Raw genomic sequence first — 57671 nt, forward strand, 5'->3', positions numbered from 1 at the left:
AAAATCACCGCCTCGGCAGCCCTGCGTCCCGATAACATCGCAGCGTTGAGCGAACCATAGAGCAAATAGTCGCCCGCCAAATAAACATGGTCATGTACCTTGGTTTGCGTTGGAAGTAGATTGTATTTCAGCTCATCTACCCGCGGAAGTGCCTCCTCGATTTCATAGGTTTTTACAGGAATGAAATACGCCGCGTTGATTCCTGTGAGTGCCTCCAATTCGATTTGAACGAGCTTGATGAGATGATCGTCCGCCGCGACATCTTTGGTGATGCTGACCGAAAGCAAAGCTTTTCCAGTTTGGCTGTAGGCCTTGGAGACATCGGTAAGGAAGACAAAGTTGTTGATCAGAAAATCCTTGTCTGGAATCAATCCGATAATCGGTTTTCCGACAAATGATTTTTCCAAGCTGAAGTAAATATTGATGACACGGTGGTATTCACTGCCCTGACCACTCAATTGGGGCAGTACGCGATCTGGCTGACAGGCTACGATCACCTTGTCAGCGGGGAGTTTTTCTCCATTTGACAACAAAATGCCATCGGATTCGATACACTTTACCGCTGTATTGAAACGCAGCCTCGTCTTCTTCAGCTTTCCCAGCAATTGGTTGGGGATCTGCTGCATCCCATTTTCAGGAACGGCCGCGTGGCCGATGGAAAACATTTTGAAGACAAACTTGAACATCCTGGAAGACGTCTGCAACTCGTTTTCAAGAAAAATTCCTTTGAAAAACGGCGCGAAGAAATTCTCAATGATGCGGTCTGAGAATCCATACTTCTTCAAAAAATCCATTGTACTCATCGATGGCTCGGAGAAAATCTCCTCATCAGACATCTTCTTGAGCTTGTTGGTCAGGTTCCAAATCCGAATCTTATCCATCACCGTACCTACTTTGGAGAATGCCATGGTCAGCGCCTGGAGCGGGTTCCTGATAGGGTCTTGAACGATGTAGATATCCCCAGGCTTGAAAATCATGGCGCCTGACTCAAAATTGCGCAGCTTGAGAGCATCATAGTCCAAATAGCGCTGAGCTTCCGGATAAGCAGTGAGCAAAACCTGAAAACCCCTATCCAGTAAGAAACCGGCCACTTTATCTGTCCTTACCCGTCCTCCAACACCGTCGGAGGCTTCCAAAATAGTGGGCGAATATCCAGCAAGTTCCAGCTCATATGCCGCAACCAATCCGGAAATCCCCGCACCAATGATTACAATGTTTGCTTCCTTCATCGTGATGAGTCCTGTTTGTAATATGACCAATTTCCATAAAAATTGTTTTCTAGGCCAATTATTTCACTGATTTCAAGCCAATCGCCATGGCAGGTTGCAAGTCCTGTAATATTCCGATCACCCTGAGTGATTTCCCCTTAATTTTCTCAAAAAATCACCATGAGACCGGTATTCAAAACCATCCTTTTTGTTTTATCCCTCCAAATCAGCCAGGAAGTCATCGGCCAATCCGCGTATTTCCCACCTTCGGGATCTTGGGGGGAGAAGAAACCCACAGAAATGGGCGTCGATGCAGCGAGACTACAGGCTGCAGTGGATTTCGCCGTTGCGCAGGAGAGTGAAGAAAGCAAAAATCTAAAACTGGCCCATTACCAGAGTGCCTTTGGCAGGGAGCCTTTTGGTTTTCCGGTCGGACCTATGAAAGACCGCGGTGCAGCAAATGGTCTCGTGATCTACAAAGGATACGTGATCGCAAAATGGGGCGATCCAAATCGGGTTGACCTGACTTTCAGTGTGGCGAAGAGTTTTCTCTCCACTACGGTGGGATTGGCCGTCGATAGAAAACTGATTGCAAGCGAAAAGGACCTTGTGCATCCGTATATGGGTCCAATCGTCCCTTATGATCCTAACAGAGCTTTCCAAAACAAAGCTGACCACCTGATGGAAGAAGATGTATTTGACCTATTTGCGGGTGAACACAACAGGAAAATTACCTGGGAGCATCTTCTGCGCCAGACTTCCGATTGGGAAGGAACGCTTTGGGGCAAACCCGACTGGGCAGACCGTCCGCAAGGCAGTAGCAAAGATTGGCTTACGCGACCTCGAAATGAACCCGGAACCGTGTACAAATACAACGACACCCGCGTCAATGTCTTGGCCTTGGCAGCTTTGCAGGTGTGGAGAAAGCCGCTTCCTGTGGTTTTGAAGGAAGAATTGATGGACAAAATCGGCGCTAGCCCGACCTGGAGGTGGACGGGTTATGGAAACTCATTCGTGATTTTGGATGGTCAAATCATGCAATCCGTGAGTGGAGGCTCACATTGGGGCGGAGGACTTTTCATTTCGGCCTATGACCAAGCCCGATTCGGATACCTGACCCTGAGAAAAGGGAAATGGAACGGTCAACAGGTGATTTCAGAGTCTTGGATCAGATTGTCCCGCACGCCGACGTCTGTACAGCCGAATTATGGATTCATGAATTATTTTCTAAATACGGACAAAAAAGAAATCCCTGCCGCACCGGAAACTGCTTTTTTCCATTTGGGGGCAGGGACAAATATGGTCTATGTGGATGAGGAAAACGACCTCGTGATTGTGAGCCGCTGGATCAAAAACGACCAAAAAGCCGAATTGGTCAGGATGGTTTTGGAAAGCCTACCCAAGAAATAATCTTCTCCGACTATTGGTTTTGATCAACCTTCCCCACCGAGCACATTCTTTCTTTTCGAGTATTTAGAATCACCCTGTGATGCTGGGGCGGGAGTTTGACTGGGCTTTGGTGCGGCAACGACACCCTCCTGAATAGGCCTGGGTTTGTTTCCAGGTTTTTTCTTTTTTCCGAAGGGCTTTTTCTTTCCCTCCTTAGGACCCCTATTAGATGGCTGGTGCGATTTGGCAGGTTGTGCACCTTTGTACGCAGGCCCATCACCAAATCCCTCCGGCAGCGGCAACTTCTCGATTTCCATGCCAATCAGTTTCTCAATCCTGACAAACTTGTACTGATCCTTGTCACTGATAAATGTAATGGCCTCACCTTTCGCATCTGCCCTTGCAGTCCTACCCACGCGGTGTACGTAATCCTCCGGATCGTTTGGTGTGTCAAAATTGACTACCAATTCGATGCCCGTGACATCTATCCCACGCGAGATAATATCCGTACCGATTAGGATTTTGAGCGATCTGTTTTTAAATCTGGACATGATCTTCTCCCGCTCAACTTGCTCAAGGTCAGAATGAAATGCTTCCACCTCAAAGTCCTTTTTCAACAGCTTGAAAATCGACTTGACCTTTTCTTTGGTAGAGGCAAAAATGATCACTGCCTCGTAGCTTTTTCGGGTGAGAATATCACGGATCAAAGCTTCCTTCTGCGACTCAAAAACCATGTAAGCAGCTTGGGTCACCCCAGATGCCGTCTTTCCTATAGCGATGCTGATCTCTTCCGGTTCGTTCAAAAGTTGCTTTGCAAACTGTCTGATTTTTGGTGGCATCGTCGCGGAAAACATGACTGTTTGGCGATTCTTGGGTAGATAGTTGACGATCTTCAAGATATCATCCGAAAAACCCATGTCCAACATTCTGTCCGCCTCATCCAGTACCAAATGCTCCAGACTCTCGAAGTTTATCTTTCCTCCCGCCAGCAAGGCGATAAGTCGTCCCGGAGTAGCCACAATAATTTCAGCGCCAAACTCCAAGGCCTTCTTCTGCTGCTCCCAAGCGATGCCGTCACCACCACCATACACTGGAATGGAGGAAATCCCAAGAAAATAGGCGAATCCTTGGATCTGTTGATCTATTTGGATTGCCAATTCGCGTGTAGGCGCCAAAATGAGCGTATTCAGACCGCTGTTTCCGCTGCGGGTGATCTTGTCAAGAATCGGCAAAATGAACGCGGCGGTCTTTCCCGTTCCGGTCTGGGCGCAAGCGATTACGTCTTTTCCTTGCTGTATCAATGGAATCGCGGACTCTTGGATGGGTGTAGGGCGATCAAAACCCATCGAATCCAAGCCTTCCTGTAGGCTGGATTCAAAACTAAAATCGGTAAATTTCAAAATCTATCATTATATTTCATTTTAAAAGTACTCGAAGGAATGCATATTCCAAAACTTTATCCCGAGAGCGGCGATTATATTATCACCAACCTAAAGCTTACCACCTTGAAGGCCAAATATTTGCATGCTTTTCCACTCTTTTTGTTGACGCTTGTTGCTTTGACATTGCCTTTGGAATCCTTCGCACAAACATTCAATATAAAGGGTATTCTCCGTAATGGGGCCAACGACGAATACATCTCAGGCGCCACGATCATCCTCAAGGAAACGCCCTATTTTGCATTGTCAGATGATGCGGGCAACTTTACCATTCCCGGTGTCATGCCTGGGGATTATATCATGACGATCAACTTCGTCAATTTCCAGGGCTACCAATCCAGGATTGAAATCAAGGACAAAGACTTGAATTTGGGGATGATCACTTTGTTTCCATATGGATTTGAGGATCCCTCAGGTGCGGCGCTGCAAAAGACAATCCGTGCCACCAACGTCGCCGAACTGTTTTCAAAAAGGCCAAATTTTGTGGGAGGACAGCAGGTATTTGGGATTCCACCCGAACCAAAAAGACTATTCGGCAATTTCTACTTGGACCAAAAATGGAACAAGGCCTCGATCCTGCTCTATAGGAACGATGAAATCATGGAAGGATACCTCGTTCGCTACAATATCAATTCCAACAATTTTGAAATCAGGGCCGAAAATTCCAACGAAGCGAGCTCCCTTCCAGGAATCCGGGTACGGAATATCGTGTTGATCGATGGTGAGCACAAAGTACCCCGCTATTTTGTCAACGGTATGGATTTCAGGGATGAAGGCGCACCGATCGCGGGTTTTTTTGAAGTACTGGTGGATGGAAAAATGCCCCTCGTACGCAGAACCGTTGCCTCAATTCGTGAATCCAACTATAATCAGGCGTTGATGGTCGGTGACCCCGATGACCGGATCGTAAAACGGAACGTCTACTACTATCTGGTAGGGAAAAACCTATTTGAAGTACCGAAAAAAAAGAAGAAATTCTTTGAGATTTTCGGGGAAAAGGCTGAGGAAATGATGGCTTTTGCAGAAGAAAACAGACTTGAGACCAAAAACGAAGCGAGCTGGTTCAGCCTTTTCACCCACTACAACAGCCAATTTGAGGGCTTTGCTCCCCTCGTTGATAGCATAATCGATAACTGACATGAAGAAAACAATTATTACTTGTCTCATGGTCGTCCTGATCATGGGAACGGTTTTTTCACAGTCGACACAAAAACCTCCCCTCCATGGAAAACATTGGATGGCGATCACTGGAAAGCCACTCGGAGCGACTGCAGGTGCTATGATTTTCAGCCAAGGAGGCAATGCGGTTGACGCTTCCTGCGCGATGTTGGCGGCAGTATGTACCATGTGGGATGTACTGAGTTGGGGTGGCGAGACACAAGCCCTGATTTACAATCCGCATACCAAAAAAGTTATTGCCATCAACGCCATGGGTGTGGCTCCGACTGGCGCCACGGTGGAATTTTACAAGGAAAAAGGGATGGCCTACCCACCAGAATTTGGACCACTCGCTGCCACCACACCCGGTACTCCCGGTGGACTGATGACCATGCTGGCAGAATATGGCACGATGAGCCTCGAACAGGTACTTGCCCCCGCCATGCAAATGGCAAAAGGCTATCCGATCGAAGCCCAAACCGCCAACATGATCGAAAACAACAAGGATAAGATCAAAGAATGGCCCTATTCTAAAAAGGTATTCCTTCCGCATTTGGGTGAGGAAAGGGAAGCTCCACATGCCGGGGAAATATTCGTACAGGAGGATTTGTACAATACACTGGCCAAGTTGGTAGAGGCCGAAAAACAAGCATTGAAGAAAGGGAAATCGCGCAAAGAAGCCATTTACGCAGCCTATGAGCGTTTTTACAAAGGTGATATCGCACAGGAGATTGTGAGGGGTACCCGCGAGCAGGGCGGCTTGTTCACCATGGAAGATCTGGCCAAATGGAAGGTAAAAATTGAAGAACCATTGACGGTCAATTACAAAGGGATCGACGTTTACAAGCTTCAGGAGTGGACCCAAGGTCCAGCCCTCCTGCAAAGCCTGAATATCCTCGAGAACTTCGACCTGAAGGCAATGGGCTACAATTCGGCCAACTACATCAATACCCTGTACCAAGCAATGAGTTTGGCTTTTTCGGACAGGGACTTCTACTACGGGGACCCCGATTTTGGACCTAAGAGCCCAATGAAAGGTTTGTTGTCAAAGGAATACGCAAAGGAACGGGCAAAACTGATTCAGGAAAAGAATGACGAAACAATCGGCCCTGGGGACCCCTACCCTTTTCAGGGCGAAACAAATCCCTTCCTCGATCTACTTTCAAAACGAAAGGATGCCCTCGCCTATGACCGTCCCGAGCTGCCAATCCAAGGTCCCGAGGATCCGTTCCTAGCACATTTTCTCGCGGGCACGACGTCCATCCAAGCCACTGACAAGGAAGGCTGGGTAGTTTCAGTAACGCCCTCGGGAGGTTGGGTGCCAGCTACCATTGCAGGGAATACCGGTATCGGACTCAGCCAAAGGATGCAGAGCTTTGTCCTCGACGAGCGCCTCAATCCGTTCAACGTACTTGAGCCTGGTAAGCGCCCACGCGTGACGCTGACTCCATCCATGGCTTTGAAGGACGGGAAACCATTTTTGTCATTTTCCATTCAGGGAGGCGATACCCAAGACCAGGACTTGCTGCAACTTTTCCTCAACATTGTCGAGTTTGGGATGACCGTGCAGCAGGCTACGGAAGCCGCCAATTTCCACAACTACCAAATCCAGTCTTCATTTGGTGCACATGAATCGAAACCCGGTTCGGTAGAGCTAAATACCCAAATCCCTGCCTGGGTTCGAAATGACCTGCGCAATCGAGGCTACAAGATGAACTTCCTTGACCGCACTTCAGGTCCTTTGAACGCCATTTGGTTTGACTGGAAGCACGGGACCTTTTGGGGCGGTTCCAGCAACCATGGCGAGGATTATGGAATTGCGTGGTAGTGGGGAATTGGAAAATTGAAAGATTGGGAAGTTTGAAAGTTGGATTCGTTGAAAAGTACTATACGGTAGGAAGACCTGGAAGCGAGAGAGGGTAAAGGATTTTCAGGCTTGGTGAGGCGAGAGTTCTCTTTGGTTATTTCCGAGGAACTGGGAATTCTATCGGCAGAACAATCCTAGGAACTCTTGTTAGTTATGTTTTCAAAAAACCATCGGCTTTGTTGATCAAGCCGTTTTTCTTAAGGTTTCACCCAAAGGTTCCACGGTCAATACGCAATTTACAACTGGATTTGGACTGGACTTGGACTGGAGATAGACTGGGTAAAGACTGGTTTTGGATCGAGTAGGAATCGGAACACATTCAAGACGTCATCCTGAAACCCATGGGATATCATCCTGAGTCGCATGGGGTATGGGTGGTATATACGCAAATCATCCCCTATTTGCTTTTCCTCTTCCCAAAATCCCAAACCAAACCTATTCCTTCTATATTTGCAGCTCGAAAAAACACAGAGTCAATGAACAATTTTATTGAGGAACTGCGCTGGAGGGGTATGTTGCAGGATATGACCCCCGAGATCGAGGAACACCTGACCAAGGGCATGGCTGCGGCCTATCTTGGTTTTGACCCGACGGCAGATTCCCTTCATATCGGGCACTTGGTCGGCGTGATGACTTTGCTCCATTTCCAAAGAGCGGGACACAAACCCTTTGCACTTGTTGGTGGTGCTACGGGGATGATCGGGGATCCAAGCTTCAAGTCAGCCGAGCGCAACCTGCTAGACAAGCCCACCCTTGACCATAACGTCGCATGCATCAAGGCCCAACTTTCGAAGTTCCTCAACTTCCAGGAGGGCAGCGTCAACAAAGCCGAACTGGTCAACAACTACGACTGGATGGCGGGTTTCAGCTTTCTGGAGTTTATCAGGGATGTCGGTAAATACATCACTGTGAACTATATGATGGCCAAGGATTCGGTCAAGCGCCGGCTGGAAGAAGGCAGCGGGCTTTCCTTTACCGAGTTCAGCTACCAGCTAATCCAAGGCTACGACTTCTACTACCTGTGGAAAAACCGCAACGTCAGCATACAATTGGGTGGTTCCGACCAATGGGGCAATATCGTTACCGGCACAGAACTCATCCGGAAGATGGAAGGAGGCAGTGCCTTTGCACTGACTGTACCCTTGATCACCAAAGCCGATGGCAGCAAATTTGGCAAGACCGAAAGCGGCTCCGTTTGGCTTGATCCGGAGAAGACGTCTCCTTATACCTTTTACCAGTTTTGGCTCAACGTATCCGATGAGGATGCGTCGAAATACATTCGAATCTTCACCACTTTGGACCGCCATACCATCGAATCCGTGGAAGCGGAACATGCACAAGCGCCCCACCTGCGCCTGCTTCAAAAGGAAATCGCGAAGCAGGTGACCGTCATGGTGCACAGCGAAGCAGAATATGATATGGCTGTAAAAGCATCGGAAATCCTGTTCGGAAAATCCTCAACTGAAGATTTGGCGGCTTTGGACGAGCGTACCTTCCTTCAGGTATTTGAGGGAGTTCCCCAGGCCCAGATCGGCAAGCACGATTTGGAAAACACCGCGAACGTCGTGGATCTTTTGTCGGAGAGAACCGGCAACGAGATTTTCCCCTCCAAAGGCGAAGCGAGAAAAATGATCCAAGGGGGCGGCGTTTCGATCAATAAGGAAAAAATCTCCGATCCGCAGCAAGTCCCCAATTTTACTTTGCTGCAGGGAAAATATCTCCTGGTCCAAAAGGGGAAAAAGAACTACTTCATCATATCCGTCAAATAGACATCAAAAAAGCCCCGAAATTGGGGCTTTTTGCTTTTTGCGTGAGGAGTTCAAAGTAGCCCTTCAAAACTCCAAGCAATCGATTCTTGAGGTTTTTCAAGGCATTTAGTTTTTTTTTCACTTTTCTTGATTTTTTTTTTCCCTTCATCTTTTCTTCATTTTGCCATTTTTACTTTGATCCCATAATCAAATCCTTAATCACATGAAAAACAATCTGAGAACCCTGGTAATGATGGCAGCAGTAGCATTTTTTGCTTTTTCCTGTCAAGAGAATGACGATGCGAATCCGGCAGTTTTGGATGCAGAAGTAGACGAAGTGGCCAACTACATCGCCAATGAAATCCTTCCAATTGGCGTACAAGGCGGAACGGAAAACACACCTTTTGGGCTCCGGACTAGCGAAGAAGATCTGAATGCGAGAATTGCGATGGGAAGACCACCATTCCCATTGATTAGGCTTGGTGCCTGTGCTGAAGAGTTGGAGCTCACTGAAGAACAAATCGCAGAAGCACGTGCCTTGGCGGAAGGACTTTTGGAGTGCCGCAAGGTTGTACACGAAGACTTCAGAGCAGAACTGAAGGAAGTGATCTCACAAATGGAAATTGCGCGAAAAGAAGCCGTCCAAAAACTGAGAAGCGAAGAAATAACTCCTGCCGAATTCAGGGCCGCGATGGAAAATATCCGCAAAACATTCCTCGCCGCAATGAAGGAAATCCGTGAGAAGCACAAGGAAACCATCAAACCGTGTGTAAGGGATTATGTAAAACAGCTAAAAGAACTCTTGGGTGAAGAAAATTGGGAAAGCCTTAAAGCGTGTCTGAAGGCTAAAAACCAAGAATCAGAAAGCGAAGACTGATTTTTTTTACCTGAAAACCATACTCCTTAACCCATTGATAAACGGCGGCAGATAGATATCTGACCGCCGTTTAATATATTTGACCCTTGTTCGAAAACAATATCAAGCAATGGGTGTGCAAGAAAGACAGCAGAAGGAAAAAATGATTTTGGACGCTGCGATCAGACTTTTTACCGAAAAGGGATTTGCGGCTACTACAATGGATGATGTGGCAAAGTCCGCTAAAATAAGCAAGGGTCTTACCTATTTTTACTTCAAAAACAAAGAGGACCTTTACCTGGCGATGACCAAAAAGGCTTTTGATGAACTGAAGGATGTTTTTCGGGAAGTCTACAAAAACAAAGCGAGGACGGGGTTGGACATGATTACCGAATTGGCAAACAACTATGTGAAGTTTGCCCGCGGCAGTCGGATTTATTATCAGGCTGTTTTGGATTTTTTGGGTACAGTCCAGCTTTATAATGATGAACATCTCCGCCAAAAAATCAATCCACTGATTCTGCAAAGCGAGCATTTCCAAAAGTTACTTGAAATGCACCATGATTGTGCCAAAATAGGCGCACAGATGGTGGCACTTGGTACGAAGGACGGTAGCATACGTGCCGAACTCAATCCTGAAGTTGCTTTCTACACCGTTTGGGCGATGCTGATTGGCTTTGAAAAGCTCATGGGACCGGTGAGTTATGAGCCCAAGGACACCAAAATCCAATTGGAGACATGGAAGCCCGGATTCACAAAGCTGTTGCAGGATATGCTGAAGGGAACCTTCCAAGCCGTGAAAGTCCAGCCTGTACAGACGAGTTTATTTTGATTCAGACACTCGTCTTCTTTTGGGAAAATCTATATCCATCGACCGTCCATGTTTTTAACCGCAGGCGAAATAGATTTCCACAGATGGAACCATTGTCATGGCCACGCTACAGCATATCGCTTGGACACATAATTCCCAGAGAGCAATGTAAAAAAAAAGCCTGCCGAAGGATATTTCCCCAGCAGGCTTTTTCAATTCAGCTTTGCTATTGTCCATTAATAAAACCTCACTTCACAGTCGGGGTTGAGTTTCTTGAAGGCATCTACCGCCTTTTGTTTCAGGCCTGAATTAAAGCAAACCAGGCGCTTGATTTGAAGACCTTGGACTGGCTTCAGAGAGCTTACATTGGTGCCAGCGATATCCAAGTGCGCCAAGTTGAACATACCTTCCAAGCCACGAAGCACTTTGATGTTGTTGCCCGTAAGTGTCAGGCTTTCCAATGAACTCATGGTTGCCAATACCCTTAAATCGGAAATCCCAGTATAGGACAAGTCCAAACTCTTCAATTCCCGCAATGCAGGCAATGCAGTAAAATCGATCACAGGTGCATGGCTTATTTTAAGGCTCTCCAGCAGTTGCAATTCCGAGACGTGGGAAATATCCGACATGGATACATTATCGACTGAGAGCCTTCTGAGATTCACCATGATGGCTAGGGGTTTGAGGTTCTCGATTGAGGCTCCGTTGATGCCAAGTTCCGGTTTTGCGGTCCAAATGTGAAGGGTTTCGGAATTAGGTTCAACCTCACCTTTGCCAAATTGGCTCTTAAACACTCCTTTCCAAGCATCATCCAAGCTCGACCACCAAGCCATTAGGCTGTCTGAACGAAACACAATATTAACCTCAGGACTGGCAATCAGGAATTGTGGAATATCCGATTGCCGGATCTCAGATTTATCCATGTTGAGATAAGCCAAATTGGACAAAGACGTCAATGACAGGAAGGAATTGATTGGCGCGCCCTCAAAATTCAATCGTTTGATTCCCCCAAGGTTCGCAAGCGGCTCAAGGGTTTTCACCTTGGTTCCTTTTCCTGAAACCGTCACCAAGGTCTTCAATTCTGACAGTGGTGCGAGGTCAGCGACTTCCGTATTGTCAAAACGCAAGTCCTGCAACATCCTGAATTTCAGGATTGGATTCAATGAAATGATCTTGCTATCCGAAACGTCCAGAGAATCCCGAGTCACCATAGACGCCAATGTTTCTACCGTTGGATTAGGCACGTTCAGTCGCGAATCAATTGCAATCAGGGCATTTTTCCATTCTTGGGGAAGCGATTCCCACCATGAATGCAGGGACTCGGTATGGTGAATCAACAGTACCGAGCGATTTGTCCTGGAATATTCCTCAGCCTCTGCCTCCGACACGCCAGTACCATCGGCATATACATTCCGCAGGGCAGGCTTATTGTTCAGCGCTGAGAGGCTTGTAACGCCGGTTTGGTTGAAATTGATCCAAGCCAACTTCGGCAATGCGGCAACCGGGCTGAGATCCGTCACATTTGTGCTCTGCAAGTTCAACTCGGTCAGGTTGGTCAAGGACGAAATCTGGTCAAAATTCGTCAAATAGTTGCCGCTCAAGTCAAGCTTTTCCAGATTGGACAAAGCGTTGATGTTTTCCAAGTTGGTGAAGGTGCTGTTGGAAACATCCAAGGCTGTAAGCGTGGAATAAGCATTCAACACCTCATAGGACTCGACAGGTGTACCAACGATACGCAGTGATTTCAGACTTTTGAGGTTTTCAAGCTCGGCGATGTCCTTGATTTGCGTGCCGGAAATATCCAAATGCTCCAGCCTGTCGGAATACTTGATGAACTGTATATCCTCGGTAGGCGTGTTTGAAATGTTCAGGCGCGTCAAGAAAGTGACATTGCTGATAGGCTTTAGATCCAAAATCTTGGTATTGGAGATATCTATTTCCTTAAGATCCCTCAAGGCTTCGATCGCAGCCAAGTCTTGTACATACTCGTTGCCGCTGAAGTCGATTTTCTCTATCGCTGCTATTTTGTAAAGGTGGTCCAATGTCACAGAGTCTTCTTCCATCAATCCGATTGATTCCTTCAAATACGAAGTCCAGGTGTAAGAAAGGCCCTTCCACCAATCCTGTAGCTCTTGGTCACGGCTGAGTTTGGTGGTATAGATACTGGCGATCTTGAGTTCGTTTGACTTTTTGTCCACGTTAATCTCCACAAACCGCGGCTTGGTGTTGGTGATCTTTTCCTTGTTGAGACCCGTAGCGGTCAAGGTCCTGTCCATCGAGACCAAAAAGGATAGCTCGCCATTGTCCCTAAGGAAAGGCTTCACTTCACGGATCTTGAATTTAAAGGCCGCTTCTTTGAAGAAAAACTCAATATCCTTGAGATAAGCAGGCACGTCCTTGTTGGTAATTACCTTTCTATCAAGCAGGAGATCATCCTCCACTTGGACTTTGCCATCCCGGAAAATCTTCTTGTAACTTTCCCTGATGATGACATCCTTGTCACGTGCTGGCGTCTCAGAACTGCCCAACGTGTTGAGGAAGTACTCTAAAAACGTAATTTGGTCTTGGGCCTTTTGGCTCAGGTCCTTGATTTCGTTCTTGTTGTACCCACCGATATCCTGTGCATTGGCGGAGTAGAGGACGAAAAACAAGCAGGAGAAAAATAGAACATGATGCCTATTTCTGATCATAGATGTAGCGGAGTAAGGTTTCTTTGTCGCCTGGCTTCAATTTAACCAAATTTCCGATCAACCAACCAGTATTGAATCCAGGCCTGTTGTATTGGTTGACTTCGAAATACCAATTTCGAATCTGGAAGAAGTGAAACTTGACGTCTTTGATCGTTTCAAACCTGATCGTACCTTTTTTCATTTCATACAAAAACAAAGTCAGGTAATCTGGTGTGTATTCCTTAGGCGTAAACGCTTCCGGAGTATCCGTGTCTTGAAAGGCTTTCCGAAGATTCATGAAGCCCAATTCATGGCTCAAAGGATGCAAAAAGCCCTTGTCGGTACCGGTGGGCTTATTAAAGATGTTTTTGAAAGGTTGGAAAACTACCTTGTCGATGACCCATTCGTAGCCCAATCCCTCAGGTTGAATCTTCAGGAAGAGTGTGACGTCTTCCGGTCGCCCATTGTACATGAATACGGCCGTTACCTCGGCAAACCAATCCTCCCGATGGAAATTGAGGTATTGGGGATATGCCTCGGAGAGGACTTCCTTCATGAAATCAGTCTTAAGCTCTCTTGGAATTCCTGAGGTTTCGTTGTCAAACAGGATACTGATGAATTGGCCTCTCAGCTGTCGGTCGCGGTAGAGTGGGTTTCCCTCATAATACCGGGTATTGCCGTCTTGGCTTTCCTCGGCATTGAATCTTCTGAAAAATTGGTTGAGTTGCTTGGTGGAGGCGGCGAACCTCCCATCATCCTTGGGGGAACCGGGACTGAAAAGTCCCTGTCCCGGTGCCAACCCAAATGATGAAATCAGTAATAAGATTAAGAAAAAGGTTTTTCTCATGCGGAAGTTTCAGTGACTCTGATATCACCCAACATCACGTCCCAAAACTCGATGGTCCTACCAGCGATTTGTGTTTGTTTTTTCTCGACGTAGATGGTGATATCTTTTTTGGTAGTATCCTTATAGTTCATGCCACTTTCGATGGATGTCCCTTCGAATCTTTGGTAAACTGTGATTACCCCCACGTATCTTCCATCAGGCTGTCTTTCCAAATCGGAGATATAGTGGATGTCGTACCAAGTGATATTGACACGGTCATAGTTCAAAGCCATCAAACGCTCGAAGTATCTCCTTACTTTATAGTAAGCGATTTCTTTTCTGTTGATAGACGAAACACCCATTTCAGCATCAGGAGCAAAAAGCTCCTCGGCCCTGTCCATAACGCGGTTTGCCTCGGAGAATTGTGTCTCCTTGCTGCCAATGATGGAAATGTACTTACTCAAGTCCTTTACTTTCTCAAGAGCTAAAGAATCGATGGCTTGTTTTCTGGCTGGGCTGATATTGTCTGACTGTGCCAGGGATACTGATGCAAATGCCAAGAAAAGCACCAGAAAGAGGGAAATATGTTTTTTCATTTTTATAGTGTTTTTCGAGTGATTACTTTTTACGACGAAGCTCCAATTCAGATACCTTCCCGCTTCCGTCCAACTTAATGTCGGAGATGAAGTTCAGGTTCTTCTTGGTGTCTTTCAAATAGTTGAGGTATTTGTCGATCGTGGTCGGCTCGTCATAGTCCTTCACTCCTCCATCCTCATGGATTACAATCAACACAGGTGTATTTGGGTTTGAAAACATGCCCTTTGCCTCATTGATAGTCCTGTTGGCGGCATCAACGTTGGAAGAATTGGCAACGCTGTTGAAATAGTTCTCCAATTTACTTACAGCCACTTCTTCAGCAGAAGGTCCTGCTGGCGGTGCTGGTGGAGGTGTGGGCTTTACTTCTTCAACTGGGGCAGGCTCCGGTGCTGCGGCAACTTTCTTCTTGCTCTTACATGCACCCATTGCTAGAAGGCCCACCAAGGCGATCATAGCAAATTTGCCAAGGCTTGATTGGATGGTTCTTTTTTTCATAATTGATCGGTTGAGATATATAAATTGAGTTTATTTTTATTAGCCACAATATAGAATATTGATTGAGATTTGCACACCTATTTTATGTATTTGGCAGCTCGAGTTATGATGAAAACCCATCAAATGACCCTTTTTTTAAAGTTGCACAAATCTAATCGAAAATTTTGTTCAACGGTTTGCAAGACCAATTTGGCATACAAATTTTATGTAAAAAATACAAAAGGCCATACCAATGGATGGCAGGGCCTTTTTCGTGATAGATTATTCCCCAAACAGCTCCTTTAGCTTGTTTTCCAAGCTGGCGCCGCGCAGGTCTTTGGCAATTATCTTTCCCTCCGGATCGAGCATATAGGTCGCCGGAATGGCATTTATCTGATAAAGGGCTGCAGCTTCGGAATTGAAGTACTTGAGGTCGGATACATGTGTCCAAGTCAGGTTGTCGTCTGCAATGGCTTTGACCCAAGCTTCTTTGGTCCTGTCCAAGGATACTCCAAACACCTCGAAGCCTTTGTCTTTGTATTGGTTGTAAAGCCTGACAACGTTAGGGTTCTCCTCCCGACATGGTTTGCACCAAGCTGCCCAAAAGTCAATCAGCACATATTTCCCCCTCAGGTCAGAAAGTTTGATCAACTCACCATTTGGGTTGGGAAGGGCGATCTCTGGTGCTACTTGCCCGATAGAAAGCGCCCGCATATCGTCCAACTGTGCCTTCATGGCATTAATCATCTTGTTGTTAGGGTACTGTTGGTCCAAACCCGCCACGAGCTCGTCTATAAACTGGAAATCCACTTTGGGATTGAGCATTGACACGCCTGCGAGTGCAGCGAAACTATCCTTCATTTCACTCAGGACAGTTTTTACTTTTTCCGACTGCTTGATCTCCAGGTCCTGCGCTTTGGTTTGAATACCCACGATGGCCTCTTGGTCCCTTTTGCTCATCGCCTCAAAATAGGCCGTATTGAGTTCGTTGATTTGGTTTTGGTACTCAGCAACTAGAGCTTCGATTTTTTGGAGGTTTTGCGAGTCTACGGAGCCTTCGACTTTGAGGCTGCTTTCATCGTTGAAATCGTAGCTCAAGTCTACATCCTCGGCATAGAGGGCAAGTTTAACGGTCTTTTTGCCACCCAAGTCCAAGTCAAAAAACCCGGCCTGGTCAAGTGTCACCTCAAGTTCAAAGTCACCGTTTGCTAGCGGTATCTCCTGTACCGTCTCGGTACTTTGATCGACATACTTCATCAGCACAAGCTTGCCGGAAGGGACATTGGACAAAGTGCCCCGTACAGTCACATTTCCGTCAAAGGATTCTTTGGTTACCTGTTTGCAGGAAAACAAAGCTGCAAACGCGATGATAAGGGAGATTTGGTTCAAATATCTCATTGCTCAATTTTCAAGTAATTCTGTCAATAGTTTTGTTGCAACTTTGGGGTCAGCTTTACCCTCGGATTTTTTCATCACCTGGCCCATAAACATTCCGATGAGTCCTTTTTTGCCTGAGCGGTATTCGGCGACTTTGGCGGCATTCTCAGCGAGGACACTTTCCACGATGGGCAAAAGCGAACCTTCGTCACTTTCTTGGATCAAGTTCTGGGCTTGGGCGATTTGCAAAGGCGAGTGGGCCGTATCCTGCAGCATTTCGGGGTAGATCTTTTGAGAGGCCGCAGAAAAGCTGACTTTGCCTGCATCTATCATGTCGATCAATTCCGCGAGGCTTTGTGCCGAAATCGGGAAATCCGAAATATGTTCATTATGCTCGTTGAGGTATGACTTCACAGGTCCCATCACCCAATTGGACGCGGCCTTGAAGCTGCTGGTATGGTGGCAAAGTTCCTCAAAGTACATGGCGATTTCTTTGGAATCCGTCAATACCCCGGCATCATACCCGGGAAGCCCGTATTTGTCGACAAACTTGTGGTACAATTCCCTTGGCAAGGGGGGCATGGATGCCTTTACGCTTTCCAACCACTCTTCTGAAATCACCACCGGACTCAAATCAGGCTCTGGGAAATAGCGGTAATCGTTGAGGTCCTCCTTGGTACGCATACTGGCCGTGGTTCCGGTGTTGGCATCAAATGTCCTCGTTTCGGAAACAATCTCCTTGCCCGCTTCCACCAATTCGACCTGTCTTTCGAACTCATGTTCAATGGCTCTCGCGACGTTTCGAAAGGAATTCATGTTTTTAACCTCAACCTTTTTCCCATATTCCTTTGCTCCCCGAAGCCTCACGGAGACGTTGGCATCGCAGCGCATGGAACCCTCTTCCATGTTTCCATCACAAATCTCCAGGTAACGGACAAGCTTTTTGATCTCCACCAAATAGGCATAAGCCTCTTCAGAGGACCTGATGTCCGGTTCGGACACGATCTCAATCAAAGGCACTCCCGCCCTGTTGAAATCTACTAGGGTATCTGGTTCCTCCGCGAGATGGATTGACTTCCCAGCATCTTCCTCCATATGTATGCGCGTCAACGCGATGGATTTCTCGGTGCCATCAGGAAGGGTGATCGGAACGAAGCCTCCTACACAGATCGGGTTTTTGTCTTGGGTAGTCTGAAAGCCTTTGGGAAGGTCGGGGTAGAAATAATTTTTCCTAGCAAAAACATTGTGGCGGGTGATTTCGCAGCCGCAAGCCAATCCCATCTTCATCGCATACTCAACCACCCGAGAATTTACCTTTGGTAAAGTGCCGGGATGGCCCAAAGTGATGACGGAAATTTGGGTGTTGGGCATCTTTCCAAACTCAGTTGTATCTGTCGCGAAAATCTTGCTTTTGGTGAGCAGTTGGGCATGCACCTCCAATCCCACCACCAGTTCGTACTTACTTGTTATTTCCGCTGAAAGCATTTCTTTTTCCATCTTCGGGGCCAAAATGGCCCCATATTATTCCAAAACCAAATCGAAGGGCTGTTATTCCACTAACGACCGGCAAACATTTCGATTGCCTTTTGCACCACTTTGGACAAGCCCGCAAGGTCTTTACCACCTGCAGTAGCGAAGAAAGGCTGTCCTCCTCCCCCACCTTGGATTTCCTTGGCCAAGTCGCGGACCATTTGGCCTGCATTGAGCCCTAGCGAATCGACAAGGCTTTCCTGAAGGATCACGGCAATTTGCGGTTTGTCCTCAATTTCCGCGGCAAGCACCACCACCACATCCGCCACCTCATTTTTCAGCTCATAGGCAAGCTTCTTGAGCGATTCCGCGGACGGCAATTTGACTTGGGAAATAATCAGATTGAAACCATTCCTTTGCTCCTTCGCTGCTATCAATTGCTGCTTGATGGCAGCTGCCTGCTGGGCATGGAGGAATTCGATTTCTTTTTTGAGCTCGTTTCGTTCCTGTACCAATGTTTCCACGGACTTTTTCAAATCCCTTGGGCTTTTCAGCATTTCCCCGATCTCCTTGATCAACTCCAACTGTGAATTGACGAAATCCTCGGCAGTCTTGGCCGTAATGGCTTCGATTCTCCTCACGCCCGCGGCAATAGAGCTTTCGGAAACAATCTTGAATAAACCAATAACACCTGTGGCAGATACGTGCGTCCCACCACAAAGTTCTACTGAAAACTGTGGATCAAAGGTAATCACCCGGACGAAATCCCCATATTTTTCGCCAAACAAGGCCGTCGCACCTTGTTTCTTTGCCTCTGCGATTGGTACATTCCGCTGCTCGTAAAGCGCTATGTTTTCTCTGATTTTTGCATTGACTATTGACTCTACCCGGGCGATTTCCTCTTCCGTCATTTTGGAGAAATGGGAAAAGTCGAAGCGCAGCAGTTCCTCATTGACCAAGGAGCCTTTTTGCTGGACGTGGTCACCCAAGACCTGCTTGAGTGCTGCGTGTAGCAGGTGCGTCGCCGAGTGGTTATTCATGCTATCCTTTCTCTTGGCAGCATCTACTTTTGCCTGAAATGTGGCATCGAATTGGCTGGGCAACTTGTCCACAAAATGCACGATGAGGTCGTTTTCTTTCTTTGTGTCGAGTACCTTGACAGTCTCGGCACCATTTATCAACCAACCTTGGTCACCGACCTGTCCGCCGCTTTCGGCATAGAACGGCGTCCTGTCCAACACGATTTGGAAACGATCTCCTTTTTTGTCCTTGATCTGACGGTATTTGACGATGCGGGATTGGGACTCGAGGTAATCATAGCCGATGAACTCGACACCTTCCTCAGCATTTATAATCACCCAATCGCCAGTCTCCTGTTCGGCGGCCGCGCGGGAGCGGTTCTTTTGGATTTCCATCTCAGCGGCAAAGCCCTTTTCATCGACGGAAAAACCATTTTCCCTTGCAATCAAAGACGTCAAATCGAGCGGGAAGCCATACGTATCGTACAATTCAAACGCGATCTTGCCATCCACCACGGACTTGCCTGACTGATGGAGTTCTTCCTTGATTTGGTCCAATTTGCGGAGCCCGTTGTCAAGCGTACGCAGGAAGGACTGCTCCTCCTCCATGATGACCTTGGCCACAAAATCCTGCTGGGCCGCCAATTCGGGAAATATCTCCCCAAAAGTCTCGGCAAGTAGCGGCAGCAACTCGTACATAAACGGCTTGTGGAAACCCAAGAAAGTATACCCATAACGGACCGCCCTTCTCAAAATCCTGCGAATCACGTATCCAGCTTTGTTATTGGAAGGGAGCTGACCATCTGCGATGGAGAATGAAATAGCGCGGATATGGTCCACTATCACCCGCATGGCAATATCCACCTTCTCGTCCAAGCCGTACTGCTTGCCGGATTTTTTTTCGATAAACTGGATAAATGGGGTGAAAATATCTGAATCGTAGTTGGATGACTTGGCTTGGATGGCGCGCACGAGGCGCTCAAAGCCCATGCCCGTATCGACGTGCTTTGCCGGCAGTTCCTTCAGGCTGCCATCAGCAAGACGGTTAAACTGCATGAAGACCAGGTTCCAGATTTCAATGACCTGGGGATGATCATTGTTGACCAGTGTATAGCCGTCTACCTGCTGACGCTCTGACTCGGACCTAAGATCGATATGGATTTCGGAACAGGGGCCGCAGGGACCTGTATCGCCCATTTCCCAAAAGTTGTCTTTCTTGTTGCCAAATAGGATGCGGCTTTCGGGCACGATTTGGCTCCAAAGCTGGAAAGCTTCCATGTCCTTTTCCAGCTTGTCACCGGCATCGCCTCCAAAGACCGAGACATAAAGCCTGTCCTTGGGAAGTTTATACACTTCCGTCAGCAATTCCCAAGCCCATTCGATGGCTTCCTTCTTGAAATAATCCCCGAAGGACCAATTGCCCAACATCTCAAACATCGTGTGGTGGTAGGTATCCACGCCCACTTCCTCGAGGTCATTGTGCTTGCCGGATACGCGGAGGCATTTTTGGCTATTGGCCACACGGGTGGCTTTTGGGGTTTCGTTGCCAAGGATGTAATCCTTGAATTGGTTCATCCCTGCGTTGGTAAACATCAAAGTGGGGTCATTTTTGACCACTATCGGCGACGAAGGAATGTAGGTATGGCCTTTGGATTTGAAAAAATCAATGAACTGAGTTCTTATATCCTTTGCTTTCATTTAAGCTTTCTTCTAATGATTGGATTTTCAATTATTTATATAACTTTGCAAACACCCGGATTTGATCACCCACCCTTCAATCCATTTGGGGCACAAAATTAACAGTTTTAGCCTTGTTACCAGCATGAGTAGAATAAAATATTACTACGACCCAAAGTCCTGTAAGTACGAGCGGTATAAAAAATCCAAGTGGGATATCACGCTACAAGTATTGGGCTTTCTCTCCCTTTCGACCCTTTTGGCAACGGCCTTGATGGGTTCCTATTACTACTTTTTTGATAGTCCCAAAGAGCTGCTCCTCAAGCAGGAAAACCAGGAGTTGAAGCTGTACTACGATATCCTGGAGGATGAAGTCACCAAAATGAACCAAATGCTTGGCGACTTGCAGCAGCGGGATGATAACCTTTACAGGGTCATTTTTGAATCCGAACCGCTCTCCGACAATATCCGTCGTGCCGGTATCGGCGGCAGCGACCGCTACCGTGAAATCAAGGAAAAAGGACTCAAACAGGAGGAATTGGTACTCGAACTTTCGCAAAAAGTGGATGGCTTGAAGCGACAACTCTATGTGCAGTCTGTCAGCTACGACGAAGTCACCGAAATGGCGCTGCGCAAGGAGGAATATTGGGCTTCCATCCCTGCCATCCAACCAATCAAAAACGACAACCTCAACCTGTTGGCTTCAGGCTATGGCATGCGCGTCCACCCAATTTTCAAAGTGAAAAAAATGCATAACGGTGTGGACTTTGCAGCAGCCAAAGGAACGCCGATTTACTCTACCGGAGACGGCGTGGTACTCAATGTGAAGACGGTTTTCGGAGGCTATGGCAAATACGTAGAAATTGACCATGGATTTGGTTTTGTCACACGTTATGCCCACATGAATGAATTCAAAGTCAAAAAAGGCCAAAAAGTGAAGCGGGGCGATCTTATCGGAACTGTCGGCAATACCGGTTCGTCTACTGCGCCACACGTCCACTATGAAGTCATCAAGGACGGGAAGTTTATCAATCCCGTCAACTACTTCTTCAAAGGCATCAGTCCTGAGGACTTCCAGAAAATACTCGAATTGGCCGGAAGGGAAAATCAGTCTTTGAGTTAATGAGTCACTTGGGAACCTTGGGTCCGGATATTAGGACCCAAGGTTCTTGTTTTTTTACCTCAGACAGAAATGGACCCCTTCCTAAAATCCGTCTTTCCGATAATCGCATTGATCAAAAAAGACTTTCCGGAGGCGTTTGAAGCTTTTGCTATTTCAATCGCATGATTGATTTCACCCTTGGCTTCTATCTTTATTCCATCTCCACCAAAAGCTTTGGGCACCAAATGGTAATCCGAAAATTCCAGATTCACGGCACAGTCCGAACCTAAAAAATCGACCTGGTCCCGGGCTATCTGCGTCCAACACGCGTCATTACCCACCAAGGCGGTGATGCGCAAGCCATGCCGCTGAAAGGTATCAAACTCCGTCAAACTATACCCCGCACTTCCGTCGCCAAACAGAACCCAAATCGGCCTATCGGGGTACACCAAGGCCGCGCCAATCGCAAATCCCGCCCCAACGCCCAATGTCCCAAAAGCCCCCGGATCGAGCCAAGACAAAGGTCCCCTGGGACGCAAGGTGTAAGAAGCGGTTGCTACAAAGTCCCCCCCATCGGCGATAAGCACGGCGTTTTGATCCAGATTCTTCTCAAGGTTTAGCAGCAAATCCAGTGGATTCAGCCCAGAAGTAGGTAACTCGCTTTGCGCCTGAATTTCCCCATCACGAGCCGCATCCCGCTGTTTCAATTGAGAAATCCACTCGTGTCCCTCAAGGGAAAAATGGCTCGACACCGCAATTAGAAAATCAATCGGATCGGCTTGGATGGGCAAGGTCGGCTTTTTGTTGAGCATCAATTCCTTTATATCGCGATGGATGGAAATGAAGGGCCGACTACCGATATGATTGCCGTAGTCCAGCCTGAAATCGTTGGGAACGCCAGCCAGTATGATCATGTCGGAATCCTTGATCGCCTCTTTCCTTTTGTGCCGCACTTGGATATCGGAATCCGGCCCCAACAAACCTCTTCCCATACCGCTGAGATAAACGGGAATGCCCAACTTTCGTACCGCGGAGGCTAGATCCTCGACTTTCTTTGGTTGGGACATGGCTCCGCTTCCGAGGATGATTAGGGGCTTTTTGGCCTTTCTCAGCATCTGAATGGCCTTTTCCAATTGGGCTTGGGAAAAATTGGGGACCTGGACCTGTTCAGGTTTCGTCTCAAAAGCCACCTTTTCCGAGTCTTTGAAAAGCTGATTCGCATGCCGGCGGATATACCATTGTTTGAGCGAAGCAGCAATTCCCGCAGGACCTTTTTGGTTTTTGGCGCCGTACCATTCCAGCACCATCTCTTTTGGATAAAGTGTATCGATCGGACATTCGATAAATACAGGTCCTGGCGTACCGGACTGCGCGACGCGAAAAGCCTTTTCCATAACAGGGGCAATATCCTTTACTTGGCCAATGCTAACAGCCCATTTGACAATCGGTTTCAGCAAACTGATCTGGTCAATGTCCTGCAATGCGCCTCTTCCCTTAAGCAAAGTAGCTGCGGCACCTCCAAGCAAAATAAGCGGGGATTGGGCCATTTGGGCGTTTTTAACAGCCGTAATGGCATTGGTGTTCCCGGGCCCTGCAGTCACCGCCGCCACGCCGGGCACTCCGGTCAGCCTCGCTACCGCATCAGCTGCAAATACTGCCGTTGCCTCATGACGGGTATCGATAACCCGAATTCCAAGTTGCTCCGCCCCAACAAAAATCGGCGAAATATGCCCTCCACATAGAGTGAACAAAAATTTGACTCCATGATTCTGGAGCACTTTAGCGATGATTTGGCCTCCGTTCATGAAAGAAAATTACTGATTATTGTTGAAAAAATCTCCAAGAAGGATTTGTTCAGCCTAATGACGAAATGGCAAAAAGTTTTAAAAATCAAAAAACGACCTTCTCCTTGAGACCTTCAGGTCCTGAAGGATGGACGACTTGACCCGGATGTCAATGTTATAGGAAGTAAATCGGCCAAATGGCACCCAACTCACGTTCATTTGCCAGCAATGCAAATCCCTTGCAATACCCAACATGGTTTGTGTGAACTGGGCCGTACGGAAATCATAACCACCGCTGAAATTGATTTTCCATTTTTCGGAAATGCTCAAATCTCCATTGATGTTGACTGCTGAAGTGATGTTGGCATTGCCGCCAGGTTGCTTCGAATAGGCAATATTGTAGCCGAAACCCAAGTTCCATGGAATATTCCAGTCGATATATTGGGAAGGGTCATTGACCATGCGGTTGATTTCCTGATCCACAAATTCATTGAGTTGACCTCCTTGCTGGAGAAAATTGCTGGTGATATCGTCGCGCACTTCTCCCGGAGTTTTTCCGGATTTGCTTGGATTGATGTTCCCGTTGAGGTTCATGGAGACGGTCCGAAAATGCCCCAAACCCTGGCCGTTGCGCCATGCAAAGGAATTGATCCTACGTGTTCGCTGTTGGCCTGTCTCTGGATTCGTTGTCGTCAACTCCGCATAAGGATCCAGGTTTGCTGCCATGGCAACCTGCAATTTGTCTTGAAAAAATGATGTCCGCGCGGACATGTTGATCGGCGCAAGCTGAAAAGAATCCGCCGCGAAATTGTAGTTGGTCGTCAGGTTGAGCGTCTGCAAAAGCGGTATCTTTTTAGTCGCTTTTTCATCGTCTTCCTTGCTGGTGTCCCTCACCTTAGCCTCGACGACATTTCGGATATTGACCCCAAGAGACCTTGATTCGCCTAAGGGAGCACCCTGGAAAATGAAGCCTTGGTGCCGTGAAAACAACTGTTTGTTTCCTTCCTCATCGACCTGTACCAACTGATAGTACCCCAACGACGGATTGGAAAAATCCGGTGTAAAATTTAAGCTGAACGAAGGCTGCATGTGGTGACGGATGGTCTGGAGTTTTCCCCCACCCTTTACATTATAGAAGCCATAGATGTTGGTGTTCAGCGCAAAGTTGGTGTTGTAAAAGCCAATCCGGTTGAATCCCGGTTCGATGATTCGGTCTACCCTTTCGGCCACGGGATTGTAAAAGAAATTGATCCTCTCCAAATACCAAATCTCTGTATAATTGGCACCCGCTGTCGCGGTAAAGTGCTTGAACAACCTGAAATTGGATGTCAGCGGAATGGTACTCCTGGCGCCATTGTTGGCATTCTGGAGCAACAATGGAAGATTTTCCCGGTTGAAAGGGATGATGTTTTGATTGGCCGTTTCACCTTGTGTCACCGTCGCCGAGGTACTTGGCACTCCCAACGGAGTAGGCGCTTTGTTGGTGATCGAGTTTTGGAGTTCAAAGTTGTAGGCGACGTTGAGGGTTTTCAGTGGCTCAAAACGTGCATTCTGAAAGGGGTTTTGCCGGTTCATGTTAACTGCAATCTGCGGCAGCATGAGGTTGACTTCTCCGCTTTGGATATTTTGGCTATGGCGTAGGTTGGCTGACATCGAGAAAGGCGTACCCGCAAAAGTCTTGCTGTAGGAGACGTTTGAGGTGAAATCCGAATTGATGTTCCGCATGAAGTTGTTTGGGTTTACCACAACGTTGTTGTAGTTGGATGTACCCGCATTGACAGAGGCGGAAAATCGGGAATTGCCTCGTGTCTCCGGCGTATGGTTCCAGTTGACCCAGAAGGTGTTGTAATCCTGGGGATTCAATTCCCAGGTCGGCGTCTTGAACCGCTGGTAATCCATGTTGAAGGCACCACTAAACTTGTACCTTTTCTTGTAGATCGTGGAAGCTTTTGCCCCATATCCACCTTTGGAGAAAATATCACCGGTAATTCTGGTATGTACATAATCGTTGAAAGCGAAGTAATAGCCGAAGTTCCGAAGGAAAAATCCCCGTACTTTTTCTTGACCATAGGATGGGAAAATGATCCCCGAAGCTTTTTCCTCCGGCGTGTCAGGCACTACCCCAAAGGGTAAACCCACGGGCACCGGAATGTCATTGAAATACAGGTTAAAGGGCCCAGTCACTACCTGCTTCCCACGGATAGACTTGATTCTATTGGCATTGATGTGCCAGTGCGGTTCGGCGAGATTACAGGTCGTATAAAAACCGTGGTCGAGGTAGATGCTGCCATCTGCATCCTTTTTGATCGTCTGTCCCCGCAGCAAACCATCCTGCTGCTCCGTCACGACATCCTTGATGATGGCCTTTTGGGTCTTGAAGTTGTAGCGCATCTCCTTCCGTATCTCATAGGAAGTAGCTCCCTCCTTAAACATCGGGTTGCCTTTGATATTGCCAACGCTGTCGGTCACCCCCGTAGCATAGAGTTCGCTTTTTTCCCAATCAATCACAATCAGCTCCGCATCGAGGCGAATGGTTCCGTATTCAAACCAAGCGTCCTTATGCAGGTAGATTTTATTCTGCCTAAAATCCGTGATGATACTGTCTTCGGCAAAGTATTTGACGAGGGTCTTGATATCTCCGACGGGGATCGAGTCAGATTTGGGAATTGTATCTTGAGAAATCGGCGGAATTGTATCCAAAATATTCGGATTCGGCGTTATTGGATTTAGAACCGAATCAGGTGCCACCAATCTGCGCTCGACGTTTCGCTGGTTTCTTACCTGGGCCAAGGTGTAAGCCGGCATGACTCCAACAAGTAGCAAGACTATGAAATGGAACCACTTATTCCGCACTGAAATGATTTTATTTGAATTAAAAATTAATGATTTTTGCCCGGGCAAAGGTATAGTATTCACACGCATGAACCGCTTCAAAGTTAAGAATATTCTGATTATTTCGTTTCTGACCCTATCGTTCTTCCTTGCTGGATTTAGCCCCACGGGAAGCAAAGCACCTGAATATAAGCTCAAAAGAATTGTGATAGACGCTGGCCACGGCGGCAAAGATCCCGGTACTGTTGGATCGATTTCGAGGGAAAAAGATGTGGCTTTGAAAGTCGCCCTGCAAGTCGGGGAATATGTCAAGGAACTGCTTCCCGGAGTCGAGGTGATTTATACCCGCAAAACGGATGTTTTTCTCGAGCTAAAAGAACGGTCCAACATCGCCAACCGCAACAAGGCAGACCTGTTTATCTCCATTCACTGCAACGCAGCACCCAATCGCTCGGCTTACGGCACTGAGACCTTTGTGATGGGGACCAAAAACTTCGAAGCAAACTTCGATATCGTAAAGAGGGAAAACTCCGTAATCCTGTTGGAGGAAAACTATGAGGAGCAATACGAGGGATTTGACCCTTCCTCACCCGAGTCCTACATGATGTTCAATCTGATGCAAAAAGCCTTTTTGTCTTCAAGCATTTCGCTGGCGTCCAAGGTGGAGGATGACTTCAGTACCCGCGTCAATAGGTACAGCAGAGGTGTAAAGCAGGCGCCTTTGTATGTCTTGTGGACGACTTCAATGCCAAGCGTCTTGATTGAACTTGGTTTTTTGTCAAATGCTTCCGAGGAGAAATTCCTCAACAGCAAGGACGGCCAAACCTATCTTTCATCTGCCATCTTCAGAGCCATCAAGGCCTACAAGGAGGAAATGGAGGCGATGTAGGGAGCGGATGTAAGAAGTGAGATTTGAGACGTAAGATTCAAGACACAAGACGCAAGACACAAGAAAAAAGAGTCAAAATCAAGGTCAGGGCGGGTCCGGATTACCTGCTTCGCGACCTCCTTCAATCGGAGAAAAGTCTCCGTTTGAGCTGATTAATCAAACTAAGGAAGATTATTGATCTAAATAATAGAGAATTAGGAGATAGCTTTTAATGAAGAAGATTCAGAAAACAATTGAAAGAAACTTGACGACATTTTTGGTGCTAATACCGATATTGAATGTCTGTATGATTTGGATTTTTGTCACCATTCACTGGGTCACCGGCAAGTTTGGATATTTGTTTTCTTCTCTTTTTGTGGGTCTGGGTCTTATCATTGTTTATTTGTTGGTATTGATTTTCAAGCGAGTTGAATTTAACAGACGGACCATTTTGCATGTTTTTTTCTCACTTTTCCTCCTTTATATTGTTTACACCGACATCAAAATATTTGCCGAGACATTAGGCAATAATGGTTTGATTCCCTGTCCTTATGGCCCTAGTTGCCCCTAGATTCCTTTGTTGGCAAGTTTGTGGATATCCAAATTCAATTTTTTTGGGTCTTAAGCAAAGAAATCGCCTTCGGAAATCCTTATATTGAGTATGGGAACTCTCCCTCTACACCTTCGTTTTCTTAGCGAGATCCTTTTTCCGTTTTTTCGAGCCTTCGTGTCCTCGCGTGAAATCCCATTTTAGGCCGCATTCCTTGCCGCATTGATAATCCCAAACATAGTCCTGAGGATCAATCTTTGTAAAACAGGATCATCCACGCCTTTTTCCAACATGGTCTGAATCGCGTACTGCTGAATCGTGATCACAGGCAAAACGATCTTCTCACGGATCGCAATCGACTCCTTGGAAGTCGGGTTATCCTGCAAAAGGGTATCCATGCCGGATACTTCAAGCAGCAAATCAATCGTCCTGCGGTACTCCTCGTACATCAATTTCCACAAATCCCCATAGTTGGGGTGGTCCTTGAGATAGGCTGAGGATTTATAGAATGACTTTGCCAAAGACTGCATGGAATTGCCCAAAAGCGAGCGGAAAAACAGGGAATCGTTGTACAGCTGCCGGGCTGCCTCAAATTTCCCCTCCTTTTTCAAGGTCGCCAAAGCCGCACCAACACCAAAAAAACCGGGGATATTCTGCTTCATCTGCGCCCAAGACCCCACGAAAGGAATCGCCCGCAAGTCTTCAAACTTCAAACCGCTGTCCTTGTTGCCCCGCTTGACCGGCCGCGAACCGATGTTTACTTCCCCGAAATATTTCAAGGGCGTGACATGTTCCAAATAAGGGAGAAACTGCTGATGGTTTTTGAAGTCCTTGTAAAACTGATAGGAAACCTCCGCCATCTGGTCAATCAAGGCCCTTTGGTAGGCATTCAAAGTCTTTTCGGAGGATGGATAAAGCTCATTTTCCAATCCGGCGCATAGCAATTGCTCCAGGTTGTAGGTACAAGATACCGGCTTGCCATAGTTGGCAGAAATCGTCTGACCTTGGATGGTCACCTGTATCTCACGGTTCTCGACGTTTTGTCCCAAAGACGCATAGAAATTGTGCATATTGCCGCCGCCACGGGCAGGTGGTCCTCCCCTGCCGTCGAAAAACACCACGCTCACCTCATACTTTCTGGAGATTTTGGTCAACTCTTCTTTCGCCCGTAGGATGGACCAATTGGCCCGGATATAGCCGCCGTCCTTGGTTCCGTCGGAGAAACCCAACATGATCGTCTGCTTGTTGTTGCGGGATTTGAGGTGCTTTTTGTAGGCTTCGTTCTGGTAGAGCTTCTCCATAATGACTTGGGCATTGGCCAAATCATCGATTGTTTCAAAAAGGGGAACGATATCCAAGGGAAGCTTATCTGTATTTTTCCCCAAAGTCAAACGTGCCAATTGGTAAACTTCCAATACATGCTTGGCCGATTGGCAATTGGAGATGATATAGCGGTGCAGGCCGTCCTCGCCATTGGTCGTCTGGACTTTGGCGATGGCATCAAAGCTCTTCATCATCTCTTGGTGAAACTCGTCCTTGAGCTCGCTGACCTCGGGTATCGAAGTTTCCTCCAATAAGAACCTGACTTGCTCTTCCTCACTCAGCTTGTGGTAAGCCTGAAGGGCCTCTTTTCCTATTTGGATTTCGATCAACTCATCCCACAAACCATCATGTTTGCGGCTGTCCTGCCGCACGTCCATATTGGCAAAGTGGAACCCAAATATTTTCACCTTGAGGATAAACTCATCCAACTGCTCCAAAAACAAGCCATCATGGAATTCGACCAAGCCTTTTCTCGCTTCGAAAAGGTCGGCAAGCAGTTCATCCTTGCTGTTGTAAAATGTCTTGTCTTCAAAAAGGGAATTGAAGAGTCCGTTTTCGACCTTCAACATGATCGGTTCGACATGGCGGAAAGTTAGTCTCCTACGCAGTTTGCGCACATCCCGGTAATAGGCGCGGAGAATCCACTTTTGCAGCTTCTCCGCAACCTTGATCGTCGTATCGTGGGTTACAAAAGGATTACCATCACGGTCACCTCCCGGCCAAAAGCCGACTTTCAGGAGCCCCGGGTTGTCCCATTCGTGCAGAGGAATTTCCAAGGAATTCAGCAGGCGCGTCAAAATATCCGGCATACTGACATAAAAGACATTCACCAAAAACCAAATCAAACTCTGCGCCTCGTCCAAAGGGGTCGGTTTCTCCCGATTGATAAAACCGGTCTTGCCTAGCTGCTGCAGGAGGAGGTTGATGTTGGCAAGGTCATTATCGCGTATGGCAGTCTCCAAGTCCGTGATGATCCCGAGAACATTTCCTGGATAGAACTGCGTGGGATGGGCGGTCAGCGTGAGCCGAACCGAAAAATTGCGCAGCTTTTCGACCAGGGCTTCCTTTTTACGGTCATTGTCGACTCGCGCAAGCAAGGCCTTGATGCTACCTTTGCCATTCACGTCGTGGATTTTTTCAAAAGCGGCATCCTCGATAGAGTCAAACAAGACTACCTGGCGCTCGACATATTGAACCATTTTAAATAACAAATCATGTCTTTCCTGCTCCGTATTATTGGACATCAGCTCATCAAAAAATCCCCTGATGATCTCCTTCGGGGTTTTGTTCTGCTCAAAACCGGCCTGGCACTCCCCCGCCAAGATAGGCAACAAGGTACCTGTGCGGTGGATATCGCTGAAAGGAAGGTCCAGAAAAAGGCTGTTGTAGATCGTGAATCTTTTGGCTACTTCGGTCTGGTATTGGTTTTTTGACATGACAGGTAAAATAGGTTTTGGGCCTTGAATTTAGCAAAAAATAATAAAACCTGACTCCTTTTATCAAAATGACTGCATTTCGATTAAAAAATTGCGAATTAATAAATGAAATGAGAGAATATTTTCCAATTCACCAAAGAAAATGGATGGAAAAATCGAAAGGCTCAAATCTGGGATGACAAAAACGAGATTACCGTCTCATTTTCAAACATTTAAACCAAAAACAATCAAACCGTCTGCCCAAAGGTCAACAAATTGTGGTCGGGGTCGAGGAGGGCAAATTCCCGTTGTCCCCAAGGCTTTGTTTGGAGTGGGGCATTGGGATGGATGGGTACGCCCCTGTCCAAGATGGACCGATAAAGCCCATCGATATCATCGGTGCGCAGGTAAATTTGGCCGTAGTTTTCGTGGGGATTCAGCTCCTTGAATTCGAAAAAGTGGATCTCCACTTTGTCCTTCCCAACAATCAGGTAATTGCCGTAATCGGACAAAAGGCTGAATCCCAATTGCTCAATATAATATTGTTTGGTGATGGCGGCTTTCCGCATGGGAAGCTTGGGGTTGACGGCAGTCAGCATGCTAGGCGGCGTCCTTGCAGCAATCACATTTCTGACAATCGCACTGAGTACAAGGGCAGTCGTTTTCTTGGCAGTTTTTACAGTTGCAGGCAGTACAGTCGCAATCCGTACAGGTACATTTTTCCATGGTCGTGGTGTTTTGGGGAGATACAATGTTTCTTCTAATTTAATGATTCTGCCGAATAAAACCCAAGCCAGAGTCAAAAACTTACCCTTGCAAAAAGCGCAGCGCTTACTCTAAACCGCACTTGGTCATCCCCAGGAAAGAAGGCTTTCTCACTGTCAAGTCTAAAAACATAGAACCCTCCTACCTCGGGGTGACAAAGAAAAGCCTTCCCAAAAAAAGGAAACATCAATTGTCAACACCCCCCCTCCTTGTGCATCCTGAGGCACGAGTGATCTTAACCATCCTCGCATCCCAGCTTCCCTGCTTCCCCTCCCTTTTCACCATTCCTCAAATTTCCCAAAACCAACATTTGCCTTTTTATTATCTTCAAAGCCTAACCTAGATAACCTATACATGAAACTTTATCGCAGCGAAAAAGGAATCATCCTCGAACAGGACGGACGCTTTGTCCTTTCCAAACACTCCGATTGGGACGCCCTTGTCAACCAGCCAAACCTTCACACCGTACTCCAACAGGAATTTGAAAGTGCCGAGACATCGGTGGAAAAACCTGAAAAACTTTTGGCCCCACTAGGCACACAGGAAGTTTGGGCGGCGGGAGTGACCTATTTCCGCAGCAGGGAAGCCCGAATGGAAGAATCCAAGGAAAGCGGTGCCGCTGTTTTTTACTCCAAGGTCTATGAGGCCGAGCGTCCCGAATTGTTTTTTAAATCCACCCCAAGCCGCGTCGCCGAACCGGGCGGGAAGGTTTTGATCCGAAGGGATTCCAAATGGAATGTACCTGAACCTGAACTGACCTTGTTCATCAACAGCCAACACGAAATCGCGGGCTATACCATTGGCAATGATATGAGTAGCCGAGACATTGAGGGTGAAAATCCGCTCTATCTTCCACAAGCAAAATGCTACGACAGGTCAGCGGCGATCGGTCCTTGTCTTTGGATACCAAAGTCTCCCATTGATCCCGATGCCAAAATCAATATGAGCATCGAGCGCAATTGGAAGACAGTGTTTTCCGGGCAAATCTCCATCAACCAAATGAAGCGGAAACATGGTGAGCTCGTGGAGTTCCTGACCCGCGAAATGAGCTTTCCAAAAGGTGCCTATCTGATGACAGGAACTTGCCTTGTGCCGGACAACAACTTTACCCTTCAGGTCGGAGACATCATCCATATCGACATCGAGGGAATCGGCAGGCTAAGCAATATCGTAGACATGCGATCCTAATTCATCCACCCAAAACTGCAATCCTGTAGCTTCAGGGGGCGATTGGATGAATTTTATGGTTTCTTTGAAGGAGAATTTTCCCTGAATCTGCACGATGAAAAAAATTGTCCTGAACAAAAACCAACTCTATTGGCTGTTCCAGGTCCTTGGTTGGGGCTCGATCATCCTTGTCGAGACCGTTAACTACACGTTTTTCATCGTAGGAGAATTCTCTTGGGATTATGTGGGTCAGTTTGCAATCCTGTCAGTGACGGGAATACTGACCTCACATATCTATAAGAAGCTCTTTATCCGGTCGGCTGTCTTCGAAAAAACCCTTTCGACGATTTGGGTGCGCGCCTTTGCGGACACTTTCTTCATGACGGCCATTATGGTCTCGGTGCTGTATGGGATCACATTGTATGCAAATCCAAATGCCAAGATCGACACGCAGTTTTTGATCTCATATTTCGGCCAAATCATGAACGTGGCCCGCTACGTGGTGGTATGGATCATTATTTACTACCTCTACCATGTTTTGAAAAAGCACCAAGAAATCGCGGAGCAAAAACTGCTTGTGGAGAACTTAGCGAAGACTTCGGAACTGGAACTGCTCAAATCCCAACTCAATCCGCACTTTCTCTTCAATGCGCTGAACAGCATAAAGGCACTTGTGCTGATCGATACGGAAAAATCCCGGGAGGCAATCATCAAGCTCAGCGAACTGTTGCGCTTCACGCTCAATTATGAGAAAACGCCGCTGATCAGTATTTCCGAAGAGATCAACGAAGTGGTGAAGTATCTGGAATTGGAAAAGATCAGGTTTGGCAACAGGCTGGACGTAAAGATCGACTTGCAAGCTGAGACCTTGGATGCGAAAATCCCACCAGCGATGATTTTGACTTTGGCTGAAAATGCCATCAAACACGGCATCACGCAGCTTCCCGACGGCGGATTGATCGAGATCACCGCCTCCGCCAATTCCCAAAACGTAAAGATCGAAGTATCCAACAGCGGTGTTTTGAAGGACAATCAAAACAAAGGCATCGGCCTTAAAAATACCACCAAACGCTTGCATAGCCTTTTTGGTGACAAATCCGATCTGGTACTCAAGCGAAAAAGCGATAACCAAGTCTCCGTAACCATAACCTATCCACTGAAATACAATGCCCATGGACATCAAATGCTATCTGGTAGATGACGAAATGTTGGCGCTGATGGAGTTGGAAACGCTCCTCGCGCCTTTCGGCCAAATCAAGATTATCGGCAAATCCGACCGTGCTTCACAGGCCATTGCGGAGATCAACGAACTCAAACCTGACCTCATTTTCCTTGACATCAACATGCCGGGCACCAATGGCTTTGAGCTGTTGGAAGCATTGGATGAAAGCCCCGAGGTAATCTTTGTGACTGCTTACGATGAGTTCGCCTTGAAAGCCTTTGAGGTGAACGCCTTAGATTACCTCCTCAAGCCCGTCAATCCGGACCGACTCAAGGATGCCGTGTCAAAAATCTTAAAACGCATTCCCGAAAACAGAAACAATGCGCAGGAGAAACTTTCCCTCGACAAGAAGATATTTATAAAGGATGGGGAAAAGTGCTTTTTCGTACCGGTGAAGGATATTTCGCTCATAGAGAGCGATGGCAACTATGTGAAGGTTCACTTCGAAAACAAGAAACCCCTCCTCCACAAGTCGCTTACCTATATGGAAAACAGGCTGCCCGAGGATGTGTTTTTTCGTGCCAACCGACAATACATCATCAACCTGAACTATATCAAGAACATCGAGCCCTACTTCAATTCCACCTTGTTGGTCGAAATGCAGGGCGGACTCAAAGTCGACCTGAGTCAAAGACAAAGCGTAAAGTTCCGAGAGATTACGGGGGTTTAACGATACCTCACCTTTCTTCTCCAAAAGCAAGAGGTCTAAAATGTACTGGTTTCGGAGAAGCCGCAGGCGGTACAGGAAAAGATAATGATGCATCCAAGGAGGCTTATGCCTATATTGCAGTTCAGCGAAAAGTAGATTCGCCGACTTATTTCCATGAAAAACCACAAGATTCTTCCAGTTTTCAATCCCTTTGACCGAAGCCTCATCCAAGAAATCCCCATGCAGGGAAAAGAGGAATTGGAAAAGGCATTGGAGACAGCATACCGGCTTTTTACCGATCGAAAATCGTGGCTCCCACCCCACGCGCGCATTGATGTTCTAGGTAAATTGGAAACATTGATGCGGGAAAAAGCCGAGGAACTGACCATTTTGGCAAGCACGGAAGGCGGTAAACCCTACATGGACTCCAAAGTAGAAATCCATCGAGCCATCAACGGCGTCCGTATTGCCGCTGAGGAAATCGGACGCCTGAAAGGAACCCAAATACCAATGGGATTGACTGCATCGTCGACCGGGCGGCTGGCGTTTACCATGCATGAACCCATCGGTGTAGTCGCTGCCATCTCCGCTTTCAACCATCCCCTCAACTTGATCGTCCACCAAGTAGTGACAGCTTTTGCGCCGGGTTGCCCTGCAATCGTGAAGCCTGCAGGAACCACTCCGATGACCTGTCTTCGTTTTGTCGAATTGATGCAGGACGCAGGAGTGCCTACAGGGTGGGTGCAGGCTTTGATCCTTGACAACGAAGACGCGGAGATCTTGGCGACTGATAAGCGCGTGAGTTATCTCTCATTTATTGGTTCGGCAAAAGTAGGCTGGCACCTGAAGTCCAAGCTTTCGCCCGGAACCCGCTGTGCACTCGAGCATGGCGGTGCGGCACCTGTGTTTGTTGACCAAGATGTTGCATTGGAAAAAGTCGTTCCCGCTTTGGCCAAAGGCGGATTCTACCACGCCGGACAAGTATGTGTTTCGGTTCAGCGGGTGTTTGCGCACCATAGTATTGCTCGTAAGCTAGCGATGCAATTATCAGAAGCGGCCCAAAAATTAAAAGTCGGAAATCCGCTCGATCCCACAACTGAAGTCGGGCCTTTGATCCTTCCCAAAGAGGCAGACAGAATCCATAATTGGATTCAAGGCGCGATTGAAGAAGGTTCAGAACTGCTTTGTGGCGGCAACAAAATCGGAAAAACGTGTTATGCGCCGACAGTTCTATGGAATCCATCCGATAAGTCAAAAGTGTCGCAAGAGGAAATTTTTGGGCCGGTGGTTTGTGTCTATTCTTACGAGGATTTGGATGTGGCCATAGCAGCGGCCAATGCCATTCCATACCATTTCCAAGCGGCAGTTTTCTCAAGAAACCTCGACACCGCGTTGTATTGCGTGCAAAACCTCCAAGCCAGTGCAGTAATGGTCAACGACCATACCGCGTTCCGTGTCGATTGGATGCCATTTGGGGGTTGGGATGCTTCGGGAGAGGGCGTGGGAGGAATCGGTTATACCATGCGGGAGATGACAAGAGAAAAACTAATGGTGATGAAGAGTGAGGTATTTTGAATTATCAAATGCCAGACGAAAGATGACACACTTACGCCACCTTTTAAGTGCTTCAAATAAAATCCTCACCCTTTAAACTCGAACAAAAAAAAAATACGCGAATAAACCTCAACATATAAATATGGAAATCAAACACGAACACACTGAAACCAGGGGAGCATTTATCCTGATGGATGGCGACTCACAGGCGGGAAAAATGACCTATTCCATCGCAGGCCCGACAAAAATCATCATCGACCATACAGAAGTAGACCCTGCTTACAACGGACAGGGACTTGGAAAGAAACTTGTCCTCGCAGGTGTGGAATATGCGCGAACAAAAAATATCAAGATCCTTCCCCTTTGTCCGTTTGCCCGCGGGCTTTTTGGCAGGACCCCGGAATGGGGGGATGTGTTGGTGTAAGTCATCGCCCGATTTCCCCACTGGGATTAGGGGACTTATTCGAGCATTTTCATCAATCCCACGCAGGCTCATTTTTTTTCTAAGCATTGCGAAAAAACGCAATGAACATATGCCGTGCCCACAATTTGCGAATGAACAGAGGATCGTTTTTTGTATAACAAAATCAAAAACTGCGTTGGAATAAGAACAATGCCTTTCCCAAGCAAGGCGATTATTGAATTTCCAGAAAATCATTTTTCTTCTTGGCAAAATCTGCTTGAATCAAGCCCCTTGATTTTTCCTGCTGGATAAACCATCACTTAATTTTGATATAGATCAAGGATTAATCGATACAAATGTTCCAATTGATTTTAGTAGGAAACGTTTGAGTAGGTATTTCCAAAGCGAGGTTCGACAAAAACTGTTGCCATCAAGAATTTTCACAATTGACATTTGCCTTTTTCTGCAAAACAATCTGAGTTACCAATACCTCTTCAATCAGTATTTACGAATTATTTATTACGCAAAATCCGTCAAACACGAAAGGTTGCAAAAACTGACTTGTGTCGTCCAATGCTTTTAGTCTTTCCAAAATTTAAAATCCAAATCGTTCCTTTAAAAATTGACGCTATGAAAACCTTCTATGCAGTACTCGCTGTCTTCTTTATACTTGGTTCCATTCTGGAATACTTTTCGACCTATAAGGAACACCAAAACTATTATAGCCTTAAAGATTTCAAGAGCAGTCTAATGCTAATGTTAACTGCTCTGATTGTCGATTTGGGCAGTAAGATAGTGGCCATCTCGCTTCTGGATAAATTATCTTTCTATTCCATATGGTCACTAGGGTATGACTGGTGGGTTTGGATATCATGCTATATCCTGTGGGATTTTGTTTTTTATGTGAAGCACTATCTTGAACACAATGTTAGATTTATGTGGGCGATACATGTCAATCATCATTCATCAGAATATATGAATTTGTCGACCTCGCTACGATCTGGTGTATTCAAGGCTAGCTATAGGTATTTTTTCTGGGCAATTCCAATTCTAATAGGATTCCCGCTACCAATGTTTCTAATTCTGTATGGACTTGGAAAAGTATGGGCATTCTTCAGTCACAGCCAAAGATTAGGGAATTGGGGAATTTTGGAAAAATACACTATTACACCAACCCACCATAACCTTCATCACTCAAGCAATGAGGACAATCTCAACAAAAATTTTGGTGAGACATTTTTGATTTGGGATAAGCTCTTCAAGACATACAAAGAGACAAATAAACCGCTTAGTTTCGGGATAAATGAAAAAATCAACCATGACGACTTCAAAGAGGTTGTGTTTCATGAGTTTCGTTCTATGGTGTCTGACTTTTTAGCTGCCAAAAACTGGAGACAAAAGTTTAAAATTGTCTTTGGAAAACCATAGAGTATTTTTTGGTCATTCGATATTAATAGACGGATACAATAAGTCTAAATACCCTCAATCATTCCACTATCTTTCAAATGGCCTCGGCTTCGCTCGGCCGTAGAGAATAGCGGACATAAGGAGGGGAAAAATGGGCGGCTTCGTCGCCCTCCTCCCTCCTAGCCGCTCTATAATATCAGATACCGAGAGGAGTCGAGGTGTACATCAAAACAGACAGCGCTATTGGCAGCTTTGCAGAAAACCTTTTTAAGAAATCAATGAAACACCTCTTAAAAAAAATACTCACTTTTTTACCTGTATTCGTTCACCTGCATGCAATATAATTCTGCCATTGGATTGTGTAAATCTGGGGGTCTCAGCCAAATCAAATATCATCTGAAAATGATTTGATCAATTTTTGCCTTCTTTTTACTGATTGAACCTCACTTTGGAGACAGTTTTCTCTAACAAAATAAGACAAAAGAGTATCGGCGAATCGGGTCTGCTTTTGTCTCCTGTTCCTTTTGCAGTTCGATTTCTATAGGGGTATCTGCTTTGATGCACGTAGTCAAAAAAATAATCGTTGGAGAACAACTTAGCGGTACTGTAAACAGTGGACTGGCGTCCGCGGACGAGGATCCGCATTCGATTGCGCCTATTTAAGCTCAATGTGCAATTTTGAGGATACACATTATACGTGATTATTGAATTTCCAGAAAATCATTTTCAACCTTAGTAAGAACTGCTTGAATCTCACTGTTGGTTTTTTCCCCTCGGAAAACACATCCCTTAAATTTGGTATAAATGAACATTACCATGGGAACCACTCGAACTTCCAAAAGACTCAAGGGAATCCTGACGAAGGCAGTATCCCACCTATTGATTTTTTCAATGCTATTCTCCTGTATCAGCTACGCCCCCCTGAATTGGGCTCCCATCGAGGAAGACGGTTCTGATCAAAACAAAAAACTCAAGGAGAACTTTAGTGAGCTATACCGCAAAGAAATCTACCGGATCGTCGACAAAGAAGGAATTCACTATATGCTCTACCTGAAAGATTATGATGAGAAGAACCTATACGGATACGAGTATTTTGAAGATGACGGAAAACCAAAACCTGTTGGCGAGGACTTGATTGAGATTCCAATCCACGCTATTCAGGAAATTGAGGTACGGCAGGACGGAGCAAAAAGTACACTTATTTCCATTGGAGTTGGGGCAGTATTGATAGTGCTCTCCGTTGTCCTTGGCGTGGATCTTTTGGGTACCGATACTGACGACTAAAAACAAATACAACCATGAAAACAATCGGCAAAATTCTCACTATCCTCTGCGCAACTGCATTATTCAATGCATGTGTTTCCTACAAGGATTTCCCGGCAAAAAGGTCGATAGACCAATCCATCGACTATAGCGACCCCAATTTGAAATTGAACTTTAACTGGACTAAGACCTACAGGATTTGGGTGGATGACGGGAGAATGTTTGAAATGACGATGATTGATGAAAGCCCGGAAAAAATAATCGGTGTCTTAAAGAAAAACGCAAAAAAACCTGATATCTCAGGAATTGATAAATTCGAAATTCCGAGGAACCGTATCAAGGAAATCAAAGAATCGAAACCAAACCCAGTCGCCACAGGGCTTTTGGTTGGTACGTCCGTCATTTTGCTGATTTATGGAATCAGCGCTATCGTCTGGACTTCAACGTGGAACTCCCTGGTTAATTGAAATTGAAGCGACCTTGAATTCATTATCGGACTGCTTATACCCCAAATATTTCCGCATTACAATTAGGTTCATATAGGGTTATTCATATTCCAAACACCCGGTTTTTTTTCGCAAATTGCATGTATATAAAAGCAAAAAAATGAACCCAACCATCAAAGTCCTGGTCGTAGGCTGCGGCAATATGGGTGCTTCGCATGCCACTGCCTATCACTACATGCCTGAATTCGAAATCGTCGGCCTCGTGGCAAGAGGAGACAGCAAGGTGAAGTTGAACAAGAAACTAGGTGCGAATTATCCGCTTTTTGATGATTTCGCATCCGCATTAAGACAGACCAAGCCCGATGCGGTTTGCATTTCCACTTATCCCGATACCCACGAAGACATGGCCATAGCGGCATTGGAGGCGGGCGCACATGTATTTATCGAAAAGCCGCTTGCCGACACCGTCGAGGGTTCGCAGCGCATTATCGACGCCGCGGTCAAGGCCAACAAAAAAGTCGTCGTGGGCTATATCCTGCGTCACCATCCCTCCTGGGAAAGATTTATCCTTGAAGCCCAACAACTCGGCAAGCCGCTTGTGATGCGCATGAACCTCAACCAACAAAGCCACGGATTCATGTGGGACGTGCACAAAAACCTCATGGCAAGCCTCAGCCCTATCGTGGACTGCGGGGTACATTATATAGATGTGATGTGCCAAATGACACGATCCAAACCGATCTCCGTCGCAGCCATCGGGGCAAAGATGACCAACGAGATACCCGACTGGAATTACAATTATGGCCAACTCCAAATCCGATTCGACGATGGTTCTGTCGGATGGTATGAAGCAGGTTGGGGTCCAATGATTTCAGACAATGCCTTCTTTATCAAAGACGTGTTTGGACCGAAAGGAGCTGTATCGATCGTTGCAAAAAATGCCGGCGCTGCTGGAAAATCAGATGATGTAGATTCCCATACCAAAACAGAAAGTATCAAGGTCCACTATGCGGATTTGGATGAAAAGAATCATTTCACCAAAAAGGACTTTTGGATCGATATGACAGATGAGCCTGACCATCAGGGACTCTGCGACAGGGAACAGCAGTATTTTTTGAGGGCTATTCGGGAAAATATCGATCTGACCGACCATTTGCAGGATGCGCTCAATAGCTTGAAGATCGCTTTTGCCTGTGATGAATCTGTGAAAACAGGGAAAATGATCTATCTCGACTAAATATGGAAACAGGAGAAATGGGTTTGGCCGTACATGGAATCCTTTTCACCATCCTGTTTTTGATGCATGCTTGGGCTTTTCGTGAGAAAAGCCTTAAGTTTTTTAGCCCAGCCGGCTGGCCAAAAAACATCGGTATCCATTTTGGTTTGTTGTCCGCGGGAATTTTGCTTTGGGGAATTTACCCGGTTTGGTACCATGGTTTGGGCAAATCTTTCAACTTATTGTTTGGCGAGGAAGGAATATCTTGGACTTGGACGATCTTGATCATTGCACTTTCGGGCATGGCATTCTTCATTGGAAAGCGCCAAGCGAAGCTCGTAGACTTTTCAGAGGTACATTTTCTCAGGAAACCAGCTACTTTAATACTTATAATTTAATTCCTCGCCCGAATCATCTTCCTTATTGCCTACGAAATGTGGTTCAGGGGATGGTTTCTCGGCGAACTCTTGGCAGAATTCGGAACAATTTGGATTGCCATTGGTATCAATACAGCTTTGTATTCCTTTATACATTTCTTTGCCGGGAGAAAAGAAGCGATTTCGGCGATCCCTTTCGGGATTATCCTATGTCTGCTGACAATCGAGTTGCAAGTTGTTTGGCCAGCGGCAATAATTCATTTGTTTTTGTCCCTTGGATTCGAGTTGAATTTCATTTTGAGATTGAACAACGACAACATAAGTCGGTGAAAATCATTCATAATAGTAAAAAACGCCAAAAATCATCAAATATTTAGCCCGCATTTTTTTGCATTTTGATGGCAGAAAAATTTTCTTCGTAAAATTTTATACTGTAAATCAATATTTTTTTCAAATAATATTTTTCTAATTTGGTTTTTTTATCCAATTTTATTTCCGACTCTTCAAGTCTTAACACCCATCTTTCACCAATTTTATCACCTACCAATGAAAATTCCCTCCACAAAAGGTGTTTTCAGAATATGTTTCTGGATAGCTATTTACAGCTTCCTAACGATACAGGCTTCAGAAGCCTATATAAACGAAGCTAAACTTTCCGCCGATCGAAATACTGGTTTGCGTCGATTGACAGTGTCCGAAGGAAGAATCCATCCATCATTCGATCCCTCCATCACAAGCTACAAAATCGAGGTGCCATTTTCGACCTTCTCGATCAGCATGATGCCGAGTGTGTCGGATGCGGCGAGCTCCCTGACAATCAAAGGAAAAAGGATACTGCCCGACCAAGATTCGCCTAGGATTCTTCTGATGCCGGGAAGAAACATTATCAGTTTGCGTGTCCTCGAAAAAAATGGAGCTGAAGCAACCTATACTTTTGAAATCTGGAGAAATGCTCCTGTTCGCGGCGAGACATTCAACTTCAAAACACAATCAGACGATTGTGGACAATTTATAGACGAAGACGAATGCCAGGCAGCAAGAGCCGATGATGATGGCGACGGAATTCCAAACTTCCTTGATTTTTGTCCAAATACTCCTCCCGGTAGCTCTGTAGATGCGAGTGGTTGTGGAGAAGCGGAAAAAGATACTGATGGCGACGGGGTAACCGATGACTTAGACATTTGTCCGGACACTCCCGTAGGTGAATCAGTAAATGCCGAAGGTTGTAGCGCATCTCAAATCGACACGGACAAAGATGGCGTTCCTGACATGCAGGACCAATGTCCAAATACTCCCGAAGGAGAAGCCGTCGACGCAAACGGATGTTCCGATTCTCAAAAAGACACGGATAATGACGGTGTGACCGACAACTTGGACCAGTGTCCAAATACACCTGCCGGTTCTACTGTAGATGCGAATGGCTGTAGCCCTGACCAAATCGATACGGATGGGGACGGCGTTCCAGATTATTTGGATCTGTGTCCAGATACGCCTATGGGTTCGACGGTCGACGCAAATGGTTGTGCGGACTCTCAAAAAGATACCGATGGGGACGGCGTAACGGATGACCGCGATCAATGTCCAAACACACCGGCTGGTTCTACCGTCGATGCAAATGGCTGTACGCCTGATCAAATTGATACGGACAACGATGGCGTACCCGATTATCTGGATCTATGTCCAAATACCCCAATGGGCTCCACAGTTGATGCCAATGGCTGTGCCGATTCCCAGAAAGATACAGATGGTGACGGTGTTTCGGACGCCAATGACCTTTGCCCCAATACACCTTCCGGCTCCACAGTAGATGCAAACGGATGTGCGGAATCCCAAAAAGACACAGACAATGACGGTGTGACCGATGACAGGGATCAATGTCCCAATACCCCAGCCGGTTCGACTGTCGATGCAAACGGCTGTGCCGATTCACAGAAAGACTCAGATGGGGACGGTGTTTCGGACGCCAATGACCTTTGCCCCAATACACCTTCCGGCTCCACAGTAGATGCAACCGGATGTGCGGAATCCCAAAAAGACACAGACAATGACGGTGTGACGGATGACAGGGATCAATGTCCCAATACGCCGGCCGGTTCAACAGTTGACGCAAATGGCTGCGCGGAAACCCAAAAAGACACGGATGGTGATGGCGTAAATGATGCAATTGACCAATGTCCCAATACTCCGGCGGGCTCAACGGTCGACGCCAATGGCTGCGCGGATTCACAAAAAGACTCTGATGGAGATGGTGTGAATGACGCGATCGACCAATGTCCAAATACACCTGCAGGTTCAACTGTTGACGCAAATGGCTGTGCGGAAACACAAAAAGACACGGATGGTGATGGCGTAAATGATGCTATTGACCAGTGTCCAAACACGCCCGCAGGCTCCACAGTAGATGTTAACGGATGTGCAGATACCCAAAAGGATACAGATGGTGACGGTATTTCTGATGCCAATGACCAATGTCCAAACACGCCTTCAGGCTCAACTGTTGATGCCAACGGATGTGCGGAAACACAAAAAGACACGGATGGTGATGGCGTAAATGATGCTATTGACCAGTGTCCAAACACGCCCGCAGGCTCCACAGTAGATGCAAACGGATGTGCAGATACCCAAAAGGATACAGATGGTGACGGTATTTCTGATGCCAATGACCAATGTCCAAATACACCTTCAGGTTCCACCGTGGACGCCAATGGCTGCTCCGATGCCCAAAAAGACACGGATGGCGACGGCGTAAATGACGCGCTCGACCAATGTCCCAATACTCCTTCAGGATCAACAGTGGATGCGAATGGTTGTGCTGCTACGCAAAAAGACACAGATGGTGATGGTATTTCTGATGCCAATGACCTTTGCCCAAATACCCCTCCAGGATCAACAGTCGATGCGACCGGTTGCGCAATTTCGCAAAAGGATACTGACGGTGACGGAGTAAATGATGCCATAGACCAATGTCCAAATACTCCTGCAGGTTCGACTGTAGATGCCAATGGCTGTGCTGAATCTGAAAAAGACACTGATGGCGACGGCGTGACAGACGACATTGACCAGTGTCCAAATACTCCCGCGGGTTCGACCGTTGATTCAAATGGTTGCGCAGATGCACAAAAGGATTCCGATGGTGACGGAGTTTCTGATGCCATAGACCAATGTCCAAATACCCCAGCGGGCTCTACCGTAGATGCCAACGGCTGTGCGGAAGCGCAGAAAGACACCGACGGGGACGGTGTTACCGATGATCTTGACCAATGTCCAAATACGCCTGCAGGGTCCACTGTAGACGCTAACGGTTGTGCCGAAACGCAAAAAGACACCGACGGTGATGGCGTGTCGGATGCCGTTGACCAATGCCCGAATACACCTTCGGGATCGACTGTGGATGCCAACGGATGTGCGGAAGCACAGAAAGACACCGACGGTGACGGCGTAACCGATGACCTGGACCAATGTCCCAATACGCCTGCTGGCTCCACTGTGGATGCAAACGGTTGCGCCGAAACACAAAAAGATACCGACGGTGACGGAGTTTCTGATGCCGTTGACCAATGCCCAAATACACCTCCCGGATCGACTGTTGATGCCAACGGATGTGCAGAAGCGCAGAAAGACACCGACGGCGATGGTGTAAATGATGCACTAGACCAATGTCCAAATACCCCGGCTGGCTCAACGGTAGATACAAATGGCTGCGCAGAAACCCAAAAAGATACCGACGGTGACGGAGTTTCTGATGCCGTTGACCAATGTCCTAACACGCCTCCCGGTTCGACTGTCGATGCCAATGGGTGTGCAAATTCCCAAAAGGATACAGATGGCGATGGCGTAACAGATGACTTGGATCAATGTCCCGCAACACCTGCTGGATCAACCGTAGATGCCACTGGATGTGCGCCATTTGAAAAAGACACCGACGGTGACGGAATTCCCGACGACCAAGACCAATGTCCAAATACGCCAATCGGCTCAACTGTCAATGCCCAAGGATGTAGCATTGACCAAATTGATACCGACCAAGATGGTGTCGCTGATTACCTAGATCTCTGCCCCAATACACCTTCGGGTCTTGCTGTTGACGCTAATGGCTGCGCGGACAGCGAAAAAGACACGGACAACGATGGTGTTACCGATGACTTGGATCAATGTCCAGGTACCCCAGCCGGCCAACCTGTAGATGCAAACGGCTGCGCAGAAACCCAGAAAGACACTGATTCAGACGGAGTTTCTGACGCAAACGACCTTTGCCCCAATACTCCCGCCGGTACTACCGTGGATGTAAATGGATGTGCTGATTCCCAAAAAGACACGGACAATGACGGCGTATTTGATGATGCAGACCAATGTCCGAATACACCTACAGGTGAGCCGGTTGACGCCAATGGCTGTGCGGAATCCCAAAAAGATACCGATGGTGATGGGATCACTGACAATCTCGACTTGTGTCCAAATACACCTGCAGGCTCCATGGTCGACGCCAATGGCTGCGCCGATTTTGAAAAAGACACCGACGGAGATGGCGTGACAGATGACATCGACCTCTGTCCGACAACTCCTACCGGCGAAATGGTGGACGAATTCGGATGCTCAGTCAACGAGCCTTTTATTACCCAAGTAGTCGGCACAGAGACATTAGACGCAATCGAGGTACCTTGGGCTACGCCTTTGGACCAGATTACCTTGCCAAGCCAGATTTTGGTATTGACCAATAATGGCGATTGGGTGTATTTGCCGATCACTTGGAACACGGCTTCTTATGATTCATTGCAAAGCGGAACCTATGTGTTTGAAGGCGTGATCACGTTCCCCAACAGCTGGGAGGATCAATTACCTGGTCCGCCGACTATTACAGTTATTGTGCTTGCGAAGCCTGCACCGGAAGACCTGCTTTTGAGCAACGACCTTTTCGCCCAAAACAATGATCCTTCGATCTTCATCGGTGATTTCAAAGTCATTGACCCTACGGATGATATCCATACGATCGCATTGGTGCCGGACGCTGCTGACAACAGCTTGTTTGAAATCGTTGGAAACCAATTGTTCTGGAACAACTCCGAACTGAGACCGGGCGAAACCGAATTCACCATTGTCGTCACCGTCACTGACCGCGCAGGCAATGTGTTCCAAAAAGAATTTGTAATCACCAGGGAAATCCTGCCACTCGAGTCGATCCAAATCCCCAACACCTTTACGCCTGATGGCGACGGTGTCAACGACGAATGGGGAGTCGGAGCGCTGAAAGTCTACAAATCGTACATGATCCACATATACGAACGGGGCGGTCTGCGGGTCTTCTTCACCGATGATGCGGACGAACTGTGGGATGGTACCTATCTGGGAACCGTCCTTCCGAGGGGAACCTACTACTTTGTGATCGAGGTGAAAGACACCCAAGAAACACGAAAAGGTATGCTCAATCTTCTTAGAAATTAACTCTTCTGATATCAAGCCCTCCCGAAGTGAAACCCGGGAGGGTCAACACACCAATTATGAAATTCTTTAATCGTATGAAAAAACTGATCTTGTTCATTTGTCTCGGCGTCTTTTCTGCCAATTGGGCCTCAGCCCAATCCAGAAAATACGTCAGCCAATTCAACCAGTTCCAGAGTTATTTCAACCCGGGACTGACTGGATATGAAGGCTCGACCTTTAGGGGATTTGTCCGCAACCAATGGGCAGGCTTTGAAGGGGCACCAAAAACCTATTTCGTTTCTCTTGAAATAGATCCTTCGGAAATCAAGGGATCCGGCGAAGAAAATATTGTAGAAGGAAAAAACGCGATCGGCGTCCACTTGGTAAACGATCAATACGGCCCATTCAAAGACACCGAAATGGTTATCAGCTATGCTTCTAGGATAAGGGTTGGAAAAAGCTCCAATCTAAGACTTGGTGCGGCGATGAACTATTCGATGGTAGGCCTCGACGGCAACAACCTGACAACCGAACAGGCCGATGACCCTACGGTAAACCAATTTCTCAACAGCTTTGCCAACATGACGATATTGGATTTCAACCTTGGCATGGCACTCACTTCGCAAAACTACTACTTCTCCTATGCCGCCCACAACCTAAACAGGGGAGGCATCAGTTCAGGAGACATTTTCCTGGAAAGCAAACCAATCGTAAGCATTTTCCAAACTGGTTTTCGTCATTCGGTTACGCCAAATGTGTCGATTTTTTCCCACGTGATGTATAGGATTCAGTCTGACTTGCCATCCACGATGGAGTTTAACATCAAGGCACTCCTGATGGAAAAAGTATGGGTTGGCGTGGGGCACCGTATCGACTACGCGTTCAACATGCAGCTGGGCTATGCCATGCCAAAGTTCAAGTTTGGCTATGCCTATGAGATGCCCGTTAGCGGTTCGTACCTCATTCCAAATCCAACCCATGAATTCATGCTATCCTATTACCTATTTAGAAAAAGTGATAGCATGAGAAAAGTCGGGGATTTGATCTGGTAATTGTAAACTGAACGATAAACTCCTTGAACTTCAAGTGATAATCCTTGCAACTGAAGTGAATTGAGGCAAAAAAGCCATGCCTCTTTGGAATTGCCAATTCTCAAGCACATTATTCAGCCAAACTCTATCAACATTTCAAGAGTACATTTTTCAATATCTGGCTATACATTTTTTAAGCAAAAGAAAAAGGGTGCCCGCAAGACACCCTTTTCTTTTTTCTACCTGATTTTCCGTGTTTTCAGTTTGCCAGGGTAAACACCGGACTCACAACCGAGGTGGTTGGCACCACATCAAAAGGCTCTGACGATGATTGAGGTATGGGCACATTGGAAAATAGGGCCAATCCAAAATTACTCAATTCGGTTACACTAAGAATCTTGATACTGACAGCGGGCAAAGACCCGTCACTCCCATCTGTTCTTTCGCTTACACTTAGAATCTCAAATGCCACCATCCCCAAATTTGCACCTTGCATGTTGCCCTCCAAAGGCGAATAATTGATGGAGATGTCGCTGTCGTAGACCATAGCCAGAATTTTATATCCAACCAACATTTTGAGACCGGTGGCGCGCAGTGGCGTCACGTTTTGGATTTCGTCCAACAATACCTCCCTATCATCATCAATATTCGGCGCACCCAATCCCGGTCCAGGAGTCAGGTAATTTCTCGCCCCATTATCTGTCGGTCCGGCATTGATCCATTTATTGGGTATGGTATTTAAGGCAAACCAACCTTCGTCGCCTACCTCGCCTGTATAAAGTGTGATCGTCTTTCCCTTGTTTTCCGCAAAAAATTTCAATTGCTGCCGAAGTCCTACCGCGGCAATCTGATCATTGACATCTGTCTCGCTAAAGTTGTTTGGCGCAGAACCATTATCGATGCTGTCTTCGTCAATCGCAAGAAGCACTACATAATCGCTTGGTCCGCCGGGGAGACCATCATCGTTGGTCTCATTCATACACGATCCCAACAGCACGAAGACCAGCAGGATATATACTCCGATTCTTTTTTTCATAGCCTGTACTCAAATGGATTGAAGAGGAATTCTCCTTTATCAAATAAAATGCCAAAAACATTTAATTTATACTTTATTTTAAAATATATAAATATTTGATAATCAATAATATATATAATTTCAGATGAGAGTTTGTTTACCATTGACAAAAAACAGAGCGTAAATTGTCCTTCAATACGGCGATCGCTTATCAAAAAATAAGACTTCCCTTCGGATTCGACTTGGCAGGCTGGATGCCATTCCCTATCTTTCTATGAATGATCCCGGACCGCTTTTTCCTGCGAAAAACGTCCCTAGACCCAAAATATTGCGATGAAAAATGTTGTCATAACCGGAGGTGCAAGTGGAATTGGACTGGCTATCACCCGGCTGTTCGCCCGAAACGGGCACCACGTTTTTTTCCTAGATTACAATGTAGCCACTGGGATCGAGGTGGAGCGCGAACTCATGGAATCTGGCCACACGGTGAAGTTTTTGGAGGCAGACGTCTCCAGCATGGAATCCGTCGCGAAGGCATTCGCCTCCATCCCCCCTACCCTAGACGTATTGGTCAATAATGCCGGAATATCGCATATTGGCAATCTAGAGAATACGGCCGAATCGGATTTTGAGCGATTGTTCCAAGTGAATGTAAAAGGCGTATTCACCTGTTCCCAACTTGCTTTGCCAAAGTTGAAGGCCAACAAAGGTGGAGCCATCATCAATATGTGTTCGGTAGCCGCCACAATCGGACTTCCGGACAGATTTGCCTATTCGATGACCAAGGGCGCTGTGATGTCCATGACATTGTCTATGGCAAGGGATTTTGTCGCAGACAATATCCGCTGCAACTGCATATCTCCGGGACGTGTACATACCCCATTTGTAGACGGTTTTCTGGCAAAAAACTACCCTGGCCAGGAGAAAGAGATGTTTGCGAAACTTGCGGCCACCCAACCTATCGGAAGAATGGGCACACCCGAAGAAATTGCCGGTATGGTGTATTATTTGGCTTCAGATCAGGCAAGCTTTATCACCGGAAGCAACTACAACATCGACGGAGGCTTTATGGGCTTAAAGATGTGAGCTCATTGACCTGCAAAGAGATTCCAGATTAAGTTCACGATTGGTTGGCCAAGGCCGCGTTTCGAGTAAATCCTAATTCCGAGTTCTCAAACCATTATATATACTTTAAACCTAAAAAATGCACTTATGAAATTGATCAGATTCGGCGAGGCTGGCAGGGAAAAACCAGGCATAGAAACCCAACATGGAACACGACTTGATTGCAGCGGTTTTGGGGAAGATTGGTCGGAGGAGTTTTTTGAAAATGATGGCCTAACACGGCTTTCCGCTTGGTTGAAAGCCAATGAAGCCAAACTCTCCGAAATCCCAAAAAACGCCCGTCTTGGTTCGCCTATCAAACGACCTTCAAAGATCATCTGCGTCGGTTTGAACTATGCCAAACATGCGCAAGAAAGCGGGATGCCGCTTCCCGAAGTGCCGATTTTGTTTATGAAAGCAACTTCCTCGCTTTGCGGCCCTTTTGACCCAATCATCATACCGAAGAATTCCGAAAAAACAGACTGGGAAGTCGAGCTAGCTGTCGTCATCGGAAAAAAGGCAAGTTATGTCGGTAAGGAAAATGCGATGGATTACGTGGCGGGATATGTCCTTCACAACGATGTTAGCGAGCGGGATTTTCAATTGCACCATGGGGGCCAATGGGTGAAAGGAAAGAGTGCCGATCACTTTGCTCCTTTGGGGCCCTTTTTGGCAACCAAGGACGAGATTAGGGATCCCCACAACCTCCGTCTATGGCTGAAAGTCAACGGACAAACCCTACAAGATAGCAACACCTCTGATTTGGTTTTTGACATTCCCACGCTGGTCTCGTACATCAGCCAATATATGACCTTGCTTCCTGGTGATGTGATCTCGACGGGCACTCCGTCCGGAGTCGGATTGGGTCTCAAGCCACCAAGATACCTTGTGGAAGGTGATGTAGTCGAGCTTGGAATCGATGGGCTCGGTACGGCCAAGCAAGTGGCAGTGAATTGGAAAGCGAATTAGATTACAGTGGCAGTGTGCAGTAACAGTTGGCAGTGAGCATTGTTCAGGCGAATAGCCGCAATCGCGCTGAAAACGGTGAAAGATCGAAAAATCGCGTTCCTTCCAAATAACCGATAACTCAAAACCCATTCGAATAGCCCTTGAAAATCGACGCCCATCAGCATTTCTGGAAATACGATCCTGCACGGCATGCTTGGATCGACAAATCGATGTATAAGATTCGCCGTAATTTCTTGCCGGAGGATTTGTGGCCTGAAATGAAAGCAAATGGGATTTCGGGCTGTGTAGCAGTGCAGTCAGATGAAACGGAAAATGAGACTAGATTTCTGCTCGATCTCGCCAACAGGTTTGACTGGATCAAGAAAGTGGTAGGTTGGGTTGATCTAAAATCAGCGGATATCGAATCTAAATTGGAACGATATCAAACTGACACACGGCTGGCTGGGTTTCGGGCAATCCTGCAAAGCCTCGAACCTGAAGCGATGGAAGACAGTGCGTTTTTGAACGGAATAGGCCGTTTGGAAAGATTTGGATTTACCTACGATGTGCTGATTTTTCCAAGACATTTGGAAAAAGCATACGAGCTGTGCCGAAAATTCCCGAATCAGCCGTTTGTGCTTGACCATTTGGCGAAGCCGGGTATCAAGGCAGGGGAATTCGCAAATTGGAGCAAGTGGATTGCGAAAATGGCGGAATTGCCAAACGTTTGTTGCAAGGTTTCAGGCATGGTCACCGAAGCGAATTGGAGCAATTGGAAATCTGAGGACTTCAAGCCTTATCTTGACTTTGTCACCGAACATTTCGGTACAGATCGCTTGCTTTATGGAAGCGATTGGCCGGTTTGCTTGGTCGCGGGCACATATTCGGAAGTTTTCGACTTGGCAGACAGCTATTTCCAAAACTTCAGCGAAAGTGAGAAACAAGCCATTTTCGGGAAGAATGCGATGCGCTTTTATGGGATTCAATTCTAAAACCTCGTGAAAAAATAGGGAAAACGATTATTAACTTCATTCAATAAAAAGCAACACTGTAACCATGAACCTCCACCTTTCCGACAAAGTTTTCCTGATATCCGGCGGTGCCAAAGGCATAGGCGGAGCCATCAGCCGCCTGATTGCCGAGGAGGGTGGCATTCCTGTGATGATCGACCCATCCGAAAAAGAAGGTTCCGCTTTGGTAAAGGAATTTGGGCAGATTGGCGCCAAGTCCCTGCATATCCAAAAACGACTCCAAAGTCCACAGGATGCTGATGAGGCGGTCAAGTTCGCATTGGCCGCTTTCGGCAGAATTGATGGCGTAGTCAACAATGCGGGTGCGAATGACGGTGTTGGCCTGGAAAACGGAAACCCTGAAGCTTTTCGCAAATCGGTGGAAAGCAACTTGGGACACTACTACGACCTGGTACATTATGCACTTCCCGCCTTGAAAGTATCAAAAGGGAGCATCGTCAACATCAGCAGTAAAACCGCCATAACCGGACAAGGCAATACAAGCGGATACACCGCTGCAAAAGGTGGCCAACTTTCACTGACCCGGGAGTGGGCCGTCGAGATGCTTCCTTACGGTATCCGCGTGAATGCAGTAATCCCGGCGGAAGTCATGACTCCCCTGTATCAAAAATGGCTGAATACATTTCCCAACCCGGAAGACAAACTGGGCGAGATATCCAGACGGGTTCCCCTGGAGCGAAGAATGACCAAACCGGAGGAAATTGCCAATATGGTCGTGTTCCTTCTCTCCGGCCGATCCGCCCATACGACCGGACAGCACATCTTCGTGGACGGGGGATACACGCATTTGGATAGGGTTGTTTAGGGATTTGAGACATGAGATTTGAGGTATCAGTTTAGATGGAAATCTGGGTGTGTCCTAGGAATTGAAATGGCCGCAGACGAGGGCATACTGACGGATCCCATATGAAAATATCAAGAATCGTAACCATGGAATCCACTTTCGATAAATCAGAAAAAAAACCCTTCAAGCCCCAATAACCTTTTAACCTAATAACTTTATAACGTTTCGAGCTCAAACCCGCCCATGACCCAAAAGCCTGCCCTTGTCCCCAGCAATCTACTCCTGCCATTCATTCTAATTACATCCTTGTTTGCATTGTGGGGTTTTGCCAATGATATCACCAATCCGATGGTGGCAGCCTTTAAGCGGGTGCTGGAACTGAACAATGTCCAAGCTTCTTTGGTACAGATGGCCTTTTATGGAGGGTATTTTACGATGGCTCTGCCGGCAGCGCTTTTTATCAAAAAATACAGCTACAAAACAGGTGTACTCATCGGCATGGGGCTTTATGCTTTTGGAGCAATCCTGTTTTTTCCTGCCGCAGCTTGGGAAAGCTATGCATTCTTCCTGTTGGCGCTGTACATACTGACTTTTGGTTTGGCTTTTTTGGAGACAACAGCGAACCCCTACATACTTTCCATGGGACCAGCGGAAACAGCAACCCAAAGGCTCAACCTCGCACAGGCATTCAATCCAATGGGTGCCTTGGCTGGACTATTTGTGGCCAAAGAATTCATCCTCAATGCACTGCAATCCAATGCAACAGATGCTGCGGGAAATGTCATTTTCCCCTCACTGGATGAATCAGCCAAAGCAATCATCCGCACCAATGACCTGATGGTCATTCGGGATCCTTATGTGATGTTGGGACTTGTAGTCATCGGGCTCGGAATTGTGATTGGGATCGCCAAGATGCCCGAGAATAAAACGAACAACGGTAGCCTTGATTTTTGGCCTTCGATGAAACGTCTGTTTCGAAAGCCGCAATTCGTAGAAGGCGCGGTTGCCCAGATGTTCTATGTTGGTGCCCAAATCATGGTATGGACCTATATCTACCAATATGCCGAAGTCTTGGGAATCGATAATGCATCCGCAGTCAATTATGCCTATACCGCGCTGATACTTTTTCTCATCGGTAGGTGGATTTGTACCTTTTTATTGCGTTATCTGAAATCAGCCAAGCTCTTACTTTACTTTTCCATACTTGCGGGATTATTTACCCTTGGTGCGATCTTCTTACCCGGAATGCCCGGACTTTACAGTTTGGTTGGGATTTCTTTTGCGATGTCCCTTATGTTTCCGACCATTTATGGGATAGCCTTGGAGGACCTTGGGGAGGATGCCAAATATGCCGCGGCTTTTCTCGTTATGGCCATTGTCGGCGGGGCAATCATGCCCACCCTACAAGGGATTATCCTGGACATCGGAGGTACAGGATATGCCGATACGCTGATTCTAGGCGTCCCCGAAGTCAACTTTTCATTTATACTCCCCTTCTGCTGCTTTGCCGTCGTAGGGTTGTTTGCCTGGAGAAGGTAAGAAGGACGCAAAATCCGACTATTGCGATCTTTTCGCACCTCCGTCGATTTAAAATGAAAAAGTCTCAAAAGAATTTGGATTATTAAACACTGTTCAATTACATTTGCTTGTACAATCCGATATCATGGGAGTAGCAGAAAGAAAGCTTAGGGAAAAAGAAGAACTGAAGGACCTTATCTTGAAGGCTGCTAAAGAACTTTTTATCGAAAATGGAATCGAAAAGACTTCCATCCGAAACATTGCAGACAAGATCGAATATTCTCCCGGGATCATCTATCATTATTTCCAAGACAAGAACGAGATCTTCCATGCCTTGCATTCATTGGGCTTCCAAGAAATGAGAAAAAGAATGCAAATCCTCTCAGCCATTGCTGACCCAATGAGCCGGTTACGGGCAATGGGCAAGATTTATATCCAATTTGCGATGGAAAACACGGATATGTATGACCTCATGTTCATCAAAGAAGCGCCAATCGAACACCTTGAAAACCGGAAAACCGAATGTTGGGATGAGGGAAACGGCACTTTCCAGCTTCTCAGGATGACCGTCAAGGAATGTATGGCAAAAGGGCATTTTGAGGGTCATTCGCTTGAACCACTTTCATTTATGATCTGGTCAACTGTACATGGGATGTGTTCCCTTTTTATTCGCGGAAGGGTGACCGTTTTGGAAATGTCAGAAGTGGATCAAATTGTCGAGAATGGTTACCAATCATTTTTGAGAATTATAGATAGGCTTTAAAAAATTTTACCCAATAATTAAACACTGTTCATTTTATTTACATCGTATTAATTATGAAAATAGACCACAAAAAACTTCTCCTTTCCTGGGCGCTTTTTTTTGGCTTCCTCAGCCAGGTCAGAGCCCAAAGCCAATTGGATTTATACATCCAAGAAGGGCTCCAAAACAATTTGGTCCTGAGGGACAAGACCATCTCGCTGGATCAGAGCTACTTGGCACTAAAGGATGCCAAGAGCTTCTTTTTGCCACAGATTGACTTTGGCGCGAATTATACCCTTGCAGCCGGGGGAAGGGCCATCGTGATTCCTTTGGGTGATTTGCTGAACGGTGTTTATGCTTCGCTGAACACCTTGATGGATCAGCAGCTCTTCAGACCGCTCCAAAACGTCGAGGAACAGTTTATGCCCAACAACTTCTATGACGCGCGATTCCGGGTGAGCTATCCGATCATCAATCCAGACCTGCATTTCAACAAACAGATCAAAAGGGAATCTGTGAAGCTTCAAGAGTACGAGATAGATATCTACAGGGCCGAATTGACCAAAAACATCAAGCAAGCCTATTACAAGTATTGCTTGGCATCCACTGCTGTGGATATCCTGAAAGCCTCCAAAGTATTGGTAGAACAAAACCTCCGCGACAATAAGTCCTTATTAGCCAATGGAAAAGGCTTGCCAGCCCAGGTCCTGCGTGCGGAAAGTGAAGTCGAAAACATCAATGCACAGCTTATCGATGCCGAAAATAGGATGAAAAACGCCGCCTATTACGTGAATTTTCTCCTGAACAGAAACCTTGAATCCGAAGTCATTTTTGAAAAACAACTGATAGACACTGCTTATCTGACTGCGCTTACTGAAACCACGGACTTCTCGAATCGATCAGAAATCCAGCAAATCAACACCGCAAAAGGCATTCAGGGAACCGTACTGAAGATGAACCAAATGTTTGCCGTGCCTAGGCTGAATACCTTCGCAGACTTCGGCATGCAGGGCTTTGACTTTGACTATTCTGAGAAAAGCAGGTACATACTCTTTGGAGTCAACATGACTGTACCGGTCTTTCAGGGTGGCAGAAACAGGAACAATATCCAACGTGCCCAAAATGAACTGGAGCGCTTGGACTACAAGTCCGATTTGCTTGATCAGTCCATCGAAATGGCCTTGCGAAGCTCCAAAAACAACATCCAAGCGGCACAGGCGGCCAAAAACTCAGCCGAAACCAACCTTCGGTCAGCCACCTCCTATCTGCGGTTGGTCGATCGGGGATACCGAGAAGGGACTTTCTCCCTGATCGAATTTCTGGACGCACGCAACCAATTTACCCAATCCGAACTCAAGCTGACCTTGGCGGACTACACGCTGTTGTCGGCAATCGCAGACCTTGAAAGAGAACTAGAAACCTTGAACAAATAATCATGAAAACGCTCCAATCAATCATTTTTGCCGGAATGGTCGCCGTCGGGACATTGGCCTGCGGCAGCAAGGGGGAAACCATCAAAACCGACATACCCCAAGGAAGAATCCCCGTGAAAGTCCTTTCAATCGAACCACAAGGATCCAATATCCAGCTACAGGCAAGTGGAAAATTCACAACTGACGACGAAACAATGCTTTCCTTCAAGACCGGGGGGATAATCAATCAAGTGCTGGTCGGCGAAGGCGACAAGATCAAGAAAGGCCAACTCTTGGCGACGCTCGACCTCACTGAGGTAAACGCAGGAGTCAACCAAGCGCAATTGGGATACGAAAAAGCACTTCGGGATTACGAACGCGCACAGCGTCTTTTGGCGGATTCGGTCGCAACACTCGAACAGGCACAAAACGCGAAAACAGCCTTGGACATTGCTTCCCAGGTACTCGATGCTGCTAAATTCAACCTGAGCTATTCCCAAATCCGCGCCGTGAAGGATGGGTTTGTACTCAAAAAATTTGCCAACGTGGGACAGCAGGTCTCCGCGGGCTCACCTGTCCTCCAAACCAACGGAATCGGAAAAAACGATTGGATCCTAAAGGCCACGCTAAGTGATAAGGATTGGGCACTCGTCAAAGAAGGAAGTGCTGCGAAGATCTTCACCGGTGTGGAGGCCGAAAAAAGCTATGCAGGAACGGTAACCAAAAAATCCCAAAGTGCTGACCCGATGACCGGGACTTATAGCGTTGAAATCGAGTTTTCAGGCGAAAAGCCCTCCTACCTCGCCTCGGGGATGTTTGGCTCAGTCAGTATCGATGCATCGGAAATAGGCAATTCATGGTACATCCCCTTCGATGCCCTGTTGGATGCCAACGGCGGTGAAGGATTTGTATTTGTGACGGCAGACGATACGACTGCCATCAAAATCCCAGTGAAGGTCGGAAAAGTACTTCCTGACCGGGTGCAAATCACCGGAGGTCTTGAAGGCTACACCAAGCTGGTCGTAACCGGTTCAGCTTACCTCTCTGACAAATCCCCCATCCAAATCAATCCTTGATATGAGAATCGCAAATTTCGCAGTGAAAAACTACCAGTTTACGCTGGTGATTTTTCTGATGACCATTGCCTTGGGCATGACAACCTTGCTGAATATGCCAAGAAGCGAGGATCCATCACTCGATTCTCCCCAGTTCCCAGTGATCATTATCTATCCCGGCACTAGCCCGGAGGATATGGAGGAGTTGGTCGTGGATCCGCTGGAGAAAAAAATATACGCACTCGACGACATCAAACGCATCAAGACCAAAATCTCCGATGGCGTGGCGGTCCTCAATGTCGAGTACAAATACGAAAGCAACGTCAACGACAAGTACCAAGAACTCGTCCGGGAGGTCAATGCCATGCGTAGCGAACTTCCACAGGACATCTACAGCATCGAAATCAACAAAGTCGATCCTTCCGATGTGAGCATTTTGCAGATTGGGCTGATAAGCGAAAACAGTTCAAGGGAAAACCTCCAGAAATTCGCCGATCGCCTGCAGGATGAACTTGAAAAAATCAATGCATTGAAAAAAGTCGAAATCCACGGACTTCCCCAGGAGATCGTCCGAATCGATCTTCAGCTGGAAAAAATGGCCCAGATGAATATTCCTCTTAATGCCGTCATTGGAAATATCCAAAGCGAAACCGCAAACATTCCTGGTGGCACGATCGAAGCGGGG

44 protein-coding genes (2 of these 44 cut by a window edge) are annotated in these 57671 nt (G+C 46.8%); 30 read left to right on the forward strand and 14 right to left on the reverse strand.

The window, feature by feature from the left end; translation table 11 throughout:
- Positions 1-1229 carry the 5' portion of an NAD(P)/FAD-dependent oxidoreductase gene (locus tag L0U89_RS13810; protein ID WP_234862107.1) on the reverse strand. It extends 22 nt beyond the left edge of the window, so the window shows 1229 of its 1251 coding nt (coding positions 1-1229); it begins with the start codon at positions 1227-1229; its stop codon lies off the left edge, out of view.
- Positions 1230-1388: 159 nt separating this feature from the next.
- Between L0U89_RS13810 and L0U89_RS13815 the strand changes: the two genes are divergently transcribed.
- A complete protein-coding gene (locus L0U89_RS13815) occupies positions 1389-2618 on the forward strand; it encodes a serine hydrolase domain-containing protein (RefSeq protein WP_234862056.1) in 1230 nt (409 codons plus the stop codon).
- Between the two features lie 23 nt (positions 2619-2641).
- Here the strand turns inward: L0U89_RS13815 and L0U89_RS13820 are convergent, their stop codons facing one another.
- Positions 2642-3997, reverse strand: a complete 1356-nt coding sequence (locus tag L0U89_RS13820) for a DEAD/DEAH box helicase (RefSeq protein WP_234862057.1) — start codon at positions 3995-3997, stop codon at positions 2642-2644.
- 39 nt (positions 3998-4036) lie between these two features.
- Between L0U89_RS13820 and L0U89_RS13825 the strand changes: the two genes are divergently transcribed.
- The 5 genes from L0U89_RS13825 (at position 4037) to L0U89_RS13845 (ending at position 10497) form a co-directional block, all read left to right on the forward strand.
- Positions 4037-5173, forward strand: a complete 1137-nt coding sequence (locus tag L0U89_RS13825; RefSeq protein ID WP_234862058.1) for a carboxypeptidase-like regulatory domain-containing protein — start codon at positions 4037-4039, stop codon at positions 5171-5173.
- A gap of 43 nt (positions 5174-5216) precedes the next feature.
- Positions 5217-7022 (forward strand): gamma-glutamyltransferase family protein, encoded by a 1806-nt coding sequence (locus L0U89_RS13830; RefSeq protein WP_439651570.1) that lies wholly within the window; start codon positions 5217-5219, stop codon positions 7020-7022.
- 515 nt (positions 7023-7537) lie between these two features.
- On the forward strand, positions 7538-8830 hold the full coding sequence (gene tyrS, locus L0U89_RS13835; RefSeq protein ID WP_234862060.1) for a tyrosine--tRNA ligase: 1293 nt from the start codon (positions 7538-7540) through the stop codon (positions 8828-8830).
- A gap of 202 nt (positions 8831-9032) precedes the next feature.
- Positions 9033-9686: a hypothetical protein gene (locus L0U89_RS13840; protein WP_234862061.1), complete on the forward strand. Its 654-nt coding sequence runs from the start codon at positions 9033-9035 to the stop codon at positions 9684-9686.
- Positions 9687-9795: 109 nt separating this feature from the next.
- A complete protein-coding gene (locus L0U89_RS13845; protein WP_008630435.1) occupies positions 9796-10497 on the forward strand; it encodes a TetR/AcrR family transcriptional regulator in 702 nt (233 codons plus the stop codon).
- Between the two features lie 215 nt (positions 10498-10712).
- On the opposite strand, the gene L0U89_RS13850 is transcribed toward L0U89_RS13845, so the two are convergent.
- The 7 genes from L0U89_RS13850 to alaS all read right to left on the reverse strand — a co-directional run bounded on the left by L0U89_RS13850 (position 10713) and on the right by alaS (position 20606).
- The gene (locus L0U89_RS13850; RefSeq protein ID WP_234862062.1) at positions 10713-13166 is read right to left on the reverse strand and encodes a leucine-rich repeat domain-containing protein; all 2454 of its coding nucleotides are present in this window, start codon (positions 13164-13166) and stop codon (positions 10713-10715) included.
- Positions 13153-13992 carry a hypothetical protein gene (locus L0U89_RS13855; protein WP_234862063.1) on the reverse strand — a complete coding sequence of 280 codons (840 nt, stop codon included), beginning with the start codon at positions 13990-13992 and terminating at the stop codon, positions 13153-13155. The genes L0U89_RS13850 and L0U89_RS13855 overlap by 14 nt, the downstream gene beginning before the upstream one ends.
- Positions 13989-14567: a hypothetical protein gene (locus L0U89_RS13860; RefSeq protein ID WP_008630421.1), complete on the reverse strand. Its 579-nt coding sequence runs from the start codon at positions 14565-14567 to the stop codon at positions 13989-13991. The genes L0U89_RS13855 and L0U89_RS13860 overlap by 4 nt, the downstream gene beginning before the upstream one ends.
- Before the next feature lie 22 nt (positions 14568-14589).
- The gene (locus tag L0U89_RS13865; RefSeq protein ID WP_040481142.1) at positions 14590-15063 is read right to left on the reverse strand and encodes a hypothetical protein; all 474 of its coding nucleotides are present in this window, start codon (positions 15061-15063) and stop codon (positions 14590-14592) included.
- Positions 15064-15324: 261 nt separating this feature from the next.
- Positions 15325-16440: a TlpA disulfide reductase family protein gene (locus L0U89_RS13870; protein WP_234862064.1), complete on the reverse strand. Its 1116-nt coding sequence runs from the start codon at positions 16438-16440 to the stop codon at positions 15325-15327.
- Positions 16441-16443: 3 nt separating this feature from the next.
- Entirely contained in the window at positions 16444-17904 is a 1461-nt protein-coding gene (gene gatB, locus L0U89_RS13875; protein ID WP_234862108.1) for an Asp-tRNA(Asn)/Glu-tRNA(Gln) amidotransferase subunit GatB, read from the reverse strand.
- A 71-nt stretch (positions 17905-17975) separates the two neighbouring features.
- Entirely contained in the window at positions 17976-20606 is a 2631-nt protein-coding gene (alaS, locus tag L0U89_RS13880; RefSeq protein ID WP_234862065.1) for an alanine--tRNA ligase, read from the reverse strand.
- Between the two features lie 124 nt (positions 20607-20730).
- Between alaS and L0U89_RS13885 the strand changes: the two genes are divergently transcribed.
- Complete coding sequence (locus L0U89_RS13885; protein ID WP_040481184.1) at positions 20731-21708, forward strand: M23 family metallopeptidase; 978 nt, start codon at positions 20731-20733, stop codon at positions 21706-21708.
- Between the two features lie 59 nt (positions 21709-21767).
- On the opposite strand, the gene L0U89_RS13890 is transcribed toward L0U89_RS13885, so the two are convergent.
- Both L0U89_RS13890 and L0U89_RS13895 read right to left on the reverse strand, forming a co-directional pair.
- On the reverse strand, positions 21768-23492 hold the full coding sequence (locus L0U89_RS13890; RefSeq protein ID WP_255777901.1) for a thiamine pyrophosphate-binding protein: 1725 nt from the start codon (positions 23490-23492) through the stop codon (positions 21768-21770).
- A gap of 78 nt (positions 23493-23570) precedes the next feature.
- Positions 23571-26276, reverse strand: a complete 2706-nt coding sequence (locus tag L0U89_RS13895; RefSeq protein WP_234862067.1) for a putative LPS assembly protein LptD — start codon at positions 26274-26276, stop codon at positions 23571-23573.
- A gap of 115 nt (positions 26277-26391) precedes the next feature.
- Between L0U89_RS13895 and L0U89_RS13900 the strand changes: the two genes are divergently transcribed.
- Positions 26392-27192, forward strand: coding sequence for an N-acetylmuramoyl-L-alanine amidase family protein (locus L0U89_RS13900; protein ID WP_234862068.1), 801 nt, complete (start codon positions 26392-26394; stop codon positions 27190-27192).
- Between the two features lie 729 nt (positions 27193-27921).
- Here L0U89_RS13900 and L0U89_RS13905 read toward each other — a convergent pair.
- Entirely contained in the window at positions 27922-30480 is a 2559-nt protein-coding gene (locus L0U89_RS13905) for a phosphoenolpyruvate carboxylase (RefSeq protein WP_234862069.1), read from the reverse strand.
- A gap of 227 nt (positions 30481-30707) precedes the next feature.
- A complete protein-coding gene (locus tag L0U89_RS13910; RefSeq protein ID WP_234862070.1) occupies positions 30708-31211 on the reverse strand; it encodes a bleomycin resistance protein in 504 nt (167 codons plus the stop codon).
- A gap of 367 nt (positions 31212-31578) precedes the next feature.
- On the opposite strand from L0U89_RS13910, the gene L0U89_RS13915 reads away from it, so the two are divergent.
- The 13 genes from L0U89_RS13915 to L0U89_RS14025 all read left to right on the forward strand — a co-directional run bounded on the left by L0U89_RS13915 (position 31579) and on the right by L0U89_RS14025 (position 47398).
- Entirely contained in the window at positions 31579-32412 is an 834-nt protein-coding gene (locus L0U89_RS13915; protein ID WP_234862071.1) for a fumarylacetoacetate hydrolase family protein, read from the forward strand.
- Between the two features lie 94 nt (positions 32413-32506).
- Positions 32507-33592 carry a sensor histidine kinase gene (locus L0U89_RS13920; RefSeq protein WP_234862072.1) on the forward strand — a complete coding sequence of 362 codons (1086 nt, stop codon included), beginning with the start codon at positions 32507-32509 and terminating at the stop codon, positions 33590-33592.
- Positions 33564-34283: a LytR/AlgR family response regulator transcription factor gene (locus L0U89_RS13925; protein WP_008630387.1), complete on the forward strand. Its 720-nt coding sequence runs from the start codon at positions 33564-33566 to the stop codon at positions 34281-34283. The genes L0U89_RS13920 and L0U89_RS13925 overlap by 29 nt, the downstream gene beginning before the upstream one ends.
- Before the next feature lie 153 nt (positions 34284-34436).
- Positions 34437-35837 (forward strand): aldehyde dehydrogenase family protein, encoded by a 1401-nt coding sequence (locus L0U89_RS13930; protein ID WP_234862073.1) that lies wholly within the window; start codon positions 34437-34439, stop codon positions 35835-35837.
- A 121-nt stretch (positions 35838-35958) separates the two neighbouring features.
- Positions 35959-36240 carry a GNAT family N-acetyltransferase gene (locus L0U89_RS13935; RefSeq protein WP_234862074.1) on the forward strand — a complete coding sequence of 94 codons (282 nt, stop codon included), beginning with the start codon at positions 35959-35961 and terminating at the stop codon, positions 36238-36240.
- A 432-nt stretch (positions 36241-36672) separates the two neighbouring features.
- Positions 36673-37647: a sterol desaturase family protein gene (locus L0U89_RS13940; RefSeq protein ID WP_234862075.1), complete on the forward strand. Its 975-nt coding sequence runs from the start codon at positions 36673-36675 to the stop codon at positions 37645-37647.
- 783 nt (positions 37648-38430) lie between these two features.
- The gene (locus L0U89_RS13945; protein ID WP_234862076.1) at positions 38431-38910 is read left to right on the forward strand and encodes a hypothetical protein; all 480 of its coding nucleotides are present in this window, start codon (positions 38431-38433) and stop codon (positions 38908-38910) included.
- 14 nt (positions 38911-38924) lie between these two features.
- On the forward strand, positions 38925-39356 hold the full coding sequence (locus L0U89_RS13950) for a hypothetical protein (protein WP_234862077.1): 432 nt from the start codon (positions 38925-38927) through the stop codon (positions 39354-39356).
- 139 nt (positions 39357-39495) lie between these two features.
- A complete protein-coding gene (locus L0U89_RS13955; RefSeq protein WP_234862078.1) occupies positions 39496-40572 on the forward strand; it encodes a Gfo/Idh/MocA family protein in 1077 nt (358 codons plus the stop codon).
- A gap of 2 nt (positions 40573-40574) precedes the next feature.
- A complete protein-coding gene (locus tag L0U89_RS13960; RefSeq protein WP_234862079.1) occupies positions 40575-40949 on the forward strand; it encodes a hypothetical protein in 375 nt (124 codons plus the stop codon).
- 24 nt (positions 40950-40973) lie between these two features.
- On the forward strand, positions 40974-41258 hold the full coding sequence (locus L0U89_RS20625; RefSeq protein WP_369413254.1) for a CPBP family intramembrane glutamic endopeptidase: 285 nt from the start codon (positions 40974-40976) through the stop codon (positions 41256-41258).
- 345 nt (positions 41259-41603) lie between these two features.
- Positions 41604-46367 carry a thrombospondin type 3 repeat-containing protein gene (locus tag L0U89_RS20540; RefSeq protein ID WP_305067157.1) on the forward strand — a complete coding sequence of 1588 codons (4764 nt, stop codon included), beginning with the start codon at positions 41604-41606 and terminating at the stop codon, positions 46365-46367.
- 74 nt (positions 46368-46441) lie between these two features.
- Positions 46442-47398: a PorP/SprF family type IX secretion system membrane protein gene (locus L0U89_RS14025; protein ID WP_234862080.1), complete on the forward strand. Its 957-nt coding sequence runs from the start codon at positions 46442-46444 to the stop codon at positions 47396-47398.
- A 238-nt stretch (positions 47399-47636) separates the two neighbouring features.
- Here L0U89_RS14025 and L0U89_RS14030 read toward each other — a convergent pair whose 3' ends face one another.
- A complete protein-coding gene (locus L0U89_RS14030) occupies positions 47637-48413 on the reverse strand; it encodes a hypothetical protein (protein ID WP_234862081.1) in 777 nt (258 codons plus the stop codon).
- Between the two features lie 312 nt (positions 48414-48725).
- On the opposite strand from L0U89_RS14030, the gene L0U89_RS14035 reads away from it, so the two are divergent.
- The 9 genes from L0U89_RS14035 to L0U89_RS14075 all read left to right on the forward strand — a co-directional run.
- Positions 48726-49478: an SDR family NAD(P)-dependent oxidoreductase gene (locus L0U89_RS14035; protein ID WP_234862082.1), complete on the forward strand. Its 753-nt coding sequence runs from the start codon at positions 48726-48728 to the stop codon at positions 49476-49478.
- 126 nt (positions 49479-49604) lie between these two features.
- Positions 49605-50465, forward strand: coding sequence for a fumarylacetoacetate hydrolase family protein (locus L0U89_RS14040; RefSeq protein WP_234862083.1), 861 nt, complete (start codon positions 49605-49607; stop codon positions 50463-50465).
- Positions 50466-50605: 140 nt separating this feature from the next.
- Positions 50606-51436: an amidohydrolase family protein gene (locus L0U89_RS14045; protein WP_234862084.1), complete on the forward strand. Its 831-nt coding sequence runs from the start codon at positions 50606-50608 to the stop codon at positions 51434-51436.
- A 64-nt stretch (positions 51437-51500) separates the two neighbouring features.
- The gene (locus L0U89_RS14050) at positions 51501-52280 is read left to right on the forward strand and encodes an L-fucose dehydrogenase (protein WP_234862085.1); all 780 of its coding nucleotides are present in this window, start codon (positions 51501-51503) and stop codon (positions 52278-52280) included.
- A gap of 222 nt (positions 52281-52502) precedes the next feature.
- Entirely contained in the window at positions 52503-53798 is a 1296-nt protein-coding gene (gene fucP / locus L0U89_RS14055) for an L-fucose:H+ symporter permease (protein ID WP_234862086.1), read from the forward strand.
- 124 nt (positions 53799-53922) lie between these two features.
- The gene (locus tag L0U89_RS14060; protein WP_008630337.1) at positions 53923-54540 is read left to right on the forward strand and encodes a TetR/AcrR family transcriptional regulator; all 618 of its coding nucleotides are present in this window, start codon (positions 53923-53925) and stop codon (positions 54538-54540) included.
- A gap of 53 nt (positions 54541-54593) precedes the next feature.
- Positions 54594-55952 (forward strand): TolC family protein, encoded by a 1359-nt coding sequence (locus L0U89_RS14065; protein WP_234862087.1) that lies wholly within the window; start codon positions 54594-54596, stop codon positions 55950-55952.
- A 2-nt stretch (positions 55953-55954) separates the two neighbouring features.
- A complete protein-coding gene (locus L0U89_RS14070) occupies positions 55955-57007 on the forward strand; it encodes an efflux RND transporter periplasmic adaptor subunit (RefSeq protein ID WP_234862088.1) in 1053 nt (350 codons plus the stop codon).
- 1 nt (position 57008) lies between these two features.
- Positions 57009-57671, forward strand: partial view of an efflux RND transporter permease subunit gene (locus L0U89_RS14075; protein WP_234862089.1) — the 5' end (the start) only. It continues 2391 nt past the right edge of the window; only the first 663 of its 3054 coding nucleotides appear in the window; the start codon lies at positions 57009-57011; the stop codon falls past the right edge of the window.

It is taken from the genome of Mariniradius sediminis (assembly GCF_021491425.1).
Lineage (GTDB): Bacteria > Bacteroidota > Bacteroidia > Cytophagales > Cyclobacteriaceae > Mariniradius > Mariniradius saccharolyticus.

What these genes read in the sequence shown, in the direction of transcription:
- L0U89_RS13815 (WP_234862056.1), top strand. Translation starts at nt 1,389, where the DNA reads ATGAGACCGGTATTCAAAACCATCCTTTTTGTTTTATCCCTCCAAATC.
- L0U89_RS13825 (WP_234862058.1), top strand. Translation starts at nt 4,037, where the DNA reads ATGCATATTCCAAAACTTTATCCCGAGAGCGGCGATTATATTATCACC.
- L0U89_RS13830 (WP_439651570.1), top strand. Translation starts at nt 5,217, where the DNA reads ATGGGAACGGTTTTTTCACAGTCGACACAAAAACCTCCCCTCCATGGA.
- tyrS (WP_234862060.1), top strand. Translation starts at nt 7,538, where the DNA reads ATGAACAATTTTATTGAGGAACTGCGCTGGAGGGGTATGTTGCAGGAT.
- L0U89_RS13840 (WP_234862061.1), top strand. Translation starts at nt 9,033, where the DNA reads ATGAAAAACAATCTGAGAACCCTGGTAATGATGGCAGCAGTAGCATTT.
- L0U89_RS13845 (WP_008630435.1), top strand. Translation starts at nt 9,796, where the DNA reads ATGGGTGTGCAAGAAAGACAGCAGAAGGAAAAAATGATTTTGGACGCT.
- L0U89_RS13850 (WP_234862062.1), bottom strand. Translation starts at nt 13,166, where the DNA reads ATGATCAGAAATAGGCATCATGTTCTATTTTTCTCCTGCTTGTTTTTC.
- L0U89_RS13855 (WP_234862063.1), bottom strand. Translation starts at nt 13,992, where the DNA reads ATGAGAAAAACCTTTTTCTTAATCTTATTACTGATTTCATCATTTGGG.
- L0U89_RS13860 (WP_008630421.1), bottom strand. Translation starts at nt 14,567, where the DNA reads ATGAAAAAACATATTTCCCTCTTTCTGGTGCTTTTCTTGGCATTTGCA.
- L0U89_RS13865 (WP_040481142.1), bottom strand. Translation starts at nt 15,063, where the DNA reads ATGAAAAAAAGAACCATCCAATCAAGCCTTGGCAAATTTGCTATGATC.
- L0U89_RS13870 (WP_234862064.1), bottom strand. Translation starts at nt 16,440, where the DNA reads ATGAGATATTTGAACCAAATCTCCCTTATCATCGCGTTTGCAGCTTTG.
- gatB (WP_234862108.1), bottom strand. Translation starts at nt 17,904, where the DNA reads ATGCTTTCAGCGGAAATAACAAGTAAGTACGAACTGGTGGTGGGATTG.
- alaS (WP_234862065.1), bottom strand. Translation starts at nt 20,606, where the DNA reads ATGAAAGCAAAGGATATAAGAACTCAGTTCATTGATTTTTTCAAATCC.
- L0U89_RS13885 (WP_040481184.1), top strand. Translation starts at nt 20,731, where the DNA reads ATGAGTAGAATAAAATATTACTACGACCCAAAGTCCTGTAAGTACGAG.
- L0U89_RS13890 (WP_255777901.1), bottom strand. Translation starts at nt 23,492, where the DNA reads ATGAACGGAGGCCAAATCATCGCTAAAGTGCTCCAGAATCATGGAGTC.
- L0U89_RS13895 (WP_234862067.1), bottom strand. Translation starts at nt 26,276, where the DNA reads ATGCCGGCTTACACCTTGGCCCAGGTAAGAAACCAGCGAAACGTCGAG.
- L0U89_RS13900 (WP_234862068.1), top strand. Translation starts at nt 26,392, where the DNA reads ATGAACCGCTTCAAAGTTAAGAATATTCTGATTATTTCGTTTCTGACC.
- L0U89_RS13905 (WP_234862069.1), bottom strand. Translation starts at nt 30,480, where the DNA reads ATGTCAAAAAACCAATACCAGACCGAAGTAGCCAAAAGATTCACGATC.
- L0U89_RS13915 (WP_234862071.1), top strand. Translation starts at nt 31,579, where the DNA reads ATGAAACTTTATCGCAGCGAAAAAGGAATCATCCTCGAACAGGACGGA.
- L0U89_RS13920 (WP_234862072.1), top strand. Translation starts at nt 32,507, where the DNA reads ATGAAAAAAATTGTCCTGAACAAAAACCAACTCTATTGGCTGTTCCAG.
- L0U89_RS13925 (WP_008630387.1), top strand. Translation starts at nt 33,564, where the DNA reads ATGGACATCAAATGCTATCTGGTAGATGACGAAATGTTGGCGCTGATG.
- L0U89_RS13930 (WP_234862073.1), top strand. Translation starts at nt 34,437, where the DNA reads ATGAAAAACCACAAGATTCTTCCAGTTTTCAATCCCTTTGACCGAAGC.
- L0U89_RS13935 (WP_234862074.1), top strand. Translation starts at nt 35,959, where the DNA reads ATGGAAATCAAACACGAACACACTGAAACCAGGGGAGCATTTATCCTG.
- L0U89_RS13945 (WP_234862076.1), top strand. Translation starts at nt 38,431, where the DNA reads ATGAACATTACCATGGGAACCACTCGAACTTCCAAAAGACTCAAGGGA.
- L0U89_RS13950 (WP_234862077.1), top strand. Translation starts at nt 38,925, where the DNA reads ATGAAAACAATCGGCAAAATTCTCACTATCCTCTGCGCAACTGCATTA.
- L0U89_RS13955 (WP_234862078.1), top strand. Translation starts at nt 39,496, where the DNA reads ATGAACCCAACCATCAAAGTCCTGGTCGTAGGCTGCGGCAATATGGGT.
- L0U89_RS13960 (WP_234862079.1), top strand. Translation starts at nt 40,575, where the DNA reads ATGGAAACAGGAGAAATGGGTTTGGCCGTACATGGAATCCTTTTCACC.
- L0U89_RS14025 (WP_234862080.1), top strand. Translation starts at nt 46,442, where the DNA reads ATGAAAAAACTGATCTTGTTCATTTGTCTCGGCGTCTTTTCTGCCAAT.
- L0U89_RS14030 (WP_234862081.1), bottom strand. Translation starts at nt 48,413, where the DNA reads ATGAAAAAAAGAATCGGAGTATATATCCTGCTGGTCTTCGTGCTGTTG.
- L0U89_RS14035 (WP_234862082.1), top strand. Translation starts at nt 48,726, where the DNA reads ATGAAAAATGTTGTCATAACCGGAGGTGCAAGTGGAATTGGACTGGCT.
- L0U89_RS14040 (WP_234862083.1), top strand. Translation starts at nt 49,605, where the DNA reads ATGAAATTGATCAGATTCGGCGAGGCTGGCAGGGAAAAACCAGGCATA.
- L0U89_RS14050 (WP_234862085.1), top strand. Translation starts at nt 51,501, where the DNA reads ATGAACCTCCACCTTTCCGACAAAGTTTTCCTGATATCCGGCGGTGCC.
- fucP (WP_234862086.1), top strand. Translation starts at nt 52,503, where the DNA reads ATGACCCAAAAGCCTGCCCTTGTCCCCAGCAATCTACTCCTGCCATTC.
- L0U89_RS14060 (WP_008630337.1), top strand. Translation starts at nt 53,923, where the DNA reads ATGGGAGTAGCAGAAAGAAAGCTTAGGGAAAAAGAAGAACTGAAGGAC.
- L0U89_RS14065 (WP_234862087.1), top strand. Translation starts at nt 54,594, where the DNA reads ATGAAAATAGACCACAAAAAACTTCTCCTTTCCTGGGCGCTTTTTTTT.
- L0U89_RS14070 (WP_234862088.1), top strand. Translation starts at nt 55,955, where the DNA reads ATGAAAACGCTCCAATCAATCATTTTTGCCGGAATGGTCGCCGTCGGG.